Origin of the sequence: Paraburkholderia eburnea (genome assembly GCF_002917095.1) — a bacterium.
In the GTDB taxonomy this organism is placed as follows: domain Bacteria; phylum Pseudomonadota; class Gammaproteobacteria; order Burkholderiales; family Burkholderiaceae; genus Paraburkholderia; species Paraburkholderia eburnea.
This window is the reverse complement of sequence record NZ_PQGA01000008.1, coordinates 171,588-229,258: the sequence shown is the minus strand read 5'-3', so window position 1 is coordinate 229,258 and position 57,671 is coordinate 171,588. Positions and strand designations below refer to the sequence as shown.

Genomic DNA, 57,671 nt, shown 5'->3' with positions numbered 1-57,671 from the left:
GCCGCTCGACCATGAAAAGAACGAGTAGCGCCGCCATGCCGTAATAGCCGAAGCGTTCCCACATCTCGATGAGGAAAACCGTCGAGAACGACCTCGTCCGTGAAACCGATGAATTCATTGTGACCTCAATTTGCTGCATATTTGCTGCCGAAGCTGATGCGATAGTGGCGAAGACACGCGGATCGCGTGCGAAGCGGGCTCACACTCACGCCGGGAGTGGTGCCGCTGGCAAGGACGGCGCTTATGGCGCCAGTTGATTTCATATCTCCTCCTTGGTTGAACTGCGGATCGCGCAGGCACCAGGCTTACAATTTCATTTTTGTCTGAATGTCCATCACAGTGTTGGCGCGGATCTCGCTTACGCACTGTTTGGGTGCCGGTTCATATAAGTGAAATTCCGGCAAGACGCAAGGGTATCAAACGAGATTTACTTACATCAAACATTTTTTGACGATAATTTACGTTCCTGATATGGTTTCTACAAGTGGAAAGCGGGACCTGGCTGCATTGGCGCTCGGCGAAAAGATCCGCGCAATGCGCCAGCGGCTGAATCAGACGCTTGACCAGACGGCGACGGCGGCCGGTATTTCCAAGCCGTTTCTGTCCCAGGTGGAGCGCGGTCTGGCTTCGCCGTCGCTCACTTCGCTCTCGGGCATTGCGCGGGCGTTGGGCGTGACGATGCAGTACTTCGTCGAAACGCCATCGGAGGAACGTTCGGTCAAGCGCGGCGATCAGCTGGAGTTTTTCGGCTTCGCGGATTCGGCGAATCTGTTCGCCCGGCTCACCAATACGGCAGGAGGACGCCAGCTCGAATCGATCCTCGTGCGTCTGCCCACCGGCAAGAACCGCTCGGAAGTCACCACGCACGCGGGAGAGGAATTCGTCTACGTGATCGACGGTGAATTATCGTTGGAGCTGGAAGGCAAGGAGTTCGTGCTTCAGGCAGGAGACTCGGCACATTATCAATCCACGGTGCCGCATAGCTGGAGCAACAACGGAAGCAAGGAAGCGGTTGTCGTGTGGGTAGGGACACCGCGCCTGTTTTAATCGAGGAGGTACCGGGAAGGTCGACATATCCGGTGCTTTCTTGTGTGAAATTGTAAGGATGGCTAAGCGTGATGGTGATGTATCTCCGTCGCGTGATGGAGTGGCGGGCGAAGCCGTCTGTGACGAGTCGCGTCATTCCTGTCGCAGGTGCTCCTCGCGATGCGCTCTGCTGCTTTCCGGCGATATGCCGTTACCGCTCAATCCGCCTCGGGGCTGCGCATTTCACACGCGCTGCCCCAAGGTGACGCTGCTAGAAGCAATGGTTGGATAGGAATCCAAATAAAAATATAGAGCGGCCCTGGAAAATGCCCATGCCGCATCGGGATTTCGCCACATGGCCGATCGCCATGCAGGAAAATGCCGTCATTGAAATCATCGAAGCCGAGCATAAAGGCGTCCCATGTGAGATGGTCCGAGGCAATTCAGTTTGCAGGCGAGGGCTGACTGCTCTGACGTTTTCCTTCGCAGATGCCAAGTGTAAAGACGGTAAGCGTGCAGCTAGCGATCGCGAGCGGCCATAGCAGAACGCTGTCTCCGAATACCTTCATCGCTGAACCTGCCATAAGCGGACCGAGAATCGAGCTAGCCGTGAACGCCAGCGACACGAGTCGCAAGTTTCGTATCAGTGTGGCTTTCCCGCTGCATGCAGCGGCGCACATGCCCAGTGTGATGAATGCGCTATTCATGTCCCCTACGATGAGCGCGTTTGCCAGAAACAGCCAGGTCATGGGCGTGGCGAGCGCGAAAGCGAGAAGGGCGAGCGTGCTCACCATCGCACACGCGATCACCGTTAATCCCAAACCAGCGCGGTCAGCCATCCGGCCGACTGGAAGTTGCAATGCCATCCCGCCCAGGCCGAGTCATGACAGCAGCAAGGTAGTCTGTGTGCCACTCATTCCACGCGCGCCGGCATACAGCGGAGAGTGATCCGGCTGACCGGTTCAACTTGACCCGCTTCGGCCCTTCGATCCGGTGCGACCTTAACGGTGGCCTCCAAGGTACAACGGCCGTTCGTTCATCAATGCATGGCAGCGAGCACTCGGCCTAATCAGCCGTTCGAATCGCCAAACGTGTCGTCGGCCTCGTGCGGCCGCTTTCAATAAGGGTCAACGAGTCGTTTCGACTTTTATCTGCGCTTCGTGCTATTGGCCAGTGAACCGGAGCCGATGGGCGGATCCCGTCCGACTACCCCACCTGTGTTACTGCAGCCATTTCCATATGGTTCGCTGTCGAACATACACAGCCTTGTTCGCTCCGAATACTAACGTCTACGCAGAATGGAGGAAGGCTGACCGGCGGCACCCCGCCTGGAAAGCACCGAAAGCACCGAAAGCAGTACTGCTGGCGTTGACCGTCGCTCACATATCATCGAGGTCTTTATGCTCTTCCCGCGTCGAACATTCACGCTCTCACAACGCATGGAGGAAGTTGGCGCTGCGTCGAGCGGGTTTGACTATATGAGGATCGGGCTTGCCATCAGCATACTCTGCTGGCACACCATCTCCACCCTTCACGGTGTCGGGTTCGAGCGACCGTATTGGGACAAATGTCGTATGGTAGTTGGCGGATTACTGCCGATGTTCTTCGTATTGAGCGGATTTCTCGTGTCCGGCAGTCTCGCCAGAACCGGGAGCGTGGGTAAGTTCTTTTCTCTGCGAGCGATCCGGCTGTACCCGGCCCTCGCGGTGGAAGTGCTCCTTTCGGCTTTGTTGTTGGGCCCACTGCTCACCACGGTCCCGCTATCGGAGTATTTTTCGAGCAGCGAATTCTGGGCCTATTTTCATAACATCATCGGGTACATCACCTATCCGCTTCCTGGGCTCTTCAATGAAAATCCAGTCGCGAACATTACCAACATTTCGCTTTGGACGATTCCTTACGAACTGGAGTGCTACATCTGTCTGGCCTTGATCGCGGTATTCGGACTGCACCGCAGAAGAGTGCTGCTGTTAGCCGGACTGCTCCTCATAATTATCGTGAAGACATCGATGTTCGCTCGTCTCGGAGTCGGAGCTCAGTTCTCCCGACCGGACGGCCGGCTACTGGTAGCAAGCTTCCTTGGTGGCGTCGTAGCTTATTTTTATAAAGACAAGATACCCTACAACGGCTTCCTTTTTGTCGTCGCATTGCTGTTGCAGCTTATCCTGACCCGTAACGTGGTCACGGCTTGGGTTGCGATAATTCCGACCATTTACGTTACCGTCTATCTAGGTCTGCTAAACCCGCCGAAATATACGTTCTTGATGCGCGGGGATTACTCGTACGGCCTTTATTTGTTCGCTTTTCCGATTCAACAAACCTATTCGCTACTGTTCCCGCACCATCGTGTGTGGTGGCTCTCCATAGGATTCAGCCTCTGCCTGGGTATAGCGTATGCGGCGCTCTCGTGGCACTTGATAGAAAAGCCAATATTACGCAGAAAAACCGAGATCATTGGGCGACTAACGCTCGCCTCAAAGCAAATCGGTCGAATGGTCGTTTCCGGATGGCGCGACGACGAGCGTAGACTTGGTGCGGGTGCGGGTGCGGGTGCGGGTGCGGGTGCGGGCGGCGAACGGCCGAAAGCTTGATGGTGAGCAAATACCAAAGGCCTGACGATCTGGCGCCGTCCGCAGCCTCCGCTCTAGATTCGTCTATGAGCGTGGGCGCAGCGAATGTCAGCTGCCTCCAATCCGGCCTGTACCTAACGCCACTCGATTGGCACTCGGTTCCGTCAGCTTGACTACGCTCGAGCGCCCCTGGGAGCGATAGCTTGAGTGATTACAGACCAGACTTACCGAACGATGGACGTTGCGGGGCGGTCTATTTGGTGGAATTCGCCGGCGCAACCTTTTCGGCCAGATTTCGTCCCAGTATTTAGGGCCGTAAACGGCCAGGACACGTTCAATCGCCTCCTTGCACCCCCCAAGTTTACTTCGCGTGCGAATTAATATATGCTTCGTATGCGAATATTCTAGTACGGTGGCGTTCCGGAGGAGCGGTATCAGGGCGCCCCGCATTTTCGGAGGCAAGGCGATGATCCCAGAAATTCACGTAGCGCTTTCAAGTGGTGTACTGACCGCCACGATTTCACGATCAGACAAGAAAAACGCGCTCACTAACGACATGTATGGCGCACTTGCAGATGCCATTGCGCGGGCGAATGACGACGACGAGGTTCGGGTGTTGTTGATTCAAGCCGATGGAGACACATTCACGTCCGGTAACGACGTTTCCGAATTCGCCGCCCAGGCGACGGGCAACGGCCCGAAAGAACGTAACGTCGTTCGCTTTCTGCAAGGTCTGGCGAATGCTACGGTACCGATCATCGCAGCGGTTCAGGGCAAGGCAGTCGGAGTGGGGACAACGATGTTGCTCCACTGCGACTACGTGCTTCTTTCCGACGAGGCGCAATTGATCACCCCCTTCGTGAATCTGGCCTTGGTTCCCGAGGCTGCCTCAAGCTATCTCCTTCCCTTGCGGATTGGACACGCCAAGGCATTCGAAATGTTCGCCCTGGGGGACGCAGTGCCAGCGGATGTTGCCGTTGCCTGGGGTATCGCAAACAAAACGACTTCTGCTGCGGACCTGCGTGCAGAGGCACACCGCATCGCCGGGAAAATTGCCGCCAAACCCATCGGATCGCTAACTGCAATGAAACGACTGATGCGCGACGCGGAGAAACTGGTCGCTCAGATGGATTGCGAAAGCGCCACCTTCGTGGAGCGACTCGCAAGCGCCGAGGCGAAGGAAGCCTTCATGGCATTTGCCCAAAAGCGCCAACCGGACTTTACGAAGCTCGCTCGACAATAGGAGCGGCACGCATTACGGGGCACCACCGGTGCCCTTGAGTTGTTATTCCGGTTCCTCGTTACTGGCCGGAAACTTCTCCTGCAAACTTGTCAGCCATCGCGCCACGACGTCGATCTCGGATGCGGTAAAGCCCTCAGTCAACCGGGCATTCAGGTCAGCGAGGCCTGCCTTCGAACGCTTGAGTGCAACTCGTCCTTCTGCCGTCAGCCACAGCCGCGACGCGCGCCGATCGGATTCATCCGCATGGCGTTCGATGAGACCAGCCCGTTCGGCTCGATCGACCAATCCACTCATTCCCGGCGCCTTGAGGTCAAGCGCTGCCGCTGCTTCATTCGTCAGGGCGCCGTCGTTCGTCGCCAGAAAAAACAGCAGGCCAGCCTGCGCCGCTGTCACCCCACCGACGGCTGTTCGCGCCTGCGACCAACGATGTAGGCGTCGCTGGCCCACATTCAGCAGATAGACAAGCCGATGATTCATTTTCGACACCTCGTACCGCGTTCCGAAAACGGAACGCCTATAAATCGCCTATAGATCAATAGTTCGCGCGCGAATATTATCATAGGTACTCACCAAGGGCGATCGGAGTGGTTCTTATGTGTTCGCGCTCAGGCGTCCGGTAGCGACTGTGCACCGGACGCTCACTGGCAACGCCCCGGCAGCTGATTGTGGCCGATACCGGATGCATGCCATCCACTAGCCAGCGCCGACAGTTACGAAAAACCACTATGCGGAAATCGTCATCGTAGCCGGGCCACGGGAGCAAGACGGCCCGGCGCGTGTTGCCTACGATTATCGGCACGAACACGGTCACGGAAATCGACTCCATAGCGGGCCTCGCTCGCCGGCGCGACGTGTTCTGCGCAAGATTAGTTCGAAACGCAGCTTCCCAATCTTTCAGGGTCCAAAGGAAACTTCATGAGCAACAACATCTTCACGGGTACGATTCCGGCCCTCATGACACCGTGCACGGCGGCGCGTACGCCCGATTACGACGCACTCGTCGCCAAGGGGCGAGAACTGGTCGGCCTCGGCATGTCGGCGGTCGTCTACTGCGGTTCGATGGGCGATTGGCCGCTTCTGACCGAAGCACAACGTCAGGAAGGTGTGGCACGGCTCGTTGCCGCAGGCATCCCGACGATCGTCGGTACCGGCGCGATCAACTCGAAGGAAGCGGTTTCCCATGCGGCGCATGCGGCAAAGGTAGGGGCGAGCGGCTTGATGGTGATTCCGCGCGTGCTGTCCCGCGGCGCGTCGCCGGCGGCACAGAAGGCGCATTTCTCCGCGATTCTCGAAGCGGCGCCGGCGCTCCCGGCCGTGATCTACAACAGCCCGTACTATGGATTTGCCACGCGCGCCGATCTGTTCTTCGAATTGCGCGCGAAGTATCCCAATCTGATCGGCTTCAAGGAGTTTGGCGGGGCTGCGGATATGCGCTATGCCGCCGAGCACATCACCAGCCAGGACGACAGCGTCACGTTGATGGCCGGCGTCGACACGCAGGTGTTCCACGGCTTCGTCAACTGCGGCGCCACGGGGGCGATCACCGGCATCGGCAATGCATTGCCGCGCGAAGTGCTTCATCTGGTGGACCTGTGCCGCAAGGCCGCTGCGGGCGATGTAACGGCGCGTCGTCAGGCGCGGGAGCTGGAATCGGCGCTTGCCGTGCTGTCGTCGTTCGACGAAGGCACCGACCTCGTGCTGTACTACAAGTACCTGATGGTGCTCAACGGCGATAAGGAATACACGCTGCATTTCAATGAGACCGATGCGCTGAGCGAAGCGCAGCGTCGTTACGCGCAAACACAATACGAGTTGTTCCGTAGCTGGTACGCCAACTGGTCGAAGGAAGTGAATGCCTGAGGCTTGACCACCGGCAGCGTTGCAGCATGAGAAAGCGCCCATTGGGCGCTTTTTTCATATGGAGACGCTTAAAAGGACGTTGACTTGCGCTTGCTATGTTGCTTGTTGCGTCGGTTGTTACGCGTATACCCGCAAACCGCATCGCACGGCGCGTGATGACTATGCTGATTTCTGCATCTGAGCTGTCGATTTTCCGCAAGACTCCACGATTTTTGAAATCTTATATTGCTCCCAGCCCACCACCGGCCACACCGGATAAGCGAGAGGCGAATGCCCGAATGATCCGTGAGGATGCGGGCAACGGGGTAATCAACTATCAAGGAGCACGAATAATGCAATTTCAGAGGACGGCCATCTCCACCGCATTAGCTTTGGGCGTTGCCATGGCTGGTGCACCATGCTCCTATGCCGCGTCGCCGGTCGAGATCAAGATCGGCTTCGCCGCGCCCCTCACCGGCGGCCAGGCGCACTATGGCGCGGATTTCCGCAGCGGCGTGCAGCTCGCGATCGAGGACATGAACGGCACGAACCCGGTCATCGGCGGCAAGCCCGTGCACTTCGTCCTCGACGCCCAGGACGACCAGGCCGATCCCCGCACCGGCACGACCGTCGCGCAAAAACTGGTGGACGATGGCGTGGTCGCGGTGCTCGGCCACTACAACTCGGGCACGAGTATTCCCGCCGCGCCGATCTACGCGAAGGCAGGCACGCCTGAAATCGCGATGGCGACATCGCCGACATATACGCGCCTGGGCCTTCCCACGACGTTCCGCCTCCTGACTTCGGATACGCAGCTAGGCGGCGTGCTTGGCGACTACGCCGTCAAGGGCCTCAAGTTCAAACGCATTGCGATCATCGACGATCGGACGGCCTATGGCCAGGGCGTGGCGGAAGAATTCGCCAAGGCGGCCAAAGCGGCGGGCGCAACGGTGGTCGATGAGGAATACACGAGCGACAAGGCCGTGGACTTCCGCGCGATTCTCACCAGGATCAAGGCCGTCAATCCCGATGCAGTGTTCTACGGGGGCGCCGACACACAGGCCGCGCCGATGCTCAAACAGATGCGCACGCTGGCGATCAAGTCGGTGCTGATCGGCCCCGACATGCTGCAGTCCGACAACCTCATCAAGGTGGCGGGCGAGGCGTCGGAGGGCACGCTGGCCGCATCCGAAGGCAGCCCGCTTGCGCAAATGCCCGGCGGCAAGGCATTTGGCGAGCATTACGCAAAGCGCTTCAATCAACCGGTCGAACTGTATGCCCCTTATGCTTACGACGGCACGATGGCGGTGTTCAACGCGATGAAGAAAGCCGATTCGACCGATCCCCATGTCTTCCTCGCCGCGCTCAAGGCGACGAACATGAAGGGCGTCACGACCAGCGAGCTTGCCTATGATCAGTATGGCGACCTGAAGTATGGCGGCGTGACGGTGTACAAGGTCGTCAACGGCGCATGGAAGCCGTTGCAAACGGTGGGGACGAAGTAAGGCAGCGGCAAGACCCTGCCGTTCTCCCTCTCGCCCGGCGTGCGCCGTGAATTTTTCTCTTCATTCACGCTCGCCGGGCGCTTCACCCGCTATGCAGAAATCGTCATCGCGCACGGGGCGTTCGAGCAAGACGGCCCGGCGGCCGATGCCTACGATTGTCGACATGAACACCATAACCGTCATCGACTCCCATACCGGCGGCGAGCCCACGCGGCTCGTCGTTGAAGGCGGCCCCGATCTGGGCCGTGGCCCGCTCGCCGAGCGGCTCGACATTTTTCGCCGCGACTTCGATCACGTGCGTGCGGGCGTGGTCAACGAGCCGCGCGGCTCGGACGTGATGGTCGGCGCGCTGCTCTGCGAGCCGCACGACGCCACCTGTTCAGCGGGCGTGATTTTCTTCAATAACGTCGGTTTTCTCGGCATGTGCGGGCACGGCACGATCGGGCTGATCGTGTCGCTCGCGCACATGGGGCGCCTCGCGCCGGGTGTGCATCGCGTCGAAACGCCCGTGGGCGTCGTCGAGGCCGAATTGCACGCCGACCGTAGCGTGACCGTTCGCAACGTGCCGGCTTACCGTTATCGCGAGAACGTGGCGCTCGACGTGCCGGGCCTTGGCCGCGTGCATGGCGATATCGCCTGGGGCGGCAACTGGTTCTTCCTGGTTTCCGATCACGGACAGTCGCTCGAATTCGCGCACGTCGAGTCGCTCACCAACGTCGCCTGGACGATCCGCGCCGCGCTCGAAGCCAACGGCATCACCGGCGAAGGCGGCGCGCACATCGACCATATCGAACTGTTCGCGGACTCCACGGTGTCCGGCATCGACAGCCGTAACTTCGTGCTGTGCCCTGGCAAGGCCTACGACCGCTCGCCTTGCGGCACGGGCACCAGCGCGAAAATCGCCTGCCTCGCCGCGGACGGCGTGCTGGCGCCGGGCGCCGCCTGGCAGCAGGAAAGCATCATCGGTAGCGTGTTCGAGGCGAGCTATGAGCCTCTCGACGACGCGAGCAAGCCGGGCCAAAGCGACGGCCAACGCTATGTGCGCCCGAGTATTCGCGGCACGGCGCATGTGAGCGCCGAATCGAAGCTGATTTTCGCCGCCGACGATCCCTTCGCCTGGGGCATTCGCGCGTGAGTCGGCCGCTTCATTCGAGTCCCGACGTGATCGTGGTGGGCGCGGGCATTGTCGGCGCAGCGTGCGCACGCGAGCTGGCGCAGCAGGGCGCCAACGTGCTCGTCCTCGATCGCGCAGGCGTGGGCGCCGGCGTGACGGCGGCGGGCATGGGCCATCTCGTGCTGATGGACGATAGCCCCGCCGAGTTTGCCCTGTCTGCCTGGTCGCGCGATCTGTGGCTCGAACTCGCGCCGCGTCTGAGCGAGCGCGAAGCGTTCGTGCGCTGTGGCACGCTTTGGGTCGCCGTGGACGACGAGGAATACGCGCTGGCGCAAACGCGTCAGGAGGCGCTGGCGCGGGCCGACGTGGCCTGTACGCTGCTGGATGCCAAACAGGTGCGCGAAGCCGAACCCGCGCTACGTGAAGGCCTGCGCGGCGGCATGGTGATGCCTGACGACGCCGTGGTCTACGCGCCCGCCGCCGCCGCGTGGCTACTGGCGCAACCGGTGAAGGGACGCGTGACTTGCAGGCTCGATACGCAGGTCGCGCGCCTGGACCGCCAGGGCGTCGTACTCGCCAATGGCGAAACGCTCGCGGCAGGCGCCGTGTTGCTGGCGAACGGTCTCCAGGCGTCGGACCTGCTGCCTGGCCTGCCGATGCAGGCAAAAAAAGGACATTTGATTATCACCGATCGCTATCCCGGCACGATCCGGCATCAGATCCTCGAACTCGGCTATATCAAGAGCGCACACAACGCGAGCGGCACGTCCGTGGCATTCAATGTGCAGCCGCGCCCGACGGGCCAGATCCTGATCGGCTCGTCGCGTCAGTTCGACAGCGTCGATCCCGCCATCGAACCTGAAATTCTCGCGCGCATGCTGCGCCGCGCCGCTGAATATCTGCCCGGATTACCGCAGCTCAACGCCATCCGTGCATGGACGGGCTTCCGGCCCGCGACGAGCGATGGTTTGCCCTTGATCGGTCCGGCTGGGCCATTTGCGCATACAGGCTGCCACCGTTCGACGTGGCTCGCGACCGGGCACGAGGGGCTGGGCGTGACGACGGCGCTTGCCACGGGCAAGCTGATCGCCGCACAGATGCTCGGTCTGGGCGATGTCTTGCCGATCGATCCCGTGCCTTACCGGCCTGCGCGTTTCGAAAAGGCAGGAGTCGCGCATGCCTGACATGTTGACCCTTAACGTGGATGGACGCAGCGTGCAGGTCGCGCGCGGCAGTTCGGTCGTGACTGCTATTGCGCTCGCGCAGGGCGTAGCAGGCGTGGTCACGCGCGAATCCGTGAGCGGCACGCAACGCGGGCCGTTGTGTGGCATGGGCGTGTGCCAGGAATGCCGCGTGACGATAGACGGCGTGCAGCATCGACTTGCGTGCCAGACGCTCTGCGCACAAGGCATGAGCATCAAAACGGCAAGGTCCGCATCATGAATTTCGATATCCTGATTATTGGTACTGGACCGGCCGGGTTGAATGCCGCGAGTGTCGCTGCGCAGGCGGGCGCGGAAGTCGGCATTGTCGACGACAACGCGCTGCCGGGCGGCCAGATCTGGCGTCAAGGTCCGCAACATCGGGCCGAAGGCCGCGCGCGCGAGGCCATCGATGCGATGCAACGGTTCCCGAACATCACGTATCTGGGCGGTACGCGCGTGGTGCAGGCGTGCGGTGTGCGTCAATTGCTCGTGGAGGACGCTTCGCGAGGCTATACGATCGGCTACGGCAAGCTCATCGTCGCAACGGGCGCCAGAGAGCGTTTTCTGCCGTATCCGGGCTGGACGCTGCCGGGCGTGACGGGCGCGGGTGGTTTGCAGGCGCTCGTGAAGGGCGGTATGCCGGTGCGCGGCGAGCGCATCGTCATCGCGGGCACCGGGCCGCTTTTGTGGGCGGCGGCTGTGACCGCGCGCGAGCAGGGCGCACGCGTGGTGGCCATCGTCGAGCAGGCAGCGCCGCAAGCCGTGCGGCAGTTCGCGGCGTCGCTCATTCACACACCCGCGAAGCTCACGCAGGCGGCCCGTATGCGCTTCGATCTGCGCGCGACCCCTTATCTGTGTGGCGCGCATGTGAGCGCCGCGTTGGGCGACGGTCAGCTTGCGCATGTGATGGTGAAGCAGGGCGAGAAGCAGACGCGTATCGACTGCGACCGGCTGGCGTGCGCTTTTGGTCTGGTGCCTAATTCGACGCTGGGCACGGCGCTGGGCTGTCGTATCGATGAAACCCAGGGCGTGCCCGCCATCGTCGTCGACGATCTGCAATTGACCACGCAGCCCGATATTTACGCGGCAGGAGAATGCACCGGCGTGGGCGGCATGGAGTTGTCCGCACTCGAAGGGCGCATTGCGGCGCACGCGGCAGTCGGCGAAATAGCGCAAGCGCGTTCCCTGTTTGCTGAGCGCGAGCGTTATCGCCGCTTTGCTGCCCGGATGCACGCGGCGTTCGCGCTCGACCCGCTTTTACGCGGGCTGGCTGCGCCGGATACCGTGCTATGCCGTTGCGAAGACGTCCGCTTTGCCGATGCCGCGCAGCATGGCAGCTGGCGCGACGCGAAACTGCATACGCGCTGTGGCATGGGGCCGTGCCAGGGAAAAATCTGCGGCGAAGCGGCAGCGTTTTGCCTGGGCTGGGAGCGCAACGGGCTGCGTGCGCCGTTTTCGCCCGCACGCATCGGCACGCTGATGGAGGCGCAGACGCAGCCCTGAAGTGGTCCAGCCGGGCAATGCAACAGCGTTGCCCGGTTTTCTTTGCAGGTGTGCAAGCGGCGGCGGCAAAGGCATAATCGACTGGATTCCGACTCGCGACGCTTTGCCATGCACGATCTGCTTCTGCCCACTGTCAGCACGGACACGACGCTCCCGCAGATGGTGGCGCACTTCTCCCTGCTCGAACCGCTCTTCGATGCGATGCCCGACGTGGTCTTCTTCGTGAAGGACCACGAGGCACGCTACGTGATCGTCAATGCGACGCTCGTGGCGCGCTGCGGCCGCAAGGATCGTCGCGCACTGCTTGGCAAGACGGCGGCGGAAGTTTTTCCCTCGCGTTTCGGCCGTATTTACATGGAGCAGGACGAAGCGGTCGTGCGCGATAACAGCCGCCTGATCGATCAGCTCGAATTGCATCTTTATCCTGGACGCGAGCCCGGCTGGTGCCTGACCTCCAAAGTCCCTCTGCAAGACGCGCAAGGGCGCGTGCTGGGCGTCGCCGGTATTTCGCGAGACCTGCGGGCGGCGGAGGGCACGCACCCGGCGTATCAGCGTGTTGCCATCGCGGCGAAATATATTCAGGAAAATTACGCGCAGCCGCTGAAACTATCCAATCTGGCCGTGCTAATCGATATGTCGGTGGCGCAGGTCGAGCGTTATTTTCACAAGGTTTTTCATCTCACGCCACGCCAGATGCTGCTTAAAACGCGGCTTGATGCGGCATCCGAACTGCTTGCCGGCGATTCGAGCATCACGGACATTGCCACACGCTGCGGCTACAACGATCACAGCGCATTTACGCGTCAATTCAAGGCGACCGTGGGCATCACGCCGAGTCAATATCGCGCGCTGCTGCATCCGCAAGCGGCGCCATCCGATCAATAAAGCGAATTCACGGCACACGAGCGCCTCGCAAAATTCGCGCGTGCATGGCTAAGTGTTGTCCCCGATAGCGCTTGCACATGGCATCTGTATGCGCGTTCGCGTGACGGCAATTATGCCGATTTCGTCATGCCGAGTCGCGAAAGCCCTCAAGCCTTCAAGCTAATGGATAGCGATACTTCTTCGCATCGCTGCTGATCCGGCGCGATGCATTCAATGAAGGAGATCGGCACTGTGAGCCGTAACGTTATCCAATCGGGCGCAGTGGACCCCGCTGAGCCAATTCGCGCGATCCGCAGGCACTACGTCACCGCGACGTAGGCGAGGCACCCGCACCGAACTGCCGGACATGGGCCACTAGCCCGCGCCGCGCATCTTATCTACAGCACGCATCACGCGCATCCCCATTCACGTTTCGCTCCTGCACCTCAATGCGGCAGCAGACCGCTCAAGCGCTCATTCCTAAATCAGGAGACATCGACGATGTCCAGTCAAGGCAATTTACATCGCTCACTGCCTGCAGGCGAAGGCACGCACGCCGCCGCCCGCGAACAGACAGGCGAAGGCCGCTTCAAGAAACAACTGTCGCTTACTGACCTCACGTTCATCGGCCTGGGCGCCATTTTCGGTTCAGGCTGGCTGTTTGCTGCGAGCCATGTTTCGGCAATCGCCGGACCTGCCGGCATCGTCTCCTGGCTGATTGGCGGCTTCGCGGTGCTGTTGCTCGGCATCGTCTATTGCGAACTGGGCGCGGCGTTGCCGCGGGCGGGCGGCGTGGTGCGCTACCCCGTCTTTTCGCACGGCCCGTTGCTCGGGTATCTGATGGGCTTTGTCACGCTGATCGCGTTTTCCAGCCTGATCGCCATTGAAGTCGTCGCCGCGCGCCAGTATGCGGCCGCGTGGTTTCCCATGCTGAGTCAACCGGGTTCCGGCAATCCCACCACGATGGGCTGGTTCGTTCAGTTCGCGCTGCTGTGCCTGTTTTTCCGCCTGAACTATTCGAGCGTGAAGACCTTCGCGCGCGCCAATAACCTCATCAGCATCTTCAAGTTCATCGTGCCGCTTTCGGTGATCGGCGTGCTGTTCACGTTTTTCAAACCTGTCAATCTCACCGTGCACGGTTTCGCGCCGTACGGTCTTTCCGGTATTGAAATGGCGGTTTCCGCGGGCGGCATTATCTTCGCTTATCTGGGCCTCACGCCGATCATTTCGGTCGCGAGCGAAGTGCGCAATCCGCAGCGCACGATTCCTGTTGCGTTGATTCTCTCGGTGCTGCTGTCGACGCTGATTTACGTGCTGCTGCAACTGGCGTTTATCGGCAGTATTCCGACCGATACGCTCAAGAGCGGCTGGGACGGCGTGAGCAAGGCGTTCTCACTGCCCTACCGCGATATTGCGCTTGCCCTGGGCGTCGGCTGGCTCGCGTATATGGTGGTGGCGGACGCGGCCATTTCGCCGAGCGGCTGCGGCAATATCTACATGAACGCAACGCCGCGCGTGGTCTACGCATGGGCGAAGACGGGCACGTTCTTCCGCGTATTCACGCGCGTGGATGCGGCTTCGGGGATTCCGCGTCCGGCCATGTGGCTTACGTTCGTGCTGGCGGTGTTCTGGACGCTGCCGTTTCCCTCGTGGGAAACGCTCATCAATGTGGTGTCGGCGGCGCTCGTGCTGAGCTACGCAGTCGCGCCGATTTCGGTTGCCGCGCTGCGCCGCAACGCGCCCGAAATGCCGCGGCCGTTTCGCGTGGGATGTTTCGGCATCGTCGGGCCGGTGTCGTTCGTCATCGCTGCGCTGATCGTTTATTGGTCGGGCTGGAGCACGGTTTCCTGGCTGCTGGGACTGCAGATCGTCATGTTCGTGATTTACCTGGCGGCGGGACGTTTCGTGCCGACGCGCCAACTCAGTCTCGCTCAGCAGGTGCGCTCGTCGCTTTGGTTGATTGCGTTCTACGCCGTGATGATCGTGCTGTCGTGGCAGGGAAGCTTTGGCGGCAGCGGTGCGCTCGCGCATCCGTACGACACTGTCGTGGTCGCACTGGCGAGCCTCGGGATCTACTACTGGGGCGCCAATACGGGCGTGCCGGGCCACAAGATGCAACTCGACGCCGACGATCAATGAAAACATCGGCAAATAAAATAAACGCGAATTAAACGTTAAGCGATTCACGTCTTTTTCATCGATTTAAAACCGGGCCTTTCCGGCCCGGTTGTTTTTTGCAGGGGTAACAATGACGATTACCGGTCAATCGCTTATCGGCGCAATGAGCGTGCGAGGCACGCACGGCGCTTTTCACGGCATCAATGCACGCACGGGCGAAACGCTCGAACCCGCTTTCGGCGGCGCAACGCAAAGCGATCTGGAACGCGCATCCGCGCTCGCGGAAGCAGCCTTTGATACTTTCCGCGAAACGCCGCCCGAAACCCGCGCAGTGTTTCTGGAGACGATCGGCGAGCAGATCATGTCGATTGGCGACGCACTGATCGAGCGCTGCATGGCCGAGACAGGATTGCCGCGTGCGCGCCTTGAAGGCGAGCGTGCGCGCACGGTCGGTCAATTGCGACTGTTCGCCGGCGTGCTGCGCAATGGCGATTTCGTCGATGCGCGCATCGATCCCGCGCAACCGGATCGCAAGCCGATGCCGCGCGTGGATTTGCGCCTGCGCAACGTGGCGATCGGACCGGTGGCCGTGTTCGGCGCGTCGAACTTTCCGCTGGCGTTTTCGGTGGCGGGGGGGGATACGGCCTCGGCGCTCGCTGCGGGTTGTCCGGTGATCGTGAAGGCGCACGGCGCGCATCCGGGGACGTCCGAACTCGTGGGCCGCGCGATACAGCAAGCGGTGCGGCAATGCGCGCTGCCGGAAGGCGTTTTTTCCCTGCTGTTCGATAGCGGGCTTTCTATTGGCCAGGCACTGGTGGCCGACGCGCGCATCAAGGCGGTGGGCTTCACGGGTTCGCGCGCGGGCGGGGTGGCGCTCATGAAAATCGCCAACGCGCGCGAGGAGCCCGTGCCCGTGTATGCGGAGATGAGTTCGATTAATCCCGTCGTATTGCTGCCTGGCGCGCTCGGTGCGCGTGGCACTGCGATCGCGCAGCAGTTCGCGGCCTCGCTCACGCTGGGCGCGGGCCAGTTCTGCACGAATCCTGGCCTCGTGCTTGCCGTGGACGACGAATCGCTGCGCGCATTCGAGCGCGCTGCGGGCGTTGCGCTCGCGAGTGCCGGCGCGTCGACGATGCTCACACCCGGCATCCACGCGAACTATGTCAAAGGCGTCGAGCGCCTCGCGGAACATGCCGATGTCGAGCAACTCGCGCGCGGTCAGGCGGGCGGTCCGTTCGACGCGCAGGCGGCGCTTTTCGCGACCACGGCGCAGGCATTCAGCGCGGATTCGGCGTTGCGCGAGGAAGTGTTTGGTCCCGCGTCGCTGATCGTGCGTTGCCGCGATCTCGACGAGTTACATGGCATGCTGAAGTCGCTCGAAGGGCAATTGACGGTGGCCGTGCATCTGGACCACGACGATCGCGCCGCCTGCCGCGCGCTATTGCCGACGCTCGAACGCAAGGCCGGCCGGATTCTTGCGAACGGTTTTGGCACCGGCGTGGAAGTCGGTCATGCGATGGTGCACGGCGGCCCGTTCCCCGCCACGTCGGACACGCGCACGACCTCGGTCGGCAGCCGTGCCATCGAACGCTTCCTGCGGCCCGTTTCGTATCAGGATCTGCCTGACGAACTGCTACCGCAAGAACTGCGAGACGGTAATCCCCTGGTGCTTGCGCGACGCATCGATGGGGTCATGAATCGTGGGGAAAATAAAAATATTTGATCAATGTGCCGACATTGTTGTATCGATCGAGGCGCTTTTCTCCCTGGCGGGTGTTAGGCACTTACGGCCAGACCTGGTATCACAATATATCGCCGCTGGGGTTTCGAAATCGAAGCGCGCGTCCGCGCCGCCGCGCTCCGCAACGGCGCGCTACACGACATTTTTCACATGGCGCGTATTGCAGGCGTTCCGGCCTGTGAATCCGGCAGCGTCGTAAAGACAGATGGGTCATCTGTTTTATAAGCGCTTTTCACGCGCAAATAGCGGGTTTGTCACATGATCGCGGTGCTCTACCGTAGATCGCAACAGCGCTCCATTACCTACCGTACGCACGTACTGATTCCCGAGATAAGCATGTGAGGGAATTTTCTTGGACACGTCAACACGCGCTTAATAACATACCGATCGTACTGTTTTGTAGCGGCAACGCAGCAAAGCTCCAGCGAGCAGCCTAACGAGGCACAGTCCGATCGCACACGATGCGAGGCGGGCGCGCCCGGCATCATCATGACGAATACGACTTCCGACACCGCGAAACCCGTGCGACGCCCGCAACATGCGCGTAGTTCTGCTGCACGTTACGCACTGGTCAATGCGACGCTCGAATGTCTCAGGGACATCGGTCTAGCCAGAACGTCCATCAGCGAAATATGCCAGCGCGCGGGGTTGTCGCGCGGCGCGCTGCTCCATCACTTTCCGCACAAGAACGAACTGCTGGTGGCGTCCTACGTCACGTGGATCGATTCGAAGCTCAACACGCTTGAACAACGCATCGAAGCCGGTGCGAGCGTGCAAGACGAAGTCAGGGCCTGGCGCGCACAGACGCGCGAGAATTTTCCGATGTCGCAGGAATTCTACTGGGCGCTGCGCAACGACGCAGACCTGCGCGAGCGCTTTAACGCCGCGCTGCTCTCACACACGATCGGCGCGGATATGACCCGGCTTCCGGCGCATACCCGCATTGACGCATCGCCCGAGCCCTCGCTTACGCGCTATGTGATCGCGTGCTTCATGCGCGGTCTGTGCCTGCAGGAACTTTTCGTTCGAGACCCGTCGATCCCCGACCAGGCCTTCGAGCATTTCACCGCGATGTTGAGCGCGTATATCGAGCAGCCGCTCGCTCTGCAAACCTGATAGCGGAAACCCTCGTGCCCTCGTGTTGCTCCGGCCGCACTTTGGACGATACCAATAATATCGGACTACTAAGAATGAGAATATGCTTTTTCCGTTTGCGTGTGCTTCCTGCGCTGCTGATCGGTGCCGGCGTGCTGACGGCTGGCCATGCCTACGCCGCCGATAACGGGACAAATAGCAGCGCGAATAACGGCAATCCGGCAAATCCCGATACCAGTGCGCCAACTGCCAAATCAGGCGAAGTCGTACACAGCCTCGCCACGGTGACGGTGCAGGGTACGCGCCAGCAGGCGCCAAAGGTATCGAGCGGTGCGCTCGGCACCCGGTCGGATCTGGAAACGCCGTTTTCGACGCGTGTGGTTGCGCAGCAGGAACTCGAAGACCGTCAGGTCAAGTCACTCGGCAAGGTATTCGCCGAAGACGCCGCGGTGATGTCGCTTGGCGATACGTACTCGTTCAACGCGTATTCGATCAATGTGCGCGGTATTCCGCTCGACGACTACAACGGCTACAAGATCAACGGTCTGCCGTTTTACATGACGACGGTCGAGTTGCCCGTCGAATCGTTCGAATCGATCCAGTTGCTCAAGGGCGCGTCCGGATTCATGTACGGTTTCGGCGCACCGGGCGGGATCATCAATTTCGTGACGAAAAAGCCGACCGATACCTTTACGTTCGGGGCGGACGTGGGCTATAGCTCCGATGGCGTGTTCAGCGAACATATCGACACGGGTGGGCGCTTCGGCCCGCAGAGCATGTTCGGCTATCGCTTCAATATCACGCACGAGCAGGGCGATACCTATAACGGCTCGCATGTGCTGCGCAATTCGGAATCGCTGTCGCTGGATGCGCGCCTGACAAACTCGCTCACCTGGACCTTCGACGGACTCTATCAATCGCGCAAGGTGGACGGCGGCATTCAGGACGTCACGCTCAGCGACTACACGGGGACGAGCGTGCCGCGCGCGCCGAGCGGGCGCACCAATCTGTCCGCTTACGGCGATACGTTCTTCAACTCGAACGTGTATTTCGTGAGCAGCGGCCTGCACTGGCAGATCGATCCGGTCTGGAAGGCCAGCATCGACTACAGCCACAGCAAGGACGAACGAAACTATTCGGGGCAGTGGCTCGATCTGCTCAACCCGCAAGGCGATTTCGACACAGATCTGAATCGCTCGCGCGGTTCGTCGATCTACGACGTCGTGCAGGCTACGCTGGAAGGCAAATTCTCGACCGGGCCGATCGATCATCAGGTCGTGCTCGGCGCGTCAGAGCAGTGGCTCACCAAAAAGACCGTGCCGTCGTCGCTGTACACGGATATCGGCTCGAACAATCTTTATGATCCCATCACGGAGCTGACCTGGAACGGCACGTACGACTATAGCCAGCAATACAACAACTTCAATTCGCAGCAGAAGTCGCTATTCGCCAGCGACACGCTGAGCTTCCTGAAATACTGGTCGATTCTCGCCGGCATTCGCTACACGAGCTATCACCAGACCTCGTGGAACGCGCCCGGCACCGCGGGCACCTCGTACACGCAGACGCCGGTTACGCCGACGCTCGCGCTCATGTTCCGTCCTCGCAGCGACCTGCTGTTTTACGCGAGTTATGTGGAGGCGCTGGAAGACGGCGGCACGGCTGCGGAAGGCTATGCAAACGCCAATCAGGTGCTCGACCCGCTCAAGAGCAAGCAATACGAAGTGGGTGTGAAGTACGACGGTCGCACGGTTGGCGCGTCGGCGGCGCTGTTCCGCATCGAGCGCGGCGCGGAGTACGGCAATGCGCAGAACGTGTATGTGTCGAACGGCAAGGAGCGTATCGACGGTCTCGAACTCGATGGTCACGTCAATCTGCCGGCGGGTTTCCGCGTCGCCGCGAGCACAGCATGGGAAGCGGGCAAATACAGCGAGACCGAAGCGGATCTGGTCGGCAACCGCATCGAGGGCATTCCGCGCTGGCAGGCCACCTTGCAGGTGAGCGACCGCATTCCAGGGCTGAACGGTGTGACCGCAAACGCCGAGGCGCATTACTACGGCAGCATGATGGCCGACGCCAACAATCAATATGTGCTGCCGAGTTTTACCTTGTTCAACGCGGGCCTGAGCTATCGCACGATGATCGGCGGTCATGGCGTGACGCTGCGCGCCGAAGTCGACAACATCTTCAATCGACATTACTGGGGCTTCCTGCAGTCGGATTACATCTTCATCGGTGCGCCGCGTACGCTTGCGATTAACGCGAGGTTCGATCTGTGAGGATGGCTTCGCTGGATGCCGGCAATCGCGCGGTGAAGTCCACCTTCATACGCATGGCACGCGTGGTGCGATGCGTGTGCGTCCTGAGCGTCGTTACGCTTGCGCATGCCTCGCCGGCACCGTCATGGCAAAGCACGCTCACGCTGTTCGACGACGCGCGTCCCGATGTCTCGATGCAGCGTTTCAGGTGGGCCGACAGCGCGCCGCCGCGCGCCGGCACACTACGTCTGTCGAACTACAACGAAGTCTCGACCTACGACTCGCTCAATCCGTTTCTGCTGCGCGGCAACGCGGCGCCGGACGAAGTGAATCTGATGTTCGAGACGCTGATGCAGCGCAGCCTGGACGAAGTGGGCACGCAATATCCGCTGCTTGCCGATCGCGTTGCGACCGCGCCGGACGGACTTTCCGCAACGTTTCATCTGAACCCGGCCGCGCGCTTTTCGAACGGAGCGCCGGTGACGGCTGAGGACGTGCGCTACTCGTTCGAGCAGTTGACGGGTTCGTCTACGTCACCGCTCTACAGCAGCCGTTACGCGTTGATTCGCGCGGTGGAGGTGATCGATGCGCAGACGGTGCGCTTTGACTTTCGTGCGGCGCAGCGCCGTGCCGTACTCGAAGCGGGCGATCTCTACGTGTTTTCGCGCGACTGGGCGCGAACGCCGCCTGGCGGCACGCTGGGCTTCGATCAGCTTGCCACGGTGCCGCCCGTCGCGAGCGGTCCGTATCTGATCGGTGCGCGCGCAAGCAATCGGGAGATCGTGTACCGCCGCAATCCGCAGTATTGGGGCGCGGATCTGCCCGTGCGACGCGGCATGTTCAATTTCGCCAACGTGAGCTTTCGCTTATATAGCGACCCATCCGCGCCGCTGCAGGCGTTTCGCGCGGGCGACATCGACGCCATGTTCGAGGGGAGTGCCGAGCAATGGTCGCGCAATTACAGCGGCCCCGGCTTTGCAAGCGGTACGCTGCGCAAGCAGGAATTTGCCGAGCATGGCATCAGCGATGCGCAGGGATTGTTTTTCAATCTGCGTCGGCCCAAGTTCCAGGACATTCGCGTGCGCGAGGCGATCGGCCTTGCGCTCGATTATGAATGGATCAACCGCAACATGTTTTTCGGCCAGTACGCGCGCAGCCGCAGTTTCTTCGACGACAGCGTATTCGCCGCGAGCGGCACACCGGGCGCGGACGAACTGGCGCTGCTCGACCCACTGCGCGCAAGCGTGCCGGCCGATGTGTTCGGCTCGCTATCGCCGCAGCCGGAAACGTCCGGGCAAGACGGCCTGCGCCGCAATCTCGCACGCGCTGAAGCACTGCTCGCGAGTGCCGGCTGGCATTACCGCGATGGCGTGTTGCGCAATGCGGCCGGCGCGCCGCTTACGGTCGAACTGCTCGACGACGGCACGGGCATGCAGCGCATCCTGATGATCGTCGTGCGCAATCTGAAGCTGCTTGGCATCGACGCGCGCCTGCGCATCATGGATCAGACAGTCATCAACGAACGCCTGAAGCATTTCGATTTCGACATGACGACGATGGGCTATCGCGCTGCCAGCATTCCCGGCGCCGAACTCGAACGCCGCTTCGGCAGCCGCGCCGCGAGTACGCCGGGTTCGGAGAACTACACGGGCATTGCGTCGCCCGCCGTCGATGCGCTTATTGCCGACGTGCAGCGCGCGCACAGCGAGCGCGAGGTAATCGCCGCCGCGCGTGCGCTCGACCGCGTGCTGCTGTGCGAGCGCATCATGGTGCCGGAGTGGCATATCACCCATGCGCGGATCGCATGGAACAGGGGCATCGCGCCGCCCGAGCGCGTGCCGCAGCAATACGGCTGGATCGACTGGGTTGTCGGCTGGTGGCACGCCGCGCCGGACAGACCCGACGCACACGCCGCGCCGCACGCGGCGCAACAGGAGTAACCCGCATGTTCGCGTATATCGGGCGCAGATTGCTGCTCATGATTCCCACGCTGCTGGGCGTGCTGACGGTGACTTTCATCATCATGCAGTTCGTGCCGGGTGGGCCGGTGGAGCAGGTGATGGCGCGTCTGCAAGGAACGTCGATACATGGCGAAGGCGCCGATAGTGCGGGCGGCTATCACGGCAACGAAGGTGTCGATCCGGCCCAGATCGAGGCGATTCGCCATGAATTTGGTTTCGACGTGCCGCCGCTCACGCGCTATGTGCGCATGCTCACGCACTACGCGCGCTTCGATCTCGGCCAGTCGTTCTTTCAGCATCGCTCCGTCTGGGCGCTGATCGTCAGCAAGCTGCCGGTGACGGTTACGCTTGGCACCTGCACGCTGTTGCTCACATATCTGATCGCGGTGCCGCTGGGCATTGCGAAGGCGCTGCGCCGCGGCACGGCATTCGATTTTGCGACCAGCGCCGCGCTGCTCGCGGCGTATGCGATTCCTGGCTTCGTGCTGGGCGTGCTGCTGATGATGCTGTTGAGCGGCGATCTCTTTTTGCATGTCTTTCCGCTGGGCGGCTTCGGTGTGGAGAGTCACGACACCTTGCCGCTCGCGCAACGCGTGCTGGATCGCCTGTGGCATCTGGTGTTGCCGGTCACGGCGTCGGTTACCAGCAGCCTTGCGGTCGTTTCATTCCTGACGCGCAATGCGTTCATCGACGAACTCTCGCGCCAGTACGTGCTGACCGCGCGCGCCAAGGGCGTATCGCGCGGCGCAGTGGTCTGGCGGCACATCTTGCGCAACGCGCTGATTCCCATTGCAACGGGTTTGCCCGCAGCGTTTGTTTCCGCCTATGTGAGCGGCAGTCTGCTGATTGAGACGCTTTTTTCGCTCGACGGCGTGGGGCGTCTGTCTTACGACGCGATCGTCGGTCGCGATTATCCGGTCGTGCTGGGCGTGCTGTTCGTCTTTACTGTCGTGAGTCTGTTCGCGAAGCTCGCGGGCGATCTCGCTTATGCGCTGATCGATCCGCGCATTCACTTCGGCGGCAATGGCCGCTGAATCCGGGGATCTTCATGGAAGTCACCACCTCATCGCGCGACGAAGCGGCACAACTGGCCGAGGTTGCGCCGGACGTCGCTTTCGCGCCGCCGGCGCCCACTATCGCATCCCATCAAGATACACAGGTCGTGACCCGCGCAGCGGCATGGTGGCGGCGGCTGCGTCGCCAGCGCATCGGTTTCGCGAGCCTCGTCATCTTCGCCGTGCTGTTCGTCGCGAGCCTGCTGGCGGGCGCGATCGCCAACGATCGCCCACTGGTCGCGCGCTATCACGGACACTGGCTCTTCCCGGCGTTGCGCACCTACGCCGATAGCGACTTCGGCGGCGCGCTGCCCACCGAGGCCGACTATCTCGATCCGTTCATCCGCAGACAATTCCTGCGCGACGGCAATTTCGCGCTTTACGCGCCCATTCCGTACCGCTACGACACCGTGAACTACCACGCCGCGCAGCCGTTTCCAGCGCCGCCTTCGGCGCAGAACTGGCTGGGCACCGATGCCTATGGCCGCGATGTGCTCGCGCGCGTGCTTTACGGGTTTCGCAGTTCGGTGTGGTTCGCGCTTGCGCTGACGCTATCCAGCGCGCTCATCGGCGTGCTGGCTGGCGCACTTCAAGGTTATTACGCAGGCCTCGCCGATCTGCTCGGTCAGCGCTTTATCGAGGTCTGGAATGCGCTGCCCGATCTTTATCTGCTCATCATCCTGTCGTCGATTTTCGAGCCGAGTCTTGGGCTGCTGTTCGTACTGCTTGCGGCATTCGGCTGGATCACGCTGTCCGATTATGTACGTGGAGAATTCCTGCAAAAGCGCGCGCTCGAATACGTGCGCGCGGCGCGTACGCTCGGACTGTCCGATCGCCAGATCATGTGGCGGCATATTCTGCCGAACAGTCTCACGCCTGTTATCACATGGCTGCCGTTTCGCATGAGCGCCGCAATCGTTTCGCTGGCGAGCCTCGATTTTCTCGGCCTTGGCGTACCGCCGCCTGCACCGAGCCTCGGCGAATTGCTCGCTGAAGGCAAGGATCATCTGACCGCGTGGTGGATTTCGGCGACTGCGATTGCGGCGCTGGTGGTCACGCTATTGCTGCTGACTTTCATCGGCGACGCCTTGCGCGAATCGCTCGCGACCGATCGTCAGCGAGCCGCCGATGAACCGGATCCGCATACCCATTCGAACGTCGCTGGGGCCGCACGATGACGACTCACACGCCAGCCGTACTCGAAGTCGAAAACCTGAATATCCGCATCGGCGCGCGGCCCATCGTGCATGGAATCGACTTGACGATCGCGCGCGGCGAGCGGGTCGCGCTGGTGGGCGAATCGGGCTCGGGCAAGAGCCTGACCGCGCTCGCGCTGCTTGGGCTGGCCGACGCCGCGCGCGTGAGCGGCAGCGTGCGGCTCGCGGGCCAGGAACTGCTGGGCCGCAGCGACGCGCAATGGCGCGCGACGCGCGGCCGTGATGTCGCGATGGTGTTCCAGGAGCCCATGACCGCGCTCAATCCGCTCAAGACTGTTGGGCGGCAGATCGCCGAAAGTCTGCGGCTGCATGGGGGGCTGCGCGGGGCAGCGGCGCGCGAGCGGGCGATCGCGCTGCTGCGGCGCACGGGCATCATCGAGCCGGAGCGCAAGGTCGATGCCTACCCGCATCAGCTTTCGGGCGGCCAGCGGCAACGCGCGATGATTGCGATGGCGCTCGCGTGCAACCCGCGTTTGCTGATCGCCGACGAGCCGACCACGGCGCTCGACGTGACGGTGCGCAGGCAGATCGTCGATCTGCTCATCGGGCTTCAGGAAGCGGACGCCGACGGGCGCGGCCTCGCCATTCTGCTCATCACCCACGACCTGCATCTGGTGCGCCGTTTCGCGCATCGCGTGGCGGTCATGCAGCACGGCGAGATCGTGGAGCAGGGCGCGACCGAAGCGCTGTTCGCGGCGCAGCGGCACCCGTACACGCGCAAACTGTTCGACAGCGCGCCGCGCCGCACGCTAACGCCGGTGGCCGCCGATGCACCGGGCGTGCTCGAAGTGAGCGCGCTGCGCGCCGGCTATCGCACGCGCGCGCGCGGCTGGCGCGGCCTCTTTCGCAGCGAGACGCCCGCGGTGCTGCAAGGTATCGATCTGCAACTGCGCGAAGGCGAGACGCTCGGCGTGCTCGGCGAATCGGGCTGCGGGAAGTCGACGCTGGCGGCATCGCTGGTTGGCCTTGTGACACCGACGGCCGGCGCGATCCGCTACGCGGCGCTCGAAAGCGCGGATCAACCGGCAACGCGTCTCGAACGCGCCGCCCACGTGCAGATGGTGTTTCAGGACCCGTTTGCTTCGTTGGCGCCGCGCATGAGCGTGGGGGAGATCGTCGAGGAAGGACTGGCGCTGCACCATCCGCGCATGACGCGCGAGGCGCGGCGTGCGCGCGTGGCGGCGCTGCTTGCGGAAACCGGCTTGCCCGCCGACGCCGCTACGCGGTATCCGGCGGCGTTTTCGGGCGGCCAGCGGCAGCGTGTTGCGATTGCGCGCGCGCTCGCCGTCGATCCGCGCATTCTCGTGCTCGACGAGCCGACGAGCGCACTCGACGTGTCGATCCAGAAGCAGATTCTTGAACTGCTGACGACCCTGCAAATGCGGCATCGGCTGAGTTATGTGTTCATCAGCCACGACATCGACGTGCTGCGCGCGGTCTCGCATCGACTTGTCGTGATGCACGGCGGACAAATTGTCGAGAGCGGAGAAACCGAGGCTGTGCTGGCGCAGCCGCAGCACGTCTATACGCGGACGCTGGTTCGCTCGGCGGCGTAGAGTCCTGGAACTTGCACCTCGAAAATTTCGAGTTTGCCCGTGCGTCGCACGGCCGCGATATTCGGATTTGACGATTCGGCCGTGCAGCAGATGAAACTTGCCGAAGCGCTTATCAAGCAAGGGGTGATTCTCGCACCGGGGGCTGTATTTTCTCCCAAGGCCGATCATGTGTCGGGTTACTGCCGTTTCAATGTGGCCTATCTCGCGGACAAGCGCTTCGCGGCCGCATTGAGTGCATGCGCGTAGAAGCGCTTGTGCGTCGCTTTGCGGTAGAGGAGGGCTCCGAACCGCAGTCTTCGGCTGACGTGGGGTACGAGAGGTACGAGGGAAAGGCCGCTAGCCGCATGGACGCGGGCGATTATGTGTCCGCTCCAGATGTTCGCTGCTGGCCGGGCTGGGACCTTCCCGTTCTGATGTCCAGCCGCCTGCAGGAACAGCGGGTCTACGGTCGCATATCGCCCAAAAGCCGTGGCATCGGATGCCGCGCTGACCAGTTACGGCGACCATCGACCGCTGCGATCACGGCTCGCGTTCGTAGCGACGTCGGGCTAAGACCGGTGTCGTTGTGCCGACGCCACCATGTGCGCGATACCGCACATCGCGGAAGCGCTTTCAAGCGACATATTTCTGATGTAATTCCGCGCCGCAACTGCCCGGGAAGGTTTCGGTAGTTTCTCCATAGCTTACGATGACTAGCGCCAGGTCGACGCTTCCCTGCTCTCGCAAGGAGGGAGCAACACTATGAAAAGATCTCTTTTCGAGAAGTGCTGCGCGCCTTGTGGCCACCGACCGGCAGCGAGAGTTGCACTATTTGCGATCCTGTCACCCGTGTTTCTGACATTCGCGGCTGGCGAGCAATCGACGATCCAGCCGGTTTCGCAAGCCGATACGCCTGTCTTTAGGGTGGGCGATACCTGGGCCATTGGGCCAACCCGGGGGGACCCGAACTCGCAGCACCCTCCGCGTCAGACAGTAATCGAGGTGACCCCTCAGCAGACCCGGATAGCGGTGAAAACGACCAGCGGAATGACGTACGAAATCGACCTCAATAGCGCGGGCGCCGTGACTGTAGCCGGTCCGACGCAATATGATCCTGGGCGCGGCTATGTACATTTCCCGCTCTCAGTAGGGGCAAGTTGGGACGAACACTATACCGTCACGGCCATCGGGCGGCAGACAAGCTGGGTTGCGCATCACGTTACAGTGGAGGCTGCGGAGATAGTTCACGTGGTTGCCGGCGATTTTTTTGCTTTCAGACTCGTGGCACGCGGCGAGGTTGACCGCATCTTCAAAGGCGCGTACCACCGCGAGAGCACATTCACGGAAACCTACTGGTATGCGCCGTCCGTCAAACGCGTCATCAAGCACGTGAGCACAAATTATTATTACGGCGCGAGCGCCGATGACCTTAACTGGGAGCTCTACAACTACAGCCTTGTGGATCCGCTTAGACCTGCGGCGGCGTCGGCAACGGCTCCATAACTCCGCTGATGCCGGTTGCCCGGGGCTCTTGGGCTGCCTAGCAGATGGGACGTGTGGGGCGTATTCCCGCAGTTTGTCCACCGATTGGCGACGCTTTGCGCACCTGTCCCGACCGACTGCTATGGCCGACCACTGGCATGGGCTGCCCGAAGCGCACACGGCCGCGATCGGCAGCACACGACCCTGAGCAACCAGTCAACGCACTAACACGGATGTCCGCTTTCAGGCTGGTTGTGTCCGTTCCTCTACCGACCGCTGATCAATCCAGATGTGCGGACCGCAGGGCGTTCGCATTCGTTAATGCCAACGCAAAACCGAGATCTGATCCACCCACTCGCCTTGCGCTACACGAGATCCTTGAGCACTTCCGGATCCCAGTCCCTCAACTGATCGATGCGTCCGTCACGAACCTTGTTGGCCCAGTCTGGATCGACCAGCATGCCTCGACCCACGGCCACCAGATCGAAATCGCCGCGATCGACAAGGGCGAGCAGATAATCCAGTGCTGCGACGCTGCTGCCTTCGCCCATCAGCGTATCGATATGTTCGCCCGTCATGCCGACCGAACCCACAGTAATGGTCGGTTTGCCGGAGACTTGCTTTGTCCACGCTGCGAGGTTGCGATCGGAGCCGAACTCGGTGTCCCAGAAGCGGCGCGTCGAGCAGTGGAACACATCGACACCGGCGTCCACCATGAGGCGAGCGAACGCCTCGAGCGCCTCGGGCGTCTCGAAGTTCCGCGCCTTGAAATCCTGCACCTTCCACTGCGAGATGCGCAAAGAGATCGCAAAATCGGGCCCCGTCATGCGGCGGATTTCGGCAACTGCGTTGGCCACGAGCCGGGCGCGATTGGCGAGCGATCCACCCCATTCGTCGGTACGACGGTTGGTTCCCGGCCAAAGGAACTGGTCGAGCAGATAGCCGTGTGCCGCGTGAAGCTCGATGCCGTCGAAGCCGGTCATCTTCGCGTTGATGGCCGCCTTGCCATAGGCTTCGACGATGGCCTCCAGATCGGCTGTGACGGCGGGTTCGCCATCGAGGGTGGTCGGCTTGCCGATGCCGCCGAAGAGGCCCGAGGGTCCCACGCGACGCGGCGGACGATAACCGGCGCCCTTCCCGGCGTATAGCCCGTCGACGGTATGCTGCTTCATCTGCCCGACATGCCACAGCTGCGCAATGATGGGCGTGGCTTCGGCGTGTACGGCATCGACCACCTTCTTCCAGCCGGCCAGCGCCGGCACGCCGTACATCTTCGGTACGTCTGCTTCATTGGCTGCGGCATCATGCGGAATCCACGTGCCTTCGGTGATGATGAGTCCCGCGCCGCCCGCCGCTCGCTTGCGATAGTACGCGGCGTTCGCTTCGCCGGGCACGCCATCTGGGGCCATCGTACGCGTCATCGGCGACATGACGATGCGATTTCCGAGTCGCAGCGATCCAGCCTGCACGGGCTCGAAGAGCTTCGCCGTGTGCGAAGCGGGTATCGCCTCGACGGGGCCGGTAGAAGCCGGTGTGTCATGGGTGTTTTGCATGGCGATGTGTCGTTCCGAGGGTGGGTGTACCGATATCGACTCCTTCGTTTTGCTTAGGACTCCAGTGACGCTTCGTGACGCGCAACAATTTCGGCTTCGTCTCTGAGCGCTTTTTGCGCAGACTCACGCGCTTCTACACGCGCCACGTAGGCCATCAAATGTTCCAGATGGTCGAGCTTCACGCCGGAGCGCTCGTGCCACATCGTGGCCCAGACATAGGCGTCGGCAACGGTGAACTGTTCGCCGGTCAAATACGCACGGCCGTCAGCCAGGCGCTGGTTCAGCACGCCATACGCGCTCTGGAGCTTGTTCGTGTGGAAGGCGATGCCTTCGGGCGTCATCAGCTTGCGCATCAGCGGGATGTGCTTTTGCGCGATCTCGGTGGCGAGAAACGTCAGCAACTGGTCCATGTAGACGCGCTCCATTGTGCCGTGTCGCGGAATCAGACCGGAAGCCGGATGCTGGTCGGCGAGATACGACACAATCGAGACCGTTTCCGTGAGGACATCGTCGTTGTCATTTTCGAGCGCCAGTGCCGGGACGTACAGCAAAGGGTTGACGTCAGCGAACGCCGAGCCGTTCGAGGTGGACTTGCCGAACACGTCGAAGTGCACGAGTTCGGGGGCGAGACCGAGTTCGTTCGCGATGGTTTGCACGGCGAGCGAGCAGGTTGCCTTGGCGATATAGAGCTTCATGATTGCGGTCCTTGAGCGAGGGTATCGGGGAATCTATGGAGGAGTCGTGGCGTCGTTGCCGGCACCGTTGAAGCGAAGTATGGGTGGTTTCGCCGGCGCGATAAACGACGCACGAAGCGCCAGTCCGTCGCTGCGGCGGCGACAATCCGCAACCCATTTCGAGCGCGGCATTGTCGCGACCCGGGAGACGCAGTGAACACTGCCGCGTGGTTTATCGGCTTGCGCGCATTCCGGAAAATGGTGAGCCCACATCACGGCGGCGTGCGCAACGCGCGGCTGCGTTTGCGCCGATTCCGCCTTCACCGGATACCTCTCGATCATGTCTGTTTCTTCGTCAAACATGGCGGGGCGCAACACGCTGCCTGTCCTCGCCGCCGTGTGCCTTGCCGCTCTCGTGCTGCCGCTTTCGTTCTCGGGTGGCGCGGTGGCGACACCGGCCATTGGCCGCGATCTCGGCGGCGACGCCACGTCGCTCACGTGGATCACCAACGCATTCATGCTGACCTTCGGTAGCCTGCTGATGGCGGCCGGCGCGCTGGCCGACCAGTTCGGGCGCAAGAAACTCTTCGTCATCGGTCTGGGCGGGTTCATTCTCACGTCGGCGGCGATGAGCTTCGCGCCCTCGGTCGTGTGTCTCGATCTGCTGCGGGCCGCACAGGGCGTGTTTGCTGCCGCCTCGCTGTCTAGCGGCGCAGCCTCGCTCGCGCAGGAGTTCGAAGGGCACGCGCGCACGCGCGCGTTCAGTATGCTCGGCACGAGTTTCGGCATTGGCCTCGCGTTCGGTCCACTGATGGCGGGCGTGCTGATCGACTGGTTCGGCTGGCGCTCGATTTTCGCGGTCATCGCGGCGATCGGCGTGGCGGCGTTCGTGTTTGGCGTGCCGCGCATGCGGGAAACGCGCGACCCGGGCGCGACGGGACTCGATTACCCCGGCACGATTACGTTCACGGCCACGCTCGCGCTGTTCACGTTCGGCGTGATTCAGGCTCCGGAAAGCGGTTGGAGCAGTCCGCTTGTCGTCGGGTTGCTGATCGCTTCGGCGATATTGCTCGTGGCCTTCGTCATCGTGGAGAGCCGCGTTGCGCGGCCGATGCTGGAACTGAGTCTCTTTCGCTACGCACGCTTCGTCGGCGTGCAGATGCTGCCCGTGGGCACGTGCTATTGCTACATCGTGCTGATCGTGATACTGCCGTTGCGGTTCATCGGCGCGCAAGGTCTCAGCGAGATCGACGCGGGTTTGCTGATGATTGCGCTTTCGGCACCGATGCTCGTGGTGCCGGTGCTGGTCGCGTCGTTCACTCGCTGGGTTTCTGCGGGCGTGTTGTCGGGAATTGGTTTCCTGGTGGCGGCGGCGGGACTCTACTGGCTCAGTCTTGTCGATTTCGGCACGTCGGGCACAGCGTTGATCGCACCGATGATCGTGATCGGCACGGGCGCGGGCATGCCGTGGGGCTTGATGGACGGCCTGTCCGTGAGCGTCGTGCCGAAGGAGCGCGCGGGCATGGCGGCAGGCATCTTCAGTACGACGCGCGTGGCAGGCGAGGGCATTGCGCTGGCGATCGCCACGGCGGTGCTGGCCGCGCTGGTCCATACGAGCCTCGCGCACGTCGTAGCGGATGCGGGCGCGCAAGGCGCGGCGCGCGTGGCCGAGGCGGCGCATCGCATTACGGCGGGAGACATGGCGCACGCCGCCGCGATCCTGCCTGAAGTCAGCCGCCGCGCGCTTGCGCTGAGCTACGCGGACGCCTTTACGAGCCTCCTGCACGTCCTGATCGTCATCACCTTGTTGGCGGCGGTCGCAACGTTTGCATTCCTCGGTCGCATGCCGGATCAAGGCGGCGGCCCCGAGGATAACGCAGTGGAAAATGCATCGCCCGAAAAGCGTCTGAACGAATCGGCGAACGCCTGAAGGAACTGATAAAGTGCGCGAATTCACGGACTCTGGTCGAAACGGTCGTCATATGAGCGAGCGCCAGGATGCACCCATCAACGAAATTGCTGTGTTTGTGGCGGTTGCGCAGAGCGGCAGTTTCACGCGTGCGGCTGAGGACATCGGCAGCAGCAAGTCGAACGTCGGCAAGGCCGTGCAACGGCTGGAGGCGCGCCTCGGCACGAAGCTCTTCCAACGCACGACGCGTGCGGTGCGGCTGACCGAGGACGGCGAAACCTATCTGCAGGCCGCGCAACTGGCGCTCGACGGCTTGCGCGAAGCCGAACAGCAGCTTGCCTCGCGTCGTTCGGAGCCGGCGGGCCGCGTGAAGATCGACTTGCCCGCAGGGTTTGGACGCCTGCTGCTCCCCAGCTTTCGTGCACTGCGCGAGACGTACCCAAAAGTCACGCTCGAAGTGGCGCTCACGGACCGCATGTCCGATCCGATCGGCGAGGGCTGGGACGTGGTGGTGCGCATCGGCGCGCTGCCCGAAGATAGCGAACTCACGGTGCGCAAGCTGTGCGATCTGCGGCTTGGCCTTTACGCATCGCCCGAGTATCTCGCGCAGCGCGGTGACGTGAGCGACATTGGCGATCTCGCCATGCACGATGCGATCGTGTTTCGCGGGCCGAGCGGGCGTCTGCGTCCGTGGACGCTGCAGGATGGCGGCGTGCAGCGCGATTACGCGCCGCAACCGGTGCTTGTGCTCGCCGACGGGCAGGCACTCGTCGAGGCGACGGTGGCCGGATTCGGCGTCGCGCAGATCCTCGACAGGGTCGCGCTTCCCTATGTCAAGGCCGGCCGTCTGGTTCATCTTCTGGCCGCCGCCGATGTGGACGGCCCGCCCGTGCACGCCATTATTTCTTTAGGTCAGAAGATGGCAGCCAAAACGCGAGCGGTCGTCAATCACCTTGCCGAGACCTTGCAGCGTAGCGTCGATTGATAGCCGCGTGCATGGCCGTTAACATTCCGTGCACTGTGTAGCGCAAAAACCCGTCCGATGCTCTGGACGGGTTTTTCGTCTGGTGTCGCGCTTTCTCCGTTAGCGTTGCGCGACCTCGGTTCGCGTCGGCATCTCGGGCGTTGTCGAGCCGAGCGTGGGCGCGGACATCGAAGACTGCGACGTTTCTCCCCAGCCGCCCCCCAGCGCGCGTATCAGGTTGACGGTGGCCGCGGCCTGCACGCCCTGAAGCTGAACCGCTGAGCGCCTTGCCTGCAACACGGCGCGCTGCGCGTCGATCACGTCGAGATAGCTCACCGCGCCTTCCGTGTATTGCTTGCGCGCGAGATCCGCCGCGCGCTGCGAGGCCTTCACCGCGTCGTCCTGCGTGCGCGTTTGCGTTTCCAGAATCCGCATGTCGGAGAGATTGTCCTCGACTTCCCGGAACGCGACGAGCACCTGCTGACGATACTTCGCGACATCCTCGTCGTAGACGGCGCGCGCATTCGCGAGATTGCCCTTGCGACGGCCGCCGTCGAATAGCGGAACCGTGAGCGCGGTTCCCGCCAGCGGGCCGAGCAGGAACGCGCGGCTGCTCCATTTGAAGAGGTCGCCGAGCGTAGCCGATTCGAAGCCGCCCGTTCCCGTCAACGTGAGCGACGGGAAAAACGCCGCCTTCGCCACGCCGATGCGCGCGTTGGCGGCAGCCATCGAGCGTTCGGCGGCGGCGATGTCGGGACGCCGTTCGAGCAGCGACGAGGGCAGGCCCGGCGGAATGCGCAGATCGACAGGCACAAGCGGATTCGCGGCAACCGAGAAATCAGCGGGCGCCTTGCCGAGCAGAACGGCGAGGCCGTGTTCCGACGCCGCGCGCAAGCGCTGCACGGTCATCGCATCGGACTTCGCCGCGGCGAGTTCGGCCTGGGCGAGTTGCAGATCGAGTTCGGCGATATCGCCTTCGGCATAGCGACGTTGCACGAGTTGCAAGGCGTGCTCGCGCAAGGCCACGCCCTGCGCGTACACCGCCGCTTCGGCGTCGAGTTCGCGCAGCGCAAAGTAGTTTTGTGCCACGTCTGCCTGTAACGTCAGCAGAACTGAGCGATAGAGCGCTTCGCTTTGCTGCGTGTCGGCGTGGGCGGCGTCGACGGTCGATGCTACACGACCGAACAGATCCACCTCGTAGGACGCGCTTGCCTGCGCGCGCCAGAAGGTTTGTTGCGGCACGTTGCTGCCGTCGGGCTCGAACAACGATGCCGCCGACACCCGCTCGCGCGTCGGGCCGAAGCCCGCATCGAGCGTGGGGAACAGGCCGGCGCGCGCGGTCTGGTTCAGGGCGCGCGCTTCCCTCACGCGCGCCGCTGCTGCTTTCAGGTTCTGGTTCGCGTCGAGCGCTTGCTGTTCGAGCGCATCGAGTGTGGCGTCGTCGAAGACTTTCCACCATTCGCCGCGCGCGAGGTCTTCCGAGGGTTGCGCCGTCTTCCATGTGCCCACCGTTTCGGTGGCGAGCGCCGGTTGCGGCGCTTCCTTGAACGTCCCGGCAACACCGGGTGCCGCGGGCACGTCGTAGTGCGGAGCCAGCGAGCAGCCCGCGAGAGCGAGCAGCGCGCTCAGCAAAAGCGAGCCGCTGAAGCCGGATTTCCAGAATCGGTTGCGCATGATGATGCTCCTTATTCGTGAGTCGCGGATTCGCGAATGGCGCGGGTCGCTGCGGACGCGGCGCGTTCGTTGTCGGGGCCGGCCTCGTGCCCGTCGGGGCCGTGAATGTGTGGGTGACGGCCGTGCTTGTCCTTGAGCGGCTTACCGCCTGCGAGCTTGCGCAGCATCACGTAGAACACCGGCGTGAGCAGCAGGCCGAAGAGCGTCACGCCCAACATGCCGAAGAACACGGCGATGCCCATGGCGCGACGCATTTCCGAGCCGGCTCCGGTCGAGATCACGAGCGGAATGACACCCATGATGAAAGCGATCGACGTCATGAGGATCGGACGCAGGCGCAGGCGGCTCGCTTCGATCGCGGCGCGCACGATCGAGCGCCCTTGCATCTCCAGTTCGCGCGCGAATTCCACGATCAGGATGGCGTTCTTCGCGGAGAGACCGACGAGCACCATCAGCCCGATCTGCGTGAAGATGTTGTTGTCGCCGCGCGTGAGCCAGACGCCAAACAGGGCCGAAAGAATGCTCATCGGCACGATCAGCAGGATGGCGAGCGGCAGCGTGAGGCTTTCGTACATGGCCGCGAGCACGAGGAACACGAGCAGCACGCTGATGGGAAACACCCACAACGCGGCGTTACCCGTGAGGATCTGCTGGTACGTGAGATCGGTCCATTCGAACTTGATGCCGCGCGGCAAGGTCTGCGCGGCAATGCGCTCGACCGCCGCCATCGCCTGACCCGACGAATAGCCGGGCGCCGGTCCGCCATTGATGTCGGCGGCGAGGTAGCCGTTGTAGCGCACCACCATTTCTGGGCCATACGTCGGCGTGACCTTCACGACCGAGGAGAGCGGCACCATCTCGCCCTTGTCGTTGCGCGTCTTCAAATCGAGGATGCTTTGCGCTGTCGCCCGAAACGGCGCGTCGGCCTGCGCGCGCACCTGGTAGACGCGGCCGAACTTGTTGAAGTCGTTCACGTAGAGCGAACCGAGATAGATCTGCATCGTGTCGAAAACGTCCGTCACCGAGATACCCAGTTGCTTCGCCTTCTCGCGGTCCAGTTGCACGTTCAGTTGCGGCACATTGATTTGATAGCTCGAAAACGCGGGTCCGAGTTCGGGCGCTTTCGCGGCCGCCGCGAGGAACGCCTGGGTGGCCTGGTTCAGCGCTTCGTAACCCAGCGCGCCGCGGTCCTCGATCTGCAGCTTGAAGCCGCCGATCGTGCCAAGCCCCTGAACCGGCGGAGGCGGAAACGTCGCGATCGCGGCGTCCTTGATGCGCGCGTATTGCGCGTTCAGCCCGCCGACGATATCGGCCGCCTTTTCGCCCTTGCCGCGCTCTTTCGAGGGATTGGTGACCGAGAACACGAGGCCGCTGCTCGACGAGTTCATGAGGCCCGTCACGGACAGGCCCGGGAACTCGGTGGTGTGCTTCACGCCGGGCTGGCGGCGCGCGATCTCGCCCATTTCGTCGACGACTTTCTCGGTGCGATCGAGCGACGCGCCGGCGGGCAACTGCAGGATGCTGACGAAGTAGTCCTTGTCCTGCGCCGGCACGAAGCCGCCGGGCACGTTCTTGCCGAGCAGCAGCGTGCCGCCGAGCAGCACGCCATAGACGACCATCATCGCGAGCTTGCGGTTGACGATACCGCTCACACCCTTGCCATAAGCTTCGGAGCCGCGCTGGAATACCTTGTTGAAGAGGTTGAAGAAAGGCCCGAAAACGTGGTCCATGGCACGCGTCAGACCGTCTTTCGGCGCGCGATGGTCCTTGAGGAGCAGCGCGGAAAGCGCGGGCGAAAGCGTGAGCGAGTTGAACGCGGAGATCACCGTCGAGATGGCGATGGTCATCGCGAACTGCTTGTAGAACTGGCCCGTCAGGCCCGACATGAACGCGAGCGGCACGAACACCGCCACGAGCGTGAGCGCGATGGCGATGATCGGGCCGCTCACTTCGCGCATCGCCTCGTATGACGCTTCGAGCGGACTCAACCCCGCCGCGATATTGCGCTCGACGTTTTCGACCACCACGATCGCGTCGTCGACGACAATGCCGATCGCGAGCACCATGCCGAACAGCGAAAGCGCGTTGATGGTGAAGCCGAACGCCAGCATCAGCGAGAACGTGCCCACGATCGATACCGGCACGGCAAGCAGCGGGATCAGCGAGGCGCGCCAGGTTTGCAGGAACACGATCACGACGATGACGACCAGCACGATGGCCTCGAACAGCGTGTGCACCACGGCGTCGATGCTCTCGCGCACGAACTGCGTCGGGTCGTAGACGATCTCGGCTTTCACGCCTTCGGGCATGTCCTTTTGCATTTCGGCCGTGAGCTTGCGGATGTCATCGGAAATCTGCAGCGAATTCGCGTTGGGCTGCTGAAAGATGATGATTTGCACAGCCTTCTTGCCGTCGATGCCCGCGCGCAGCGCGTAATCCGATGCCCCCATTTCCACGCGCGCGACATCGCCCAGATGCGTGATCGCGCCATCGGCGGAAGTCTTGAGGACGATGTTGCGGAACTCGTCTTCGCTTTTGAGGCGGCCTTGCGCATTCACGCTCAATTGCAGCGGAATATTCGTGCTCATCGGCGCGCCGCCGACGATACCGGCCGCCACCTGCACGTTCTGCTCGCGAATCGCCTTCACGACGTCGGCGGCGGTGAGGTTCTGGCGCGCAACCTTGGTGGGATCGAGCCACACGCGCATCGAATAATCGCCTGAACCCCACAGCACCACCTCGCCCACGCCCGGAACCTGCGCGAAGCGGTCCTTGATGTTGATGAGCGCATAGTTGCGCAGATACGTGAGGTCGTAGCGGTCGTTCGGCGAAACGAGATTCACGCCCATGGTGAGCGTTGGCGATGACTTGACGGTCGTGACGCCAAGGCGCTGCACGTCCTCGGGAAGCCGCGGCATGGCTTGCGACACGCGGTTCTGCACGAGCTGCTGGGCCTTGTCCGGGTCGGTGCCGAGCTTGAAGGTCACGGTCGTCGTCATGTTGCCGTCGCTGTTGGCCTGCGACTGCATGTAGAGCATGTTTTCGACGCCGTTGATCTGTTCCTCGATGGGCGCGGCAACGGTCTCCGCGATCACTTTCGGGTTGGCGCCAGGATACTGCGCGCGAACGACGACCGAAGGCGGCACGACTTCCGGATATTCGGCGGTCGGTAATTGCGTCAAGGCGATGATGCCCGCGAGGAGAATCACCACCGACAACACGGCCGCGAAAATAGGCCGGTCGATGAAGAACTTCGAGATGTTCATGATGGACTCCCGGCAGGGTTAGCTGGCCGTTTTCGCTGCGCCCGTCATGTCAACCATGTGCGGGGCGACGGTGTCGTTGGGACGCGCGCGCATGAGGCCGTTGACGACGATGCGCTCGCCTGGCTTCAGGCCCGCGCTGATCACGCGCAGGTTGTCATGCATTGCACCGAGCTTGACTTCGCGGTACTGGACCTTGTTCGAGGCGTCGACGACGAGCACGTACTTGCGTGCCTGATCGGTGCCCACGGCGGCGTCGTCGATGAGGATCGCGGGATGGGGCGCGCCACCGCCCACGCGAACGCGCGCATAGAGACCGGGCACGAGCGCGCCGTCGCTGTTTTCTAGCGTCGCGCGGACGCGAATCGTCGCCGACGTCGTATCCAGCCGGTTGTCGACCGACGTGATGACGCCCTTGCGCGAATAGCCGTCTTCGTTCGCGAGGCCGACTGCGACCGGCACCTTCGCATTGCGATCGCGGCCGAGGTACTGGAGATACGTTTGCTCGTCGACGTCGAACGACGCGTAGATCGGGGAAACCGAAACGAGCGTGGTCAGTACGGGCGCGTTGGCGGCCGCCGTCACCACGTTGCCCACGGTGAGCTCCGCGCGCGATGCGCGGCCGCTCACAGGCGCGGCCACGTTCGTATAGCCGAGGTTCACCTGTGCGGCTTCGAGCGCGGCCTGGGCGGCTTTGACGGCGGCGGCGGCTTCGCGCATTGCGTTCTGTTTCTCGTCGTAGTCGCGCTTCGCGACGGCGTCATCGGCGAGCAGACGATTGGCGCGCGCTGCATCGGTTGCGGTGTACGTTGCACGCGCCTGAGCGGCGGCGAGTTGCGCGGCCGCGCGGTCGACTTCGGCCTGGTAGGGGCGCGGGTCGATCGTGAAGAGCGGGTCGCCCTGCTTCACGAGCGCGCCGTCCTTGACGTGTACGGCGACGATCGCGCCCGACACGAGCGGCTTGACGTCCACCCGGTCAATGGCTTCGAGCCGCCCCGAATAGCTTTGCCAGTCGGTGATGGTTTGCGACAGCACGGTCGCGACGTCGACTTCGGTGGCGGTTGGCTGAGTGTCGGCAGCGTGGGCTGTAACAACGGGGCTTGCCAGATCGCCGCGGAAGTAGCCAAAACCGGCGACGGCGCCTATGACGGCCAGAGAACCTAGCGCGGCGCCGAGCCGCTTGCGATGCGCGTACATAATTTGAATTCCTAATTAATAAGAAATTACTGTGAGCGAAATCTTTGAGTTGGGGATCTGGTTCATGCCCGACGATCTTCGAAGCTCAACGCTGGGCGGCGAGCGTTGACGGGAGTATGGGCGTCGCGTTTCGGGGAATAAAGTAGGGAAACGTGGTCGCTTTGTATCTCTCGAAGCGACAATCGCTATGTGCCGATTATCAGTTCGTCATGACCGCCTGGCTGTGGGCGGCGGCGCCTTCGTACGCGCTGGAAGCGGTCATGGGCGCCGCAATCGGCGACCGCGTTGCCTGTTTGCGAAGCAGGTAACAGGCGTCGAATTGCTGTTCTATCCACTCGACGAAGACGCGCACCTGCGGTGAGAGATGGCGGCTCTGCGGATAAACCGCCCAGATCGGCAAGGGCAGAGGGCGCCAGCGGCCCAGCACTTCGACGAGATCGCCGGCACGCAAATGCCCGGAAGCGAGGAAGCGCGGAATCTGGATCAGTCCCAGCCCCTGCAATCCGCATTGGAGATAGGCGTCTGCATCATTGACGGCGAGCTTCGAATGCAAGGGGACGCGTACAGGTTTGCTTTGCTGCACGAAATCCATTTCGACGATGCGCCCGGTCCGGCTCGAAAAGTAATTGACGGCGACGTGCGACTGCAGATCACCCAATGTGTCCGGCTTGCCGTATCGCGCAAGATAGCCGGGGCTTGCGACGGTCACGAATTCGGACGCACCAATGCGTTTCGCAACGAGCGCCGAATCGGGCAAGTGACCCATACGGATCGCGCAATCCACGCCTTCCTGCACGAGATCGGCGGGTTTGTCGCTCACGCCGAGCATCAGGTCAATGTCGGGATACCGCGCGTGAAATTCGTGGAGCGCCGGAACGACGACTAGGCGGCTGAGCGAGCCAGGAAGGTCGACCTTGAGCTTGCCGCGCGGCGAAACCAGCGTGGAAAAGGAGGCCTCCGAGTCTTCGACTTCCGCGAGAATCCGCACGCAGCGTTCATAGTAGGCCGTGCCATCGGGCGTCGCGCGAACGCGCCGGGTGGTGCGATTGAGCAGGCGGACTTTCAGCCAGGACTCAAGCTGCTGAATACAGGTGGTGACGGAGGAGCGCGGCATCTGTAGCGAATCGGCCGCGGCGGAAAAGCTGTTGCACTCCACTACGCGAGTGAAGACGCGCATCGCCTGAAATTTGTCCATGGTTTATCGTCATGCCTCGAAAAGCGGCTTACTTTTCGTTCAAACAAACCAGGCGTGAGGCGGGCATTTCAATCGTACGTTGAACATCGTCCGGCATCGCAGCGACGATCGACTCGATATATGCATCGGTGAGCCGCCACGTCGTGAGCGTGGCATGGAGTTTGAAGAGATATTCGGTATTTGTGCCGAATTTCCCCGAGGCGCTGCCGATGAGGGGCGCCACGGTGTCGACGGTCGCGTCCGTGCGGAACTGCGCGCTTGACTCGTCCGCGACGAACACGATTGCCGGCGTCGCAGCGCCATTCTCGAGTTGCACCGGCGCCCATATCGGCCGGTATGATCCCAGCGCCATTTCGCGAATCCAGACGCGCCGCAATTCCTCGTTGAGCGTGGCTGTCTGTAGTTGAAACGCGAGGCCGTGCGTTGTGCCTTCGGGGCACAGCGCGAGCATCCGACCGGGTTCCGCGCTAGTCGCGCGGCCGATCGTCATGTTGAGACAAAAGCTGCGCTGCCATCCGGCGAGCGTCGCGACCCGGCATGCTTCGAATTCGATCATCGGATTCCACATCAGCGATCCGTAGGCGAATATCCACACGTGTTCTACGGGAGATGGCTTCGCACGCAGGGTGTGTCGAAGCGACGCGTCAATCTGCTCCAGTGTCCACAGCCCGGCTATCGATTCGAAATGCTGGAGGTAGCTGCCTGAGTCGATTGCGTCTTTGGTAAGCATGTCCGTCGCGTCGTGAGTGAGCCTCGTGGCAGGGAGCTGTGCGTCGAGACCACGGCCTTTCCCTGTGAATGAGCGACAGTATGGCTGCTACGGCTGACCGGATAAACATCCCGATGGGAGACGCTTTGTCCGCCCTGGCGCGACAGTCGTGCTGGCCTGGCAAGCGGACTTTGGCCTGAGCTTGTCGAACAATGCCTTTAGCTCGCAGGCGGGCGACAAACGGATGCAGAACGACCGACTCACAGGACCTGAGTTGCGCCAATGCGGGAGCAATGTTCCTGTTGCAAGCTTATTCGCCGACGTTCTCTGCCAGCCAACGAATCGCAGCATGGTTTCCTGGCAATATGTCGCGGGTAACGTCTTCCATCAGTCGCAACCCGCGATTGCTGTTAGACCACACGTGTGTGTCAGGACATGGCGCAGGGTAATGAGAGCAGACAACGGATCGTCAGGTACGACTGGCGCAATCGAACGAGAGAGCGGTTCGTCGAGATCCAGCACGCCAGCATCCACAAGCTGGAGCACAGCGTACGATACGATTGGCTTCGTTAGCGACGCCACTGGAAACACGGTGTCGACTGTAATGACATCAGCCGTGGCTTCGTCTTTCAGGCCAGTCGCGGCAGCGTCGATCGCGTCTTCGCGCACGTATGCCACGGAAGCGCCGGTTACAGCCCGGTCTGCCAGGAAGCGTTGAAGTCGGCTATCGAGCGACGAGTCACTTTCGTCCATTACGGCCTCGCACTTTGAGATTGGGCAGCGGGCTGGCCGTGACGAGTGGGAAGCTTCGAGGCCAGATTGTTGACGACTGCTGCAGGCGTGTCGAATGGCTCGTTGTGGCCGGACAGCGTCCGAACGCCGTCCGGCTCTCCTGATTAACACGTCGGTTTGCTCCGCCATATCGATGCAGTCGCTCCAATGACAGGTTCGTCCGCTTGTAGAACGGCGGGTTGTGGCCGCGCGGCGCCGTCCGCGTCGCTCAGCCGCGCGAACACCGGCCCTAATTCCGGCCCATCCACAAAATCGTGTTGTAGATGCTGTGCGTGACAAACGTCATTAGTATCGGCTTGCCGCTTTTTCTCTTTTCGATCACATACACCGCTGTAAGCAGGATTCCGGTTAGCGATAGCTTCAGCAACGCCGCACCCCCATACCCGTGCAGCGCACCAAAAATACACCCCACTGCGACGCACGATACTGTCCAGTTCGCACGCAGCAATCTACGGAATATGAAAATCCCGGAGACTTGAACGAGCAGTGTTTCTAGCAAAGGTGCTAAGAGCGAGTCGCCAAATAGCTGCATCATGTTGGAATATCCAGCCAGAGCTTGAGGCGCGAGTGACCTTTTCCCAGTAAATGCGAACAAGGCCGCGCTGATGGCGATCTGGGCGGATATTGAAAGGCATATAGCGATGGAAATGATAGCGAATCTCGCCCCAAGCGTCATCGCAAAGCTTTCGGCTCCGTATGGTCGCGCCAACCATTGTTCAATGTTCTGGTAATACTGGCGCAGGTACGTCGTTGACATGCCGAAGTTTCGTTGTTGGTGCTGTGTTAAGCGAGTACGACGGGAGACCAGGCCGTATCCAACTCAGTTCCGTTTATCCTGATCCACGACACATATACATCTCCGGGCGGTTCCTGGACAGACGGATGATTGTCGACGATCTGGATGACCAGGTCGACTGGCCGTTCCTGCCCGGGATCTGTCTCACGAGATGCATGCAGCCCCGCGAGCGACCGTTGCCTGCTCCCTGGCGAAGGCAAGGGCCGTTGCGCGGCCGATCCAGGAAAGCGCTCCGGTGACGAGTACGACAGGAGAACTATCCGTTCTCTCTACTCCTTCGAAAATCAATGCCGCACGACCCGGACACATGCGAATCGTGCGACTTCATCCGGCGCCTCAGAACGAGCCGCCCAGTGGGTTATGCATCAGGCGCTATAGCCGCCGTCAACAGGGATGATTGAACCCGTGACAAAGCTCGCGGCAGGGCTCGCGATAAATGCGACCACCGACGCGATTTCCTCGGCGCGCCCAAAACGACCGAGTGCTGTTGCTGCGGCTTGTGCCTCGGCAAACGGGCTGCTATCCGGATTCATTTCCGTATTGGTCGAGCCGGCAGCGATGGCATTAACCGTAATGCCCCTGGGACCCAGATCGCGGGCCGCACCCTTCGTATAGCCTTCGACGGCACGCTTTGTCGCACTATAGTCAGCCAGTCCGGGCCAGGTCGAACGAAGTGCAAGGGCCGAGGAGACAGAGATAATCCGGCCACCGTCGCCCATGACCTTGGCGGCTTCGCGAATTGCGGTCACCACCGCTTCGTAATTGATACGTTGTTGGCGTTCGAAGCCCGATGTGTCGATGGTTTCGGCGACGCTGCCCGTTTCGAAGACACCGGCGTTATTGACCAGAATGTCGAGCTTGCCGAAGCGCTTGACGACTTCCCCGACCAGCCCCTTGACCTCAACCGGGTTCGCCTGATCGGCCTTCAGTGCGATGGCCTTTCCACCGGATGCCTCGATCTTCCCGATGACCTCTTTCGCCCGGCCCTCACTGTTTGAATAGCTGATCACGACAATTGCGCCCTCGGAGGAAAGCTGGAGAGCGGTTGCGGCGCCAATGCCGCGTGAGCCACCCGTTACAAGGGCGATTTTTCCTGCGAGAGTTTGTGACATGTTGACTCCATCCAAAATGATTGCGTATGCATGTTCCGCATCACGACTAACCCGCGCCAGCACGGTTGCTATTGGGGCTGCCGTTGGTTTTCCGGGCGCCTGTGGCGCCTCGAGCGGGTGGGGCATACGGTTCGCTGATTTTGTCGGGTCGAGACTTGCTCCACCGCGATCTGGGTGCAGATTACGGCGCGCGTACTTGAGCGTCCAATCAATGCTTCATGGGAGTAATATCACCGGAAATGATGTGTGGCTCATTCCCTGCGATGAAAGACGTTGACCTCCATTTGATTTCGATCTTCGATGCCGTCATGACCGAGGGGTCGGTGACAAAGGCCGCTGAACGTTTGGCGATGACGCAGTCGGCTGTCAGCAATGCCATCGCTCGAATGCGCGTTGTCTGGGAAGACCCGCTATTCACAAGGTCTGGGCGCGGCATCAAGCCCTCGGCGAAGGCACAGGCGCTCTGGCGCGAGATTCAGGATCCGCTCGTGCAGATCCGCACGGCTGTCTCGCCCGTGAAGTTCGATCCGGCGACATCGACACGCGCCTTCAGGGTGGCGGTGACCGACTACCTGTCGGGCGCTCTTTGGCCCTTGCTGCGCGGACACGTTGAGAAATATGCACCCGGGGTTCGAATTCTCGCAGTGCCTTATACGAGCCAGGAAACGGGCAGGCAGCTTCGCAATAACGACGCCGACATCTGCATGGGCGGACTCCAGCCCATGGGCGGGGATATCCGGCTTCAGCGGCTCTTCATCGAAAACTGGATCTGCGCCATGCGCTCAAAACATCCGCTTGCGAATGCTGGCCTTACCGAGGAGGACTTTCTCAATGCCGATCATCTGCTCGTCTCACTCTCAGGAAGTCCGGTAGGTTTTGCTGACACCGCGCTCGAACGCCTCGGCAAACGTCGTCGGGTCGCAATGACGTTGAATAATTTCTCCGGCGTACCGGCGCTCCTGCTTGCGTCCGACCTGATCAGTGTGTTGCCCGCGGGCGTCGTACGCACGCATGCGCTCGGGAAGCAAATCCATTCGTGCGAAGTGCCCATTGAGCTTCCGCCCTTCGAATGTCAGATGGCCTGGCACACCCGGAATGATCGCGATCCCGCGCATCGGTGGATGAGAGCACTGATCACCCAGACGTGCGACCGGATCTGGAATGCTCAGGTAACGGCCTAGCCAAACCCGGCTCCATGTCTCACAACGTCCTCGGCATCGGTGCCGCGACGGACGAACCGGAGACTCGCGACGGCGATACACAGGCCACGACGCAAATCGCGAATGTCCGATCTGGTCTCAACATCGGTCACGCGAAAACGGAAACTAAACGACCGCTTCTGGCCGACTGCTGTCTCATGCTTTTCGCATGAGCCCCGTCGTCAGTCGCTGAGTAGCGACCGTCCCGGTGCGGCCCCGAGCGGTCGTCCAACTTTCGATAGTTACCAGGGTAAAGCTGCTATTCTATAAATTATTAGACAATTATATTATTAATTGGTCGACGTGTTTTCGGTGCACCTATCCTTGAAATGTAGAAAATCTACATAAATCTAGCTAGCCTGCCCATCGTGCGTGTAGCCGCTATCTTTCATCTCGCAACCGGAGTAATCATGTTTTTGCGAAGTCTGTCGGACGTCGAAAAAACCGAGTGTTTTGTTGAGTGGGGCGCAGGAACAAGTCATCGACTTTTGACTGAGCGCGATGGCTTCGGCTATACGATTTGCCATACAGTAGTTCGGGCTGGCACGGAGTGCGTCGTCTTTTACAGCAGATAGCGTCGTCCAGCGTCAATGGCGCGACGTACAGGTTATGGCCTCTCACCGTGATGTGGCGTGGGGACCAGCGATGACGGCATACGGCGACGAGCTGCTTCGATGTAAGGAGGTTGCAAGCCATAAGCTAGAAGTCGATTCGGCGGCTTTATGACATTGCAGGTCTGCTTCGGGAGGCCTTGCTTTTTCCGAAGCAGGCAAGCGGAGCGCAATGTGTCGCGTCCGGTCGCTGGCGTCCGGTGTCCTTCATGGACTAGAAGGATGACTGGTTGGGGAACCGGCTGTGCTAGCTGGGAAGACCGGCGACCAAACGCACTTCATCAAGTTTCGAACTCCAGATATGTTACTCGCGCCGGGCGGTGATAAGGACTTCGTCATTTAAGAACGGCACTTTCTCCCATGGCGGCGAGGCGCTGCTTGCGGCGCCTGGTTCCGGCGTCGGTATTGGCCGGCGTCCGCACGGAGATCTCGCGGTTGGTGTGCCTTCTTGTCTGTCGAGTGCCGTGCCAAAGGGAGTTCGGCGCTCGGTGTTTCCGCGCTTTGAACGACTCCTATCGGTAACAGAGGAGACAATCGGATGTGAGCGCCGTTGATGAACTGCACCTCCTGGTTGGGCCCGGAAGTACAAGGCCAGAGTTGCAGCGCGGGGGCGCCGACCTAGGCCGAATTCCCATAGCCGACCCGTTTGAGTCACTCAGTCAGTATGTGCGGTGGTCTGTTGTCTCATCGACATGAGACATTCGTACGCTGCACTGCAGTCACTAGCACCAGCACGCTACCTGATCAGCCTGAAAAATCCACAAATCTCTATCGGACGTCTGACGGTCCCGGGCCCTTGCGTGCGCATTTCCTGCCTGCCGGGGCAGCCGGGCGGCGCGGTGGTGCGATTCCGTGCACCGCTGTGCCTTCTTGACACGTGGCGTCTGCTGCTTTTCGGAAGCTGCATGCCCGACACGAACGCGTCGAAGTTAATAGAAAGTGAGGCTTCGCTCGGTTTCCGGGCCAGCCGCTACTCCCGCATTTTCGCGCGCGAGCACCAGTAAACCCCAAAAGGTGTGTTCGTCATCGGATTAAATTGGATGGCGCGTTTTGAGGGTTATAAGTCCTTTTAGCCTTTCAATCAAGGTTCCATAATTTGCGCAGGAATCAGGTCGGAACACGAGCACAGACGCGATTGCGCCTTGTACTTCCGGTTCGATCAATCTCGAGCAAAGAAAAGGAACCGAATATGAGGCTTAAAAGCAAGTCGGCTTTGATTACTGGCGGGACTAGCGGCATCGGTCTCGCGACAGCTAAGCTTTTCATTTCAGAAGGCGCCCGGGTAGCGGTTACCGGCCGCGACGAGGCCGCTTTTGAGCGTGTGAAGGCCGAGCTTGGCGAGAATGCGTTAGTTCTCAAGGGCGATGTGCGATCGATCGAGGACATGCGGGCGATTGCAGCTGAGATAAAAGAGAAGTTCGGCGGCCTGGATGTCGTGTTCGCCAACGCGGGCTGGGCATTTCCTTCCGCACTCAACGACATCGACGACGACCTCTACAGCGAGATCATGGACATCAACGTCAAAGGCGTGGTGTTCACGGTTCAAGCGGCGCTGCCGGTCTTGCAGGATCACTCATCAGTCATCCTGAATACGTCGTTCGTCGCCCAGACCGGCAAGCATGGCATCTCGTTGACTGCAGCGGCGAAGGCCGCCGTGCGATCGCTTGCCCGCAGTTGGTCCTACGAGTTCCTCGATCGCAAGATCCGCTTCAACGCGATCGCGCCAGGCGGCATGGAAACGCCCCTGCTCAGCAAGTGGGGGATGTCGGACGAGGATGTCCACAACTTCAAAAGCGAGTTCGCGAAGACCATCCCGGTTGGCCATCTGGGAAAGGCAGAGGACATTGCCTACGCGGCGCTCTATCTCGCCAGCGACGAATCTTCCTACGTCGTCGGCACGGAACTGATTGTCGACGGCGGCGCCTCGCAGCTCTAAGCCTGCGCTTTCCGATTCACGAACGCTATAAGTCCTTCCGGCTCATCTACACCGTGATCCCATGTCCACCACGCTTTCCTGTCGTGGTGGTTTTCAATCCGGCCCAATCTGGTTGCGCACGCGGAGGGGCCGAAGCGCAAGGAGAAATGATTTTGACCGACAGCCGCGAAAACAACGCCTCCGGAAAGCCACTCACCGGAGCAGGTCGCTCGCGCCGCGATATTCTCAAGTTCGGAAGCATCGCCACACTAGGCGCCGTGCTGGGTGGCGGAGCCCTGCTTGGCCACACCACGCCTGCTCTTGCGCAGGCAGCAAGCAAGCCAGAGCTTGCTCCGAACGACCCACTCAACATTTTGATCGTCAATTACGACGGCGGGACGCTTCTCGACTTCGCCGGCCCCAGCGAGATTTTCCACCGGTTACCAAATACCAACGTTCGCTATGCGAGCCTCAATGGGGGCAACGTGACCCTCGAATTCGGAGTCGTGTATGGAAAGACTGAACGCCTGGCCGATATCGATAATACAGACCTGATTCTGGTGCCCGGTGGGTCCGATTTGACGGCACCGATGCGGCCCGAGTATCAAGCGCAGATCCGGCGTCTGGCGGAGAGCGCCAAATATGTGACGTCGGTTTGCAATGGATCGCTGGTGCTCGCTGCGACGGGCATTCTCAAGGGTAAGCGAAGCGCCTGCCATTGGGCCTTCGTCAACAAGCTGTCCGAATATGGCGCGATTCCCGTACCGGATCGATTCGTGGAAGACGACCACGGCCGCTTCATGAGCGGCGGCGGCGTGACGGCGGGTATCGATTTCGCACTTCGCGTCGCCGCGAAACTGCGCGGCCAACAGGCCGCCGAATTCACGCAACTCGTGATTGAATACGATCCCGCTCCGCCGTTCCATTCCGGTCATCCCAGAGATGCACGGCCAGAAGTCATCGCGATGGTCGACAAAGAACTGCCCGGTGCATCCAGGGGGCTCGCACGAATTCCAGGCGTACGCTGAGATGCCCGCGGGCAATGTCTGCGAGGACTTTCACTGGTTTCGATGAAGCTGCAGCCGACATTGCTTGCCTCTCCTGCCCAATCGGGCACAGCCCCTTCAATTTAAACTGATAGGAAATCCTTAAATGCAACAGATTCGTCGTTTTGCAGGAGCCCTTGCAGCCTGCTTTTCCTTTTTTGTGTTTGCCGTGCCAGCCATTGCTGGCGGTCCGCAGCCTCAAACCGAAGCGGCCATCAAAGCAGAGAACGCGCGATGGGCGGATGCCTTTGCGCGAGGGGACTATGAGGCGATAGGCCGTCTGTATACCAACGAGGGCGCACTCCTGCCGCCCGGCGGCGGCCGGGTGAGAGGGGGCAGCGCGATTGCCGCGTACTTCACCAAGGGGTATGCCGGGGTAAAACCCGACACCGTATCGTTTAGCAATTACGAGTTCTACGGTAACGACCGGACCGTGACGGAAGTCTCGGATGCGGAAATCCGTGACCATGCTGGAAACCTCAAATACCGCGGCAAGCAGATCCTCCTCTTTCTGAACGAGGGTGGCGCGTGGAAATTGCATCGCGACATCTGGAATGATTACGCTGCCCAGAAATCCGATGGCCGTTGAGCGCCTGGTGATGTAGGTAGTCGCGTACGGCGAGTGCCGATACGGCGGCGCACGATCAGCGCGCACTGTTCCTTCTGCTCTCGCGCCGGATCGCCTGCGGAGGGTGGCCATGCAGTTTGATGAAGGCCCTCCGCATCCGTTCCGGATCAGTGAATCCCACGGCCAGAGCGATCTGTTCGATCGGTTCGCTGCCATCCTGCAGGCGCAGCCTCGCCGCTTCGACGCGCAAACGTTCGACCGCCTTGGCAGGTGTTTCGCCGGTTTCCCGGCGAAATGCCCGTCCGAACTGCCGCGGACTTAATCTTGCGGCATCGGCGAGTCGTTCCACAGGTAGCGCTTCAGCCAAATGTTCTCTCGCGAAGTTCAGGGCGATGCGGATACGATCCGATTCCGGCTCCATTTGCGACATGGCGGAAAATTGGGACTGCCCGCCCGGTCGACGATACGGAACAACCAGAAGCCTGGAAACAGCGCGCGCAACTTCCGCACCCATATCTCTTTCAATCAAGCCGAGCGCCAGGTCGACTCCGGAGGCAATGCCCGCCGACGTCCAGATGTGGCCGTCCACGACATAGATGCTATCGCTCTCGACCCGTGTGCGAGGGAAGCGAGACTGCAATAGAGCAGCGTATCGCCAGTGCGTCGTTGCTTTCAGGCCGTCCAGCAAGCCGGTTTCCGCAAGCAGAAACGCTCCCGTGCACACGCTTGCTACCCGCGAGGCCCTGGCGCCCAATTTTCTGGCAGCGGCGATGTTCTCCGATGTCTGCATCGGCTCTATATCTCCGCCGATGAAAACGACAGTGTCAAACGCACGCCTTCCGATCGGCTCGGTCTCAATCGAAAGACCCGAATTACCAGGAACCAAGCCTCCGGACTGCGAGATTACATGAAGATCATACGGGGTATGGCCAGCGGCAGTGGCCACCTGATTGAAAGCCGAAAGTGGTCCGCCAAGATCAAGGGCGTCGTGGCCGCGGCAAACGAAAAATCCAATTCGATGCATGACGAAGTACTGAGCCGAAGACCATGGAACGGCGTATTTTACAGAAAACCCTCGAATAGCGCCCTACGGACTAAAGTGAGGGGAAATTCATTTTCGCCCTCATCGACCAGCCGTACAGCCAATGTTAGTGACGGCGCAGGCAACGCATCGGCATCGAAGAGATGGACGTTCATTCCGCAGCCACTATCTCGCGCATATTGGCTGCAAAAGGCACACGAACTGCCATTCGACAACTGTACCGACGTGTCGCTTTTTGGCGAAGCCCGGTCGGAAAACGAGTCGGCGGCGTGGTTAGCCGTCGCTCCGTTGCCGTTCGGCAGCAGCCGACCCACAAGGGACGGTGACCGCAGCGGGAAGCGGTCATTCAAATCGCCTGTGCGATACTTCCGATTTAAACTTGGCTCAATTCATGAACACCGCCCCATATCGTCGTATCAACGTCGTCGGTGCTCCTGGATCAGGGTCCACGACACTGGGTCGTGCGCTATCGGTCCAGCTTGGCTTCGGCTTTGCGGATGCTGACAGCTTTTATTGGAAGCTGACCGCTCCACCGTTCAAAGAGAAATACGATCCCGAGGTGCGGCTGAAGATGCTTCTCGCCGAACTCACCTCATCGCATGCATCCATAGTCTCTGGCTCAGTGTGCGGCTGGGGCAGCGAACTGGAGGATGCTTTCGATCTGGTTATCTTCCTCTCACTGCCAACAGATCTGCGACTCCAGAGGATAGAGGCGCGGGAGATATCCTTGTTCGGCTGCGCCGATCCAGCATTCATGGCTTGGTCCGCTCAGTATGAACAGGGACAATTACCGGGCCGTAGCCGGGCGCGGCACGAAGCGTGGCTGAAAAGTCGTCGGTGCCGTGTCTTGCGATTCGAGCAAGATCAGGCCATCGAAGATCGGGTGCAGGAAATCATCGAGTTGATTTCACCCGCCGTCTGATTTTCCGCTATTGTCAACGATTCGTGGTGCAGCGTCGAATGGCCGAAAGTGGCCGCATACGGCCTCACGCGTGTTGCATCAGCACGTCCGCGAGTAGTTGCGGACGGCTGGCCCGATGCGACCCAAAACGGACAACCTCGCTTCGAGATCCAACGTCCGCTAATAAGTTGAAACCGGACCGCAGGAGTTAAGGCCAACGGGCCAGCAAATGACGTATTCCTGTGGAAAAAATCCCTACCATAGCGTCGATCAGATACCGCTCTTCTACCGGGCCGAATTAATAGGTATCTTTAATGAACGTCGCGGCCGCGATTGCTCGGGCTGGCGACACTATCGTCGATATTAAATTTCGGATCGCGCAGCTATTACGAAGCAGCACCGAAAGGCGCAATGTGGTAGAACGCCTCGTCGTTCGTTGAGCAAGTAATCGTATCGGCCGTAGCGGATGACCAGTGGAAGTCAACCGCGCATGATGCCGCGTACGTTACCAGTATGTGAGCGGCCATTAGCTAAGCGAAACGGATATCCGGAGTGCTCGACCTCGCCCTTGGAGAACGGCATGGCCGATGCAGGAAGATCGGAATCGACGGCGCTCAGGGAATAAAAATAAGAAATTGCACGATGCCCGACTCCCCCGGGCAGCCGGAGCGCGGATCAGGCATTGATCACCGGGGCCCGCGCAGACCGGCCGACAGGCGGTTGCACAGGTGCTGCCGGGCGGTCGCATACTTCGATTCAGGTGGTCGGAATATTTTTCCTATTAAAAGAAAGGCCAGATAATTCGGTAACTAATGCTGATTATTAAAGGCAATTCTTACAGAATTTGACAGCGACTTAAACGCCTGCTATTTTCGCCCCGAATTCTTGGGCCTCTCGTGTTTTATGCGGCACGATTATCGGTAACGAATATCAGGTTAATTCAAATCGCATAAACGAGATTCCTCCGTGGAGAAGGGCGTGAACTTACAGCGAGTATTCATCGGTGCGCTTCCGTCGCAGGATACGCGTGCCTTTCGCCTCTACTGGCGCAATTCCCAGTCAGATCTCGCGGGCTTGCTGTTTCTGCAGAGGCTTGATATTCGCGAAGATCTTTGCGGCGGGATCGAGGGGCGCCTGTCGTGCATTTCGACCAGCACGGGCGTTTCGCTTCAGAATTTTCTCGGTCAACCGGTGACTGTGCAAATGGTCACGGATACCGGCGCGCTTCAGTCAATATGCGGGATCGTGACGGACGCCCACGAGGGAGAATCGGACGGTTCACTTGCCACGTATCAATTGGTCGTGCGCGACGCGCTATCGGTCCTTGAGCGTCGCATCAACACGCGGATATTCCGGACGAAGAGCACGCTGGACATTATCCAGACGCTTGTTCGCGAATGGCGAACAAAAAGCTCTACCCTGGCCGCCACGTTCGACATCGACGTGTCGAACATCGACGCCTCGAAATATCCGACCCGCGAGCAGACGCTGCAATTTGATGAGTCGGATGCCGACTTTATCCGCCGACTTTGCCGCCGGGAAGGCATCTCATGGTTCATCAAGGCCGGGGGCAGGGCAGTTCTGACCTCACTGAGCAGCCGTTTCACTCGTTGGTGCTCCTTGACAGTGTGATCAAGTTGGCGCAAGGCCCGGCAGGAACGGTTCCTTACCATTCAGACGCCAGCGTCGGCACGTCAGACTCCATCACGCTTCTATCGATGGGGCGACAGCTGGTAGCGGGGTCCGTGCGCCGGGTGAGCTGGGATTACAAGCCCAGCCAGATGGACAAGTTGCAGGCGCCGACACGCGTGGATCAGGGCGCTGCGGGAAATGACCTCGGGCGCCTGCTATCCGACTCACGCATTGACGCGCCTCATATTGCCGATTCTGCGAATGACAACCAGCGCTTGGGCAGGGCGCGGATTATGGCGCACGGTGGGCAAGCCGTGAGGATCGACGGTGCGAGCGGGGTTCGAAATCTCGAAGTCGGCACGTGGGTTACGGTCTCGGGGCACCCCGAACTGGATCAGGCCGAAGAAGGCGATCGCCGCGTGATCTTTACATCACTGCACCACCGTGGAGAGAACAACCTGCCAAAGGAACTCTCCGCGCGTGCGCAATCGCTGTTCACGGCCAGCCGCTGGTTGTCTGATACGCCGCCAGCGTCTGTAGCGACCCGGATGCGAGGCGCCCAGGACGGCGACTCGGAGTCCAGTCGCTACGAGAACACATTCACGGGGGTGCCGCGTGGCACGCCCCTTACGCCTGTCTACGATCCACGCGTTGATCTTCCGCGCGTCTATCCGATTACCGGCGTCGTGGTCGTGCCGGACGGGGAACAAGTTCACACCGACGAGTACGGTCGGATTTTTGTGCAGATTCAGGGGCTCGACGAGGCGGATCATGTCCATGCCGCAGGCGCCGGTACTCAAGACACGCCGGTGGACAGCGCGGCCGTGCGCGTCCTTGGCAACTGGTCGGGCGCAAACTTTGGTCAGAGCGCGCTGCCACGAGGAGGTATGGAGGTCCTGCTCGAGTTCCTGAATGGCGATCCCGACCGGATGTATGTGGCGGGTGTTTTTCCCAACGGCCAGAACATGCCGGCTACCTTTAGCCGCACGGGTGCGCTTCCGGGTAACCGCTACCTTATCCGCGCCGACTGTGCGTCTGGTCGCGGAAGACGGAAGCTTCATCAGGATCGGCGGTGGTGTGACGCTGGGAACGAACGGCGACATCAAGTTGCAATCCGCATCGCATCAGTGGGGCGGCCCTGCAACCGAAAGCGCTCCCAAGACCGCTTTCAACAATCAGCCAACCGACCAGCGTTTCCGATTGCATCATGTTGGCGATACGGCCGACGCGCCCATGCCGGCAGCGAACCAGGCCTACCGGATTACAACCAGCGACGGACAGATTATCGAAGGGAAGACCGACGCAAACGGCTTGACGGATATCGTTAAAGACGACGCGATGAAATTCCTGAAGATCGACATCCTGCAACCGGATCTTTGATCGAGACAGCCATGAGCAACGCTACATCGAACAATAATGTCATCGGGTCAGGGGCAGGCGTCACCACGTCCAATCGCGCGAGCGATCGGCCTGTTGCCCGTCCGAACGACCTGCCGGGCATTCTAATTTTCTCGCACGGCGTGAACGACCCAGGCGCCAACTATGAGACGGTCGAGGAGGGCATTTGTCAGGGGCTCAATGAGCGCCTCAATCGGCCTGACATGTGCAAGGGCGAATATGGTGCGCGGTATCAGGAAGCCATGGCGGCAAAGAAGAAGGGCCAGGCAAATCGGGCTCAAGATCAGATTGCCGCGGACCCCGATAAGGCACTCGACGATCAGACACGAAGTGTTGAGTTCCGCTCCAATGGAAGCGGGTTTGGCGGAGCATTCGCGGGCATTAGCGCGTGGCGCGAGGAAACGCCGAACGAGGCGCGTGCGCGGATGTCCCAGGATCCAGCGGCGTTGACGAAGAACGATCCGTCAGGCGTCCTGACAGGCAATTCGTATCACTCCGCCATTTTGCGCGATCCGTGGAATCAACGGTTCGGCACAGCGATGGACATGGCGATTGGCCAGGCCAAGACGATGGACAACAAGGACTGGCTGGCCCTGTGGCTTGCGATGGCGGACTGGAAGACCGACTTCACGACCGTTTCCTCGCTCCCCAAGTACCCCAGGTTGTCCGCCGAGGGCCGCAAGCTCGTACAACAGGCCTGCGAGTACTACAACTCGGGTGCGTTTCCTCAGTCAGTTGTGTCTTCGGGCATGCCGACACTCGTGGTTAGTCAGTCCATGGACCAGAATGCGAATCCTGAAAAGCCGGTAACGCCTCCGTTCAATATGGATTTCAGCGGACTAGCACGATGATGCTGCTTGCCGCATATGGTGGACGTGCATTCGGCCGCCGACCTGCTTTGTCGTTTTTCATTTTGATGGTGGCGCTTATGGTTTGGCCTTTTGGTGGGCAAAAAGCGGCGGCCGCGGCTGCTACTTCCGCGACGCAGGCGGGGCAACCTGGCACGGGCGCGGGTAACGCGCCGGATACTCCGCTCGACAGGCTGGAAGTGCGTGGGCTGGGGATCACAATTGATCAGTGGGCTCAGACGGAAATCTGGAGTCACATCGTAAAGAAGAACGCTACGCACGAGTCGTTTCTTTCGCGCTCTCCTTCGGACTATCCCGCGTCCTGGACCGGCAGGTCCGATATGTCGAAATTGGTCCGCGGACTCGCGCTCAAGCTTGGCGCCGGAGAGGCGGTGGAGTACACACCGCTGCCAGTCTTCGTATATGGCCCGCCCCAACATCCGGACAACCTGATGGGCGCCGCGTTTTCAGTGAATTACGCACGACAGGAGGGTAGCCTGCCGTTCGACCTTTTCGTTACCGAGAAGGCGATCAATGGCACTGGCCCCTCACTCGAGGATGTATTCAAGTTCTTCGATGCCAATCCAGATGTGCCATTCGCGCTGATTTTCTGCACGGACGGCATGGTCACACGAAAGCTGCTTGAGAAGCCCGGCTCTGGCCTGATACCTGACGGGGCGGCGGTGCCTGCTGTCTTTAACAGCAATGTCGCGTTGCTGGTATCGCGGCCGCATGCAATCGACAGGCTCAGGCCATCGATTGTCACGAAGCCGGAGGATGTAGACACCAGGCAGACCCAATACGACCTGGTGAAACTCTGGAACTTCTACTGGGATGAGACGGACGCATTCGACGCGCATTACCAGACCGAATTGGCCGCGCGGGGGCAAGAAGGGGTCGCTCCTCACACGATGAGTACGACATGGTGGCGCTCGCGGGTCCCTGATCTGTTGAAACACACCGAGAACAAGGGGCCCGGCGAGTTTGCGCCCAATCCGTGGACGCCCGTGCGCTGGACGGACTGGCAAGTCAGGCAATTCGACGAGTCGCCCGTGCTCGGCTACATCGATCGTCCCGTCAGTGTCCGTCTCACGGACGAACATGGCCATGCACTGCGCGAAAAGGATCAGGCTAGTGCGCTAAGGGATGGATGGTCGCGTGTTGTGAGCCCAGGCCACGCAGCGACTGTGCCACGGCGGATCTTCTTCGATACGACGGGTGATCGAGAGTGGGTGATTCCGTTGACTCAAGCGTTGGGCGCGGAGGAGGATGCGCCCTCGACCAGCAGCGTCGCGGAGGGGGTTGACGTAGGATACCGGATTGGGAACACCGGGATCAGCTCTGGCGCGGTGCAAATCGCGCTAGCGCTCATAGCCGGGTATCAGGACGGCAAAGTCAGCGCGATTGTCGATCGCTCCGGCGGACAGGCTGAAATCGTTCGAGTCACGCCACCGAGTGAGGCTCAGATCAAGCAGAACCACAAAACGCGGGGCGATAACCCTTTCCTCTACAGATGAACGAATCGATCGAAAACGCAGAGCGGCCTGAGCCGCGGGTAACAGCAGGCGACCCACGCCAGGGAGGCCTATCAAGAGTCCTCGCCGTGGCCGCGATACTTATCGCCATGGCGTTGGCAGCGCTATTGGGCGGCCCTCTCGCCTATTGCGACGGCGGTGTTGGCCTCGCGCTGCTATGGGCAGGTATTCTGGCATTCGTCATTGGAGGCCAGGCCGCATATAGTGCGCCCGGCGAGTTCGCGCTGGCTGTTGTGGCGTGCGTTGCAGCTGTGCTTGCGATCGCGAAATGGTCGCCCGTAAGGCCGAGTCTTCGTGTCCTGATCGTGGCCGTTGTAGTCAGCGGCACCGCGGGCTGGATAGTGACAGCGTTAGTGAATGGCTTCGAGCACGGGCGATGCGCTCTCATGTAGAGCAGCGCGGAACAGAGACAACCAGAACTTGGGAGGCTGCATTGCGCGGCGTTATTCGCATTGGTGACTCGACGAGTCACGGCGGCAAGGTTGTGACCGGCCAGGACGGCTCGACGGTGATGGGCCGCGCGGTGGCATGCGTTGGCGACCGATGCACATGTCCGAAGTCTGGCCACAATGACTGCGTGATCATCGAGGGCGATCAGTCGGTCCTCGTAAATGGCCGTGCGGTAGCCTTTGACGGCCACAAAATTTCATGTGGTGCCACGCTGATCTCGTCGGTACCAACCTCGGGACTGGGCTGATAGACCACGTTCAGCGCGGCGTGTGTTTCAGGTGCGTAAAGCACGCTGAGGGCCTGTGTGCCGATGCAGCGCTCTGGTGAACCACGCAGTTGGAGCGGCTGATGGCAGATCTCAAAACGAGCTACGAGCGCGAGCTTCAAATTTTGCGGCGCGGCATGGCTGAATTCACTGCACGTAATTCACGTGTGGCCGGGCGCCTCTCGATGCAGGGCGAGCATTCGGAGGATATGCATGTCGAGAGGATGATCCAGTCTGCTGCGTTACTCAATGCACGAGTGCGCGAGCGTCTGGAAGACGATATACCCGAGTTCACGGTTCCGTTGCTTGAGGTCCTTTACCCGGAATTCCTTCGGTCGTTTCCTTCGTGTTCGATCGCATGTTTCGAACCCAGTGTGGCAGTTGAACGGCTCGCGTCGCCGGCGGTAGTCCCAAGGGGCACACATCTCGCGACGCGCGCCGGTGAGTACGGCTTCAGAACGGTCTATGACACGACCGTTTCGGCGCTTTCTATCGACGACGCTGCGTATCAGATGCCCTCTGCAGTGCCAGGTAATGTGCGCGTGCCTGAGGGCACAAGCGGTGTTTTCTCGATCAGCTTCGTGGTGCAGTCCGGGTCTGTGGATTTCGGTACTGCGGTCGGAGGCGCTGTCCGTGTCTTTCTGGACGCGAAGGAAAGCGCGGTTGCGGCGCTGATCGACGCCCTTGTCCATCGCGGCAAGCACGCATTTCTGGAAGTCGATTCCAGCGGGCGCTGGAGTGCGCTTGATGCCGTTCCGATTTCGCCTGTTGGTTTCGACGAGCGCGAGGCAATCATTGACGCGGGCGGAGAGTCCTCCTACCGCCTTCTGCTGGAATATTTTTCGTATCCCGAGAAGTTTCACTTTCTGGACTTCAGGCTCGGCCAGATTCATGCGGGACACGGCGTGAAGCGGCGCCTGTCCCTTCACGTGCCGGTTTCCGGCCTTCACCCTGATTCGCCGCCGGCTCTCGCACTGGCGACGTTGTCGGCGTCTAATTTCCGGTTACGATGCACGCCTGTTGTGAATCTGTTCCCGTGTGCAGCCGAGCCGATTGCCCTCAAAGACGCGATGCTTTCTGCGTACCCGATGG

Annotated in this window: 48 protein-coding genes and 1 pseudogene (2 of these 49 cut by a window edge); 34 read left to right on the top strand and 15 right to left on the bottom strand. The window is 61.1% G+C overall.

Going from position 1 to position 57,671, the window contains the following annotated elements:
• Window positions 1-118, bottom strand: the start of a protein-coding gene (locus tag B0G62_RS17085) for a peptide MFS transporter (protein WP_103705390.1). Its footprint begins 1,391 nt before the window's first position; only the first 118 of its 1,509 coding nucleotides appear in the window; it begins with the start codon at window positions 116-118; the stop codon falls past the left edge of the window.
• A gap of 353 nt (window positions 119-471) precedes the next feature.
• On the opposite strand from B0G62_RS17085, the gene B0G62_RS17080 reads away from it, so the two are divergent.
• Entirely contained in the window at window positions 472-1,047 is a 576-nt protein-coding gene (locus B0G62_RS17080; RefSeq protein WP_103705389.1) for a cupin domain-containing protein, read from the top strand.
• Window positions 1,048-1,244: 197 nt separating this feature from the next.
• Here B0G62_RS17080 and B0G62_RS31715 read toward each other — a convergent pair whose 3' ends face one another.
• Window positions 1,245-1,436, bottom strand: coding sequence for a hypothetical protein (locus B0G62_RS31715; protein WP_167401296.1), 192 nt, complete (start codon window positions 1,434-1,436; stop codon window positions 1,245-1,247).
• A 33-nt stretch (window positions 1,437-1,469) separates the two neighbouring features.
• Window positions 1,470-1,892: an MFS transporter gene (locus tag B0G62_RS17075; protein WP_181315598.1), complete on the bottom strand. Its 423-nt coding sequence runs from the start codon at window positions 1,890-1,892 to the stop codon at window positions 1,470-1,472.
• 534 nt (window positions 1,893-2,426) lie between these two features.
• Here B0G62_RS17075 and B0G62_RS17070 point away from each other — a divergent pair.
• Window positions 2,427-3,617 carry an acyltransferase family protein gene (locus B0G62_RS17070; RefSeq protein ID WP_103705388.1) on the top strand — a complete coding sequence of 397 codons (1,191 nt, stop codon included), beginning with the start codon at window positions 2,427-2,429 and terminating at the stop codon, window positions 3,615-3,617.
• Window positions 3,618-4,062: 445 nt separating this feature from the next.
• Window positions 4,063-4,839, top strand: a complete 777-nt coding sequence (locus B0G62_RS17065) for an enoyl-CoA hydratase (RefSeq protein WP_103705387.1) — start codon at window positions 4,063-4,065, stop codon at window positions 4,837-4,839.
• Between the two features lie 42 nt (window positions 4,840-4,881).
• On the opposite strand, the gene B0G62_RS17060 is transcribed toward B0G62_RS17065, so the two are convergent.
• Entirely contained in the window at window positions 4,882-5,316 is a 435-nt protein-coding gene (locus B0G62_RS17060; protein WP_103705386.1) for a MarR family winged helix-turn-helix transcriptional regulator, read from the bottom strand.
• 438 nt (window positions 5,317-5,754) lie between these two features.
• On the opposite strand from B0G62_RS17060, the gene B0G62_RS17055 reads away from it, so the two are divergent.
• The 17 genes from B0G62_RS17055 to B0G62_RS16975 all read left to right on the top strand — a co-directional run bounded on the left by B0G62_RS17055 (window position 5,755) and on the right by B0G62_RS16975 (window position 27,352).
• Entirely contained in the window at window positions 5,755-6,699 is a 945-nt protein-coding gene (locus tag B0G62_RS17055) for a dihydrodipicolinate synthase family protein (RefSeq protein ID WP_103705385.1), read from the top strand.
• Window positions 6,700-7,082: 383 nt separating this feature from the next.
• Window positions 7,083-8,183, top strand: coding sequence for a branched-chain amino acid ABC transporter substrate-binding protein (locus B0G62_RS17050; protein ID WP_227473389.1), 1,101 nt, complete (start codon window positions 7,083-7,085; stop codon window positions 8,181-8,183).
• 154 nt (window positions 8,184-8,337) lie between these two features.
• Complete coding sequence (locus B0G62_RS17045) at window positions 8,338-9,318, top strand: 4-hydroxyproline epimerase (RefSeq protein ID WP_103705439.1); 981 nt, start codon at window positions 8,338-8,340, stop codon at window positions 9,316-9,318.
• Window positions 9,315-10,481, top strand: a complete 1,167-nt coding sequence (locus tag B0G62_RS17040) for an NAD(P)/FAD-dependent oxidoreductase (protein WP_244193285.1) — start codon at window positions 9,315-9,317, stop codon at window positions 10,479-10,481. Before B0G62_RS17045 ends, B0G62_RS17040 begins: the two co-directional genes overlap by 4 nt.
• Entirely contained in the window at window positions 10,474-10,740 is a 267-nt protein-coding gene (locus B0G62_RS17035; RefSeq protein ID WP_103705382.1) for a (2Fe-2S)-binding protein, read from the top strand. Before B0G62_RS17040 ends, B0G62_RS17035 begins: the two co-directional genes overlap by 8 nt.
• Window positions 10,737-12,005, top strand: coding sequence for an FAD-dependent oxidoreductase (locus B0G62_RS17030; RefSeq protein WP_103705381.1), 1,269 nt, complete (start codon window positions 10,737-10,739; stop codon window positions 12,003-12,005). The genes B0G62_RS17035 and B0G62_RS17030 overlap by 4 nt, the downstream gene beginning before the upstream one ends.
• A 108-nt stretch (window positions 12,006-12,113) precedes the next feature.
• Window positions 12,114-12,890, top strand: a complete 777-nt coding sequence (locus tag B0G62_RS17025; RefSeq protein WP_103705380.1) for a helix-turn-helix transcriptional regulator — start codon at window positions 12,114-12,116, stop codon at window positions 12,888-12,890.
• A gap of 480 nt (window positions 12,891-13,370) precedes the next feature.
• Window positions 13,371-15,008: an APC family permease gene (locus tag B0G62_RS17020; RefSeq protein WP_103705379.1), complete on the top strand. Its 1,638-nt coding sequence runs from the start codon at window positions 13,371-13,373 to the stop codon at window positions 15,006-15,008.
• 109 nt (window positions 15,009-15,117) lie between these two features.
• On the top strand, window positions 15,118-16,710 hold the full coding sequence (locus tag B0G62_RS17015; RefSeq protein ID WP_103705378.1) for an aldehyde dehydrogenase (NADP(+)): 1,593 nt from the start codon (window positions 15,118-15,120) through the stop codon (window positions 16,708-16,710).
• 507 nt (window positions 16,711-17,217) lie between these two features.
• Window positions 17,218-17,844, top strand: a complete 627-nt coding sequence (locus B0G62_RS17010; protein ID WP_103705377.1) for a TetR/AcrR family transcriptional regulator — start codon at window positions 17,218-17,220, stop codon at window positions 17,842-17,844.
• 101 nt (window positions 17,845-17,945) lie between these two features.
• Window positions 17,946-20,102, top strand: coding sequence for a TonB-dependent siderophore receptor (locus tag B0G62_RS17005; protein ID WP_244193290.1), 2,157 nt, complete (start codon window positions 17,946-17,948; stop codon window positions 20,100-20,102).
• 2 nt (window positions 20,103-20,104) lie between these two features.
• On the top strand, window positions 20,105-22,021 hold the full coding sequence (locus tag B0G62_RS17000) for an extracellular solute-binding protein (protein WP_103705375.1): 1,917 nt from the start codon (window positions 20,105-20,107) through the stop codon (window positions 22,019-22,021).
• A gap of 5 nt (window positions 22,022-22,026) precedes the next feature.
• Window positions 22,027-23,076: an ABC transporter permease subunit gene (locus B0G62_RS16995; RefSeq protein ID WP_103705374.1), complete on the top strand. Its 1,050-nt coding sequence runs from the start codon at window positions 22,027-22,029 to the stop codon at window positions 23,074-23,076.
• Between the two features lie 14 nt (window positions 23,077-23,090).
• A complete protein-coding gene (locus tag B0G62_RS16990) occupies window positions 23,091-24,275 on the top strand; it encodes an ABC transporter permease (protein WP_103705373.1) in 1,185 nt (394 codons plus the stop codon).
• Window positions 24,272-25,870 (top strand): ABC transporter ATP-binding protein, encoded by a 1,599-nt coding sequence (locus B0G62_RS16985; RefSeq protein WP_103705372.1) that lies wholly within the window; start codon window positions 24,272-24,274, stop codon window positions 25,868-25,870. Before B0G62_RS16990 ends, B0G62_RS16985 begins: the two co-directional genes overlap by 4 nt.
• Window positions 25,871-25,909: 39 nt before the next feature.
• Complete coding sequence (locus tag B0G62_RS16980; protein ID WP_227473392.1) at window positions 25,910-26,116, top strand: hypothetical protein; 207 nt, start codon at window positions 25,910-25,912, stop codon at window positions 26,114-26,116.
• Window positions 26,117-26,896: 780 nt separating this feature from the next.
• On the top strand, window positions 26,897-27,352 hold the full coding sequence (locus tag B0G62_RS16975; RefSeq protein WP_146055314.1) for a hypothetical protein: 456 nt from the start codon (window positions 26,897-26,899) through the stop codon (window positions 27,350-27,352).
• A gap of 344 nt (window positions 27,353-27,696) precedes the next feature.
• Here B0G62_RS16975 and B0G62_RS16970 read toward each other — a convergent pair whose 3' ends face one another.
• Together B0G62_RS16970 and B0G62_RS16965 are read right to left on the bottom strand one after the other, a co-directional pair.
• The gene (locus tag B0G62_RS16970; RefSeq protein WP_103705370.1) at window positions 27,697-28,884 is read right to left on the bottom strand and encodes an oxidoreductase; all 1,188 of its coding nucleotides are present in this window, start codon (window positions 28,882-28,884) and stop codon (window positions 27,697-27,699) included.
• Window positions 28,885-28,937: 53 nt separating this feature from the next.
• Window positions 28,938-29,579, bottom strand: a complete 642-nt coding sequence (locus tag B0G62_RS16965) for a glutathione S-transferase family protein (protein ID WP_103705369.1) — start codon at window positions 29,577-29,579, stop codon at window positions 28,938-28,940.
• A 319-nt stretch (window positions 29,580-29,898) separates the two neighbouring features.
• On the opposite strand from B0G62_RS16965, the gene B0G62_RS16960 reads away from it, so the two are divergent.
• Both B0G62_RS16960 and B0G62_RS16955 read left to right on the top strand, forming a co-directional pair.
• Window positions 29,899-31,488, top strand: a complete 1,590-nt coding sequence (locus B0G62_RS16960) for an MFS transporter (protein WP_103705368.1) — start codon at window positions 29,899-29,901, stop codon at window positions 31,486-31,488.
• A gap of 52 nt (window positions 31,489-31,540) precedes the next feature.
• The gene (locus B0G62_RS16955) at window positions 31,541-32,452 is read left to right on the top strand and encodes a LysR family transcriptional regulator (RefSeq protein ID WP_103705367.1); all 912 of its coding nucleotides are present in this window, start codon (window positions 31,541-31,543) and stop codon (window positions 32,450-32,452) included.
• A gap of 99 nt (window positions 32,453-32,551) precedes the next feature.
• On the opposite strand, the gene B0G62_RS16950 is transcribed toward B0G62_RS16955, so the two are convergent.
• The 8 genes from B0G62_RS16950 to B0G62_RS16915 all read right to left on the bottom strand — a co-directional run bounded on the left by B0G62_RS16950 (window position 32,552) and on the right by B0G62_RS16915 (window position 43,169).
• The gene (locus tag B0G62_RS16950; RefSeq protein ID WP_103705366.1) at window positions 32,552-34,105 is read right to left on the bottom strand and encodes an efflux transporter outer membrane subunit; all 1,554 of its coding nucleotides are present in this window, start codon (window positions 34,103-34,105) and stop codon (window positions 32,552-32,554) included.
• Window positions 34,106-34,116: 11 nt separating this feature from the next.
• Window positions 34,117-37,371: an efflux RND transporter permease subunit gene (locus B0G62_RS16945; RefSeq protein WP_244193284.1), complete on the bottom strand. Its 3,255-nt coding sequence runs from the start codon at window positions 37,369-37,371 to the stop codon at window positions 34,117-34,119.
• An 18-nt stretch (window positions 37,372-37,389) separates the two neighbouring features.
• Complete coding sequence (locus tag B0G62_RS16940; protein WP_103705365.1) at window positions 37,390-38,565, bottom strand: efflux RND transporter periplasmic adaptor subunit; 1,176 nt, start codon at window positions 38,563-38,565, stop codon at window positions 37,390-37,392.
• Between the two features lie 199 nt (window positions 38,566-38,764).
• The gene (locus B0G62_RS16935) at window positions 38,765-39,760 is read right to left on the bottom strand and encodes a LysR family transcriptional regulator (RefSeq protein WP_103705364.1); all 996 of its coding nucleotides are present in this window, start codon (window positions 39,758-39,760) and stop codon (window positions 38,765-38,767) included.
• A gap of 28 nt (window positions 39,761-39,788) precedes the next feature.
• Window positions 39,789-40,490, bottom strand: coding sequence for a gamma-glutamylcyclotransferase (locus B0G62_RS16930; RefSeq protein ID WP_103705363.1), 702 nt, complete (start codon window positions 40,488-40,490; stop codon window positions 39,789-39,791).
• A gap of 366 nt (window positions 40,491-40,856) precedes the next feature.
• Complete coding sequence (locus B0G62_RS16925) at window positions 40,857-41,222, bottom strand: serine hydrolase domain-containing protein (RefSeq protein WP_167401294.1); 366 nt, start codon at window positions 41,220-41,222, stop codon at window positions 40,857-40,859.
• 268 nt (window positions 41,223-41,490) lie between these two features.
• Window positions 41,491-42,018 (bottom strand): CPBP family glutamic-type intramembrane protease, encoded by a 528-nt coding sequence (locus B0G62_RS16920; RefSeq protein WP_103705361.1) that lies wholly within the window; start codon window positions 42,016-42,018, stop codon window positions 41,491-41,493.
• A gap of 404 nt (window positions 42,019-42,422) precedes the next feature.
• Window positions 42,423-43,169 carry an SDR family NAD(P)-dependent oxidoreductase gene (locus B0G62_RS16915; RefSeq protein WP_103705360.1) on the bottom strand — a complete coding sequence of 249 codons (747 nt, stop codon included), beginning with the start codon at window positions 43,167-43,169 and terminating at the stop codon, window positions 42,423-42,425.
• A 263-nt stretch (window positions 43,170-43,432) separates the two neighbouring features.
• Between B0G62_RS16915 and B0G62_RS16910 the strand changes: the two genes are divergently transcribed.
• The 5 genes from B0G62_RS16910 to B0G62_RS16890 all read left to right on the top strand — a co-directional run bounded on the left by B0G62_RS16910 (window position 43,433) and on the right by B0G62_RS16890 (window position 48,529).
• Window positions 43,433-44,350 (top strand): LysR family transcriptional regulator, encoded by a 918-nt coding sequence (locus tag B0G62_RS16910; RefSeq protein WP_167401293.1) that lies wholly within the window; start codon window positions 43,433-43,435, stop codon window positions 44,348-44,350.
• 558 nt (window positions 44,351-44,908) lie between these two features.
• Entirely contained in the window at window positions 44,909-45,094 is a 186-nt protein-coding gene (locus B0G62_RS32725; protein ID WP_219906124.1) for a hypothetical protein, read from the top strand.
• 1,074 nt (window positions 45,095-46,168) lie between these two features.
• The gene (locus tag B0G62_RS16900; protein WP_103705358.1) at window positions 46,169-46,915 is read left to right on the top strand and encodes an SDR family oxidoreductase; all 747 of its coding nucleotides are present in this window, start codon (window positions 46,169-46,171) and stop codon (window positions 46,913-46,915) included.
• Window positions 46,916-47,067: 152 nt separating this feature from the next.
• Entirely contained in the window at window positions 47,068-47,922 is an 855-nt protein-coding gene (locus B0G62_RS16895) for a DJ-1/PfpI family protein (protein WP_103705438.1), read from the top strand.
• 124 nt (window positions 47,923-48,046) lie between these two features.
• Window positions 48,047-48,529: a YybH family protein gene (locus B0G62_RS16890; RefSeq protein WP_103705357.1), complete on the top strand. Its 483-nt coding sequence runs from the start codon at window positions 48,047-48,049 to the stop codon at window positions 48,527-48,529.
• A gap of 55 nt (window positions 48,530-48,584) precedes the next feature.
• On the opposite strand, the gene B0G62_RS16885 is transcribed toward B0G62_RS16890, so the two are convergent.
• Complete coding sequence (locus B0G62_RS16885; RefSeq protein WP_103705356.1) at window positions 48,585-49,532, bottom strand: GlxA family transcriptional regulator; 948 nt, start codon at window positions 49,530-49,532, stop codon at window positions 48,585-48,587.
• A gap of 409 nt (window positions 49,533-49,941) precedes the next feature.
• On the opposite strand from B0G62_RS16885, the gene B0G62_RS16880 reads away from it, so the two are divergent.
• From B0G62_RS16880 to tssF, 7 genes and pseudogenes are all read left to right on the top strand, one after another.
• Window positions 49,942-50,472: an AAA family ATPase gene (locus tag B0G62_RS16880; RefSeq protein ID WP_103705355.1), complete on the top strand. Its 531-nt coding sequence runs from the start codon at window positions 49,942-49,944 to the stop codon at window positions 50,470-50,472.
• 945 nt (window positions 50,473-51,417) lie between these two features.
• Window positions 51,418-52,083 (top strand): type VI secretion system Vgr family protein, encoded by a 666-nt coding sequence (locus B0G62_RS32250; RefSeq protein ID WP_244193282.1) that lies wholly within the window; start codon window positions 51,418-51,420, stop codon window positions 52,081-52,083.
• Window positions 52,050-53,463, top strand: a pseudogene (locus B0G62_RS32720) (type VI secretion system Vgr family protein); the annotation flags it as partial. The gene B0G62_RS32250 and the pseudogene B0G62_RS32720, both read left to right, overlap by 34 nt.
• Window positions 53,464-53,474: 11 nt before the next feature.
• Window positions 53,475-54,332: an effector protein Tle3 domain-containing protein gene (locus B0G62_RS16870; protein ID WP_103705354.1), complete on the top strand. Its 858-nt coding sequence runs from the start codon at window positions 53,475-53,477 to the stop codon at window positions 54,330-54,332.
• The gene (locus B0G62_RS16865) at window positions 54,329-55,846 is read left to right on the top strand and encodes a type VI lipase adapter Tla3 domain-containing protein (protein ID WP_103705353.1); all 1,518 of its coding nucleotides are present in this window, start codon (window positions 54,329-54,331) and stop codon (window positions 55,844-55,846) included. The genes B0G62_RS16870 and B0G62_RS16865 overlap by 4 nt, the downstream gene beginning before the upstream one ends.
• 451 nt (window positions 55,847-56,297) lie before the next feature.
• Window positions 56,298-56,561, top strand: coding sequence for a PAAR domain-containing protein (locus tag B0G62_RS16855; RefSeq protein WP_103705437.1), 264 nt, complete (start codon window positions 56,298-56,300; stop codon window positions 56,559-56,561).
• A gap of 101 nt (window positions 56,562-56,662) precedes the next feature.
• A protein-coding gene (gene tssF, locus B0G62_RS16850) for a type VI secretion system baseplate subunit TssF (protein ID WP_103705351.1) crosses the window boundary here: on the top strand, window positions 56,663-57,671 show its 5' portion. Its footprint extends 839 nt past the window's final position; the window shows 1,009 of its 1,848 coding nt (coding positions 1-1,009); it begins with the start codon at window positions 56,663-56,665; the stop codon falls past the right edge of the window.

What these genes read in the sequence shown, in the direction of transcription:
- B0G62_RS17080 (WP_103705389.1), top strand. Translation starts at nt 472, where the DNA reads ATGGTTTCTACAAGTGGAAAGCGGGACCTGGCTGCATTGGCGCTCGGC.
- B0G62_RS31715 (WP_167401296.1), bottom strand. Translation starts at nt 1,436, where the DNA reads ATGCTCGGCTTCGATGATTTCAATGACGGCATTTTCCTGCATGGCGAT.
- B0G62_RS17075 (WP_181315598.1), bottom strand. Translation starts at nt 1,892, where the DNA reads ATGGCATTGCAACTTCCAGTCGGCCGGATGGCTGACCGCGCTGGTTTG.
- B0G62_RS17070 (WP_103705388.1), top strand. Translation starts at nt 2,427, where the DNA reads ATGCTCTTCCCGCGTCGAACATTCACGCTCTCACAACGCATGGAGGAA.
- B0G62_RS17065 (WP_103705387.1), top strand. Translation starts at nt 4,063, where the DNA reads ATGATCCCAGAAATTCACGTAGCGCTTTCAAGTGGTGTACTGACCGCC.
- B0G62_RS17060 (WP_103705386.1), bottom strand. Translation starts at nt 5,316, where the DNA reads ATGAATCATCGGCTTGTCTATCTGCTGAATGTGGGCCAGCGACGCCTA.
- B0G62_RS17055 (WP_103705385.1), top strand. Translation starts at nt 5,755, where the DNA reads ATGAGCAACAACATCTTCACGGGTACGATTCCGGCCCTCATGACACCG.
- B0G62_RS17050 (WP_227473389.1), top strand. Translation starts at nt 7,083, where the DNA reads ATGGCTGGTGCACCATGCTCCTATGCCGCGTCGCCGGTCGAGATCAAG.
- B0G62_RS17035 (WP_103705382.1), top strand. Translation starts at nt 10,474, where the DNA reads ATGCCTGACATGTTGACCCTTAACGTGGATGGACGCAGCGTGCAGGTC.
- B0G62_RS17030 (WP_103705381.1), top strand. Translation starts at nt 10,737, where the DNA reads ATGAATTTCGATATCCTGATTATTGGTACTGGACCGGCCGGGTTGAAT.
- B0G62_RS17025 (WP_103705380.1), top strand. Translation starts at nt 12,114, where the DNA reads ATGCACGATCTGCTTCTGCCCACTGTCAGCACGGACACGACGCTCCCG.
- B0G62_RS17020 (WP_103705379.1), top strand. Translation starts at nt 13,371, where the DNA reads ATGTCCAGTCAAGGCAATTTACATCGCTCACTGCCTGCAGGCGAAGGC.
- B0G62_RS17015 (WP_103705378.1), top strand. Translation starts at nt 15,118, where the DNA reads ATGACGATTACCGGTCAATCGCTTATCGGCGCAATGAGCGTGCGAGGC.
- B0G62_RS17010 (WP_103705377.1), top strand. Translation starts at nt 17,218, where the DNA reads ATGACGAATACGACTTCCGACACCGCGAAACCCGTGCGACGCCCGCAA.
- B0G62_RS17000 (WP_103705375.1), top strand. Translation starts at nt 20,105, where the DNA reads ATGGCTTCGCTGGATGCCGGCAATCGCGCGGTGAAGTCCACCTTCATA.
- B0G62_RS16995 (WP_103705374.1), top strand. Translation starts at nt 22,027, where the DNA reads ATGTTCGCGTATATCGGGCGCAGATTGCTGCTCATGATTCCCACGCTG.
- B0G62_RS16990 (WP_103705373.1), top strand. Translation starts at nt 23,091, where the DNA reads ATGGAAGTCACCACCTCATCGCGCGACGAAGCGGCACAACTGGCCGAG.
- B0G62_RS16985 (WP_103705372.1), top strand. Translation starts at nt 24,272, where the DNA reads ATGACGACTCACACGCCAGCCGTACTCGAAGTCGAAAACCTGAATATC.
- B0G62_RS16975 (WP_146055314.1), top strand. Translation starts at nt 26,897, where the DNA reads ATGACGTACGAAATCGACCTCAATAGCGCGGGCGCCGTGACTGTAGCC.
- B0G62_RS16970 (WP_103705370.1), bottom strand. Translation starts at nt 28,884, where the DNA reads ATGCAAAACACCCATGACACACCGGCTTCTACCGGCCCCGTCGAGGCG.
- B0G62_RS16965 (WP_103705369.1), bottom strand. Translation starts at nt 29,579, where the DNA reads ATGAAGCTCTATATCGCCAAGGCAACCTGCTCGCTCGCCGTGCAAACC.
- B0G62_RS16960 (WP_103705368.1), top strand. Translation starts at nt 29,899, where the DNA reads ATGTCTGTTTCTTCGTCAAACATGGCGGGGCGCAACACGCTGCCTGTC.
- B0G62_RS16955 (WP_103705367.1), top strand. Translation starts at nt 31,541, where the DNA reads ATGAGCGAGCGCCAGGATGCACCCATCAACGAAATTGCTGTGTTTGTG.
- B0G62_RS16950 (WP_103705366.1), bottom strand. Translation starts at nt 34,105, where the DNA reads ATGCGCAACCGATTCTGGAAATCCGGCTTCAGCGGCTCGCTTTTGCTG.
- B0G62_RS16945 (WP_244193284.1), bottom strand. Translation starts at nt 37,371, where the DNA reads ATGAACATCTCGAAGTTCTTCATCGACCGGCCTATTTTCGCGGCCGTG.
- B0G62_RS16940 (WP_103705365.1), bottom strand. Translation starts at nt 38,565, where the DNA reads ATGTACGCGCATCGCAAGCGGCTCGGCGCCGCGCTAGGTTCTCTGGCC.
- B0G62_RS16935 (WP_103705364.1), bottom strand. Translation starts at nt 39,760, where the DNA reads ATGGACAAATTTCAGGCGATGCGCGTCTTCACTCGCGTAGTGGAGTGC.
- B0G62_RS16930 (WP_103705363.1), bottom strand. Translation starts at nt 40,490, where the DNA reads ATGCTTACCAAAGACGCAATCGACTCAGGCAGCTACCTCCAGCATTTC.
- B0G62_RS16925 (WP_167401294.1), bottom strand. Translation starts at nt 41,222, where the DNA reads ATGGACGAAAGTGACTCGTCGCTCGATAGCCGACTTCAACGCTTCCTG.
- B0G62_RS16920 (WP_103705361.1), bottom strand. Translation starts at nt 42,018, where the DNA reads ATGTCAACGACGTACCTGCGCCAGTATTACCAGAACATTGAACAATGG.
- B0G62_RS16915 (WP_103705360.1), bottom strand. Translation starts at nt 43,169, where the DNA reads ATGTCACAAACTCTCGCAGGAAAAATCGCCCTTGTAACGGGTGGCTCA.
- B0G62_RS16910 (WP_167401293.1), top strand. Translation starts at nt 43,433, where the DNA reads ATGAAAGACGTTGACCTCCATTTGATTTCGATCTTCGATGCCGTCATG.
- B0G62_RS16900 (WP_103705358.1), top strand. Translation starts at nt 46,169, where the DNA reads ATGAGGCTTAAAAGCAAGTCGGCTTTGATTACTGGCGGGACTAGCGGC.
- B0G62_RS16890 (WP_103705357.1), top strand. Translation starts at nt 48,047, where the DNA reads ATGCAACAGATTCGTCGTTTTGCAGGAGCCCTTGCAGCCTGCTTTTCC.
- B0G62_RS16885 (WP_103705356.1), bottom strand. Translation starts at nt 49,532, where the DNA reads ATGCATCGAATTGGATTTTTCGTTTGCCGCGGCCACGACGCCCTTGAT.
- B0G62_RS16880 (WP_103705355.1), top strand. Translation starts at nt 49,942, where the DNA reads ATGAACACCGCCCCATATCGTCGTATCAACGTCGTCGGTGCTCCTGGA.
- B0G62_RS16870 (WP_103705354.1), top strand. Translation starts at nt 53,475, where the DNA reads ATGAGCAACGCTACATCGAACAATAATGTCATCGGGTCAGGGGCAGGC.
- B0G62_RS16865 (WP_103705353.1), top strand. Translation starts at nt 54,329, where the DNA reads ATGATGCTGCTTGCCGCATATGGTGGACGTGCATTCGGCCGCCGACCT.